Origin of the sequence: Microvirga sp. VF16, assembly GCF_016864375.1 — a bacterium.
In the GTDB taxonomy this organism is placed as follows: Bacteria; Pseudomonadota; Alphaproteobacteria; order Rhizobiales; family Beijerinckiaceae; genus Microvirga.
Map to the genome: position 1 here is coordinate 400,664 of NZ_CP069359.1, position 55,380 is coordinate 456,043.

Annotated in this window: 56 protein-coding genes, 1 tRNA gene and 6 pseudogenes; 27 read left to right on the forward strand and 36 right to left on the reverse strand. The window is 61.6% G+C overall.

Annotated features, from left to right (window positions below; translation table 11 throughout):
* The first annotated feature begins 413 nt into the window (after positions 1–413).
* Together JO965_RS47310 and JO965_RS47315 are read left to right on the forward strand one after the other, a co-directional pair.
* On the forward strand, positions 414–1,316 hold the full coding sequence (locus tag JO965_RS47310; protein WP_371827052.1) for an IS5 family transposase: 903 nt from the start codon (positions 414–416) through the stop codon (positions 1,314–1,316).
* 234 nt (positions 1,317–1,550) lie between these two features.
* Positions 1,551–1,835, forward strand: a complete 285-nt coding sequence (locus tag JO965_RS47315) for a hypothetical protein (protein WP_203448198.1) — start codon at positions 1,551–1,553, stop codon at positions 1,833–1,835.
* 650 nt (positions 1,836–2,485) lie between these two features.
* Here JO965_RS47315 and JO965_RS47320 read toward each other — a convergent pair.
* Positions 2,486–2,710 carry a hypothetical protein gene (locus JO965_RS47320; RefSeq protein WP_203448199.1) on the reverse strand — a complete coding sequence of 75 codons (225 nt, stop codon included), beginning with the start codon at positions 2,708–2,710 and terminating at the stop codon, positions 2,486–2,488.
* A 53-nt stretch (positions 2,711–2,763) separates the two neighbouring features.
* Here JO965_RS47320 and JO965_RS50010 point away from each other — a divergent pair.
* Together JO965_RS50010 and JO965_RS47330 are read left to right on the forward strand one after the other, a co-directional pair.
* Positions 2,764–2,835 (forward strand): annotated as a pseudogene (locus JO965_RS50010) (PTPA-CTERM sorting domain-containing protein); the annotation flags it as partial.
* A gap of 239 nt (positions 2,836–3,074) precedes the next feature.
* Positions 3,075–3,455, forward strand: a complete 381-nt coding sequence (locus JO965_RS47330; protein WP_203448480.1) for a rhodanese-like domain-containing protein — start codon at positions 3,075–3,077, stop codon at positions 3,453–3,455.
* A gap of 222 nt (positions 3,456–3,677) precedes the next feature.
* On the opposite strand, the gene JO965_RS47335 is transcribed toward JO965_RS47330, so the two are convergent.
* Together JO965_RS47335 and JO965_RS47340 are read right to left on the reverse strand one after the other, a co-directional pair.
* Positions 3,678–4,436 carry a hypothetical protein gene (locus JO965_RS47335; RefSeq protein ID WP_203448200.1) on the reverse strand — a complete coding sequence of 253 codons (759 nt, stop codon included), beginning with the start codon at positions 4,434–4,436 and terminating at the stop codon, positions 3,678–3,680.
* 316 nt (positions 4,437–4,752) lie between these two features.
* Entirely contained in the window at positions 4,753–4,890 is a 138-nt protein-coding gene (locus JO965_RS47340; RefSeq protein WP_203448201.1) for a hypothetical protein, read from the reverse strand.
* 144 nt (positions 4,891–5,034) lie between these two features.
* Here JO965_RS47340 and JO965_RS47345 point away from each other — a divergent pair, with 144 nt between their 5' ends.
* The 3 genes from JO965_RS47345 (at position 5,035) to JO965_RS47355 (ending at position 7,355) form a co-directional block, all read left to right on the forward strand.
* The gene (locus tag JO965_RS47345; RefSeq protein WP_203448207.1) at positions 5,035–5,463 is read left to right on the forward strand and encodes an SgcJ/EcaC family oxidoreductase; all 429 of its coding nucleotides are present in this window, start codon (positions 5,035–5,037) and stop codon (positions 5,461–5,463) included.
* 89 nt (positions 5,464–5,552) lie between these two features.
* Positions 5,553–6,530 carry an MBL fold metallo-hydrolase gene (locus JO965_RS47350; protein ID WP_203448208.1) on the forward strand — a complete coding sequence of 326 codons (978 nt, stop codon included), beginning with the start codon at positions 5,553–5,555 and terminating at the stop codon, positions 6,528–6,530.
* Positions 6,531–7,037: 507 nt separating this feature from the next.
* The gene (locus JO965_RS47355; RefSeq protein ID WP_203448209.1) at positions 7,038–7,355 is read left to right on the forward strand and encodes a hypothetical protein; all 318 of its coding nucleotides are present in this window, start codon (positions 7,038–7,040) and stop codon (positions 7,353–7,355) included.
* A gap of 67 nt (positions 7,356–7,422) precedes the next feature.
* On the opposite strand, the gene JO965_RS47360 is transcribed toward JO965_RS47355, so the two are convergent.
* On the reverse strand, positions 7,423–7,965 hold the full coding sequence (locus JO965_RS47360) for an arsenate reductase ArsC (protein WP_203448210.1): 543 nt from the start codon (positions 7,963–7,965) through the stop codon (positions 7,423–7,425).
* A 39-nt stretch (positions 7,966–8,004) separates the two neighbouring features.
* Positions 8,005–8,463, reverse strand: a complete 459-nt coding sequence (locus JO965_RS47365; protein ID WP_203448211.1) for a ketosteroid isomerase — start codon at positions 8,461–8,463, stop codon at positions 8,005–8,007.
* A 155-nt stretch (positions 8,464–8,618) separates the two neighbouring features.
* Here JO965_RS47365 and JO965_RS47370 point away from each other — a divergent pair, with 155 nt between their 5' ends.
* The 3 genes from JO965_RS47370 to JO965_RS47380 all read left to right on the forward strand — a co-directional run bounded on the left by JO965_RS47370 (position 8,619) and on the right by JO965_RS47380 (position 10,629).
* Positions 8,619–9,326, forward strand: coding sequence for a sigma-70 family RNA polymerase sigma factor (locus JO965_RS47370; RefSeq protein ID WP_203448215.1), 708 nt, complete (start codon positions 8,619–8,621; stop codon positions 9,324–9,326).
* A gap of 35 nt (positions 9,327–9,361) precedes the next feature.
* Positions 9,362–9,673 carry an SWIB/MDM2 domain-containing protein gene (locus JO965_RS47375; protein ID WP_203448217.1) on the forward strand — a complete coding sequence of 104 codons (312 nt, stop codon included), beginning with the start codon at positions 9,362–9,364 and terminating at the stop codon, positions 9,671–9,673.
* A gap of 818 nt (positions 9,674–10,491) precedes the next feature.
* Entirely contained in the window at positions 10,492–10,629 is a 138-nt protein-coding gene (locus JO965_RS47380) for a hypothetical protein (protein ID WP_203448218.1), read from the forward strand.
* A gap of 336 nt (positions 10,630–10,965) precedes the next feature.
* On the opposite strand, the pseudogene JO965_RS47385 reads toward JO965_RS47380, so the two are convergent.
* From JO965_RS47385 to JO965_RS47400, 4 genes and pseudogenes are all read right to left on the reverse strand, one after another.
* Positions 10,966–11,166, reverse strand: a pseudogene (locus JO965_RS47385) (MucR family transcriptional regulator); the annotation flags it as partial.
* 55 nt (positions 11,167–11,221) lie between these two features.
* Entirely contained in the window at positions 11,222–11,449 is a 228-nt protein-coding gene (locus JO965_RS47390) for a hypothetical protein (RefSeq protein WP_203448220.1), read from the reverse strand.
* Positions 11,450–11,583: 134 nt separating this feature from the next.
* The gene (gene hfq, locus JO965_RS47395) at positions 11,584–11,826 is read right to left on the reverse strand and encodes an RNA chaperone Hfq (RefSeq protein WP_203448221.1); all 243 of its coding nucleotides are present in this window, start codon (positions 11,824–11,826) and stop codon (positions 11,584–11,586) included.
* Positions 11,827–11,922: 96 nt separating this feature from the next.
* On the reverse strand, positions 11,923–12,180 hold the full coding sequence (locus JO965_RS47400; RefSeq protein ID WP_203448222.1) for a hypothetical protein: 258 nt from the start codon (positions 12,178–12,180) through the stop codon (positions 11,923–11,925).
* A gap of 114 nt (positions 12,181–12,294) precedes the next feature.
* On the opposite strand from JO965_RS47400, the gene JO965_RS47405 reads away from it, so the two are divergent.
* From JO965_RS47405 to JO965_RS47415, 3 genes and pseudogenes are all read left to right on the forward strand, one after another.
* Positions 12,295–12,576: a hypothetical protein gene (locus JO965_RS47405; protein ID WP_203448224.1), complete on the forward strand. Its 282-nt coding sequence runs from the start codon at positions 12,295–12,297 to the stop codon at positions 12,574–12,576.
* A gap of 253 nt (positions 12,577–12,829) precedes the next feature.
* Positions 12,830–13,012: pseudogene (locus JO965_RS50015) on the forward strand (hypothetical protein); the annotation flags it as partial.
* A 475-nt stretch (positions 13,013–13,487) separates the two neighbouring features.
* Positions 13,488–13,892 (forward strand): PRC-barrel domain-containing protein, encoded by a 405-nt coding sequence (locus JO965_RS47415; RefSeq protein WP_203448226.1) that lies wholly within the window; start codon positions 13,488–13,490, stop codon positions 13,890–13,892.
* Between the two features lie 407 nt (positions 13,893–14,299).
* Here the strand turns inward: JO965_RS47415 and JO965_RS48885 are convergent, their stop codons facing one another.
* The 3 genes from JO965_RS48885 to JO965_RS47430 all read right to left on the reverse strand — a co-directional run bounded on the left by JO965_RS48885 (position 14,300) and on the right by JO965_RS47430 (position 16,709).
* Complete coding sequence (locus JO965_RS48885) at positions 14,300–15,454, reverse strand: sensor histidine kinase (RefSeq protein WP_246777356.1); 1,155 nt, start codon at positions 15,452–15,454, stop codon at positions 14,300–14,302.
* An 84-nt stretch (positions 15,455–15,538) separates the two neighbouring features.
* Positions 15,539–15,916, reverse strand: a complete 378-nt coding sequence (locus JO965_RS47425) for a response regulator (protein ID WP_203448228.1) — start codon at positions 15,914–15,916, stop codon at positions 15,539–15,541.
* A gap of 376 nt (positions 15,917–16,292) precedes the next feature.
* Positions 16,293–16,709 (reverse strand): hypothetical protein, encoded by a 417-nt coding sequence (locus tag JO965_RS47430; RefSeq protein WP_203448230.1) that lies wholly within the window; start codon positions 16,707–16,709, stop codon positions 16,293–16,295.
* A 493-nt stretch (positions 16,710–17,202) separates the two neighbouring features.
* Between JO965_RS47430 and JO965_RS47435 the strand changes: the two genes are divergently transcribed.
* Positions 17,203–17,625, forward strand: a complete 423-nt coding sequence (locus JO965_RS47435) for a helix-turn-helix domain-containing protein (RefSeq protein WP_203447496.1) — start codon at positions 17,203–17,205, stop codon at positions 17,623–17,625.
* Positions 17,610–18,164, forward strand: a pseudogene (locus JO965_RS47440) (IS630 family transposase); the annotation flags it as partial. The gene JO965_RS47435 and the pseudogene JO965_RS47440, both read left to right, overlap by 16 nt.
* A gap of 35 nt (positions 18,165–18,199) precedes the next feature.
* Here JO965_RS47440 and JO965_RS47445 read toward each other — a convergent pair.
* From JO965_RS47445 to JO965_RS47485, 9 genes are all read right to left on the reverse strand, one after another.
* Positions 18,200–18,559, reverse strand: a complete 360-nt coding sequence (locus JO965_RS47445; protein ID WP_203447497.1) for a cupin domain-containing protein — start codon at positions 18,557–18,559, stop codon at positions 18,200–18,202.
* 190 nt (positions 18,560–18,749) lie between these two features.
* Positions 18,750–19,136 (reverse strand): hypothetical protein, encoded by a 387-nt coding sequence (locus JO965_RS47450; RefSeq protein ID WP_203447498.1) that lies wholly within the window; start codon positions 19,134–19,136, stop codon positions 18,750–18,752.
* A gap of 81 nt (positions 19,137–19,217) precedes the next feature.
* Complete coding sequence (locus JO965_RS47455) at positions 19,218–20,600, reverse strand: cytochrome P450 (RefSeq protein WP_203447499.1); 1,383 nt, start codon at positions 20,598–20,600, stop codon at positions 19,218–19,220.
* Positions 20,601–21,212: 612 nt separating this feature from the next.
* Complete coding sequence (locus tag JO965_RS47460) at positions 21,213–21,827, reverse strand: hypothetical protein (RefSeq protein ID WP_203448232.1); 615 nt, start codon at positions 21,825–21,827, stop codon at positions 21,213–21,215.
* Between the two features lie 623 nt (positions 21,828–22,450).
* Positions 22,451–23,458 (reverse strand): NAD(P)-dependent alcohol dehydrogenase, encoded by a 1,008-nt coding sequence (locus tag JO965_RS47465; protein ID WP_246777357.1) that lies wholly within the window; start codon positions 23,456–23,458, stop codon positions 22,451–22,453.
* A gap of 155 nt (positions 23,459–23,613) precedes the next feature.
* The gene (locus JO965_RS47470) at positions 23,614–24,774 is read right to left on the reverse strand and encodes an RHE_PE00001 family protein (protein ID WP_246777358.1); all 1,161 of its coding nucleotides are present in this window, start codon (positions 24,772–24,774) and stop codon (positions 23,614–23,616) included.
* 496 nt (positions 24,775–25,270) lie between these two features.
* Positions 25,271–26,419 (reverse strand): plasmid partitioning protein RepB, encoded by a 1,149-nt coding sequence (gene repB, locus JO965_RS47475; protein WP_203448234.1) that lies wholly within the window; start codon positions 26,417–26,419, stop codon positions 25,271–25,273.
* On the reverse strand, positions 26,419–27,627 hold the full coding sequence (gene repA, locus JO965_RS47480) for a plasmid partitioning protein RepA (protein WP_203448236.1): 1,209 nt from the start codon (positions 27,625–27,627) through the stop codon (positions 26,419–26,421). The genes repB and repA overlap by 1 nt, the downstream gene beginning before the upstream one ends.
* A gap of 467 nt (positions 27,628–28,094) precedes the next feature.
* On the reverse strand, positions 28,095–28,604 hold the full coding sequence (locus JO965_RS47485; protein ID WP_246777386.1) for a mismatch-specific DNA-glycosylase: 510 nt from the start codon (positions 28,602–28,604) through the stop codon (positions 28,095–28,097).
* 417 nt (positions 28,605–29,021) lie between these two features.
* Between JO965_RS47485 and JO965_RS47490 the strand changes: the two genes are divergently transcribed.
* Positions 29,022–29,834, forward strand: a complete 813-nt coding sequence (locus JO965_RS47490; RefSeq protein WP_203448240.1) for an aminoglycoside phosphotransferase family protein — start codon at positions 29,022–29,024, stop codon at positions 29,832–29,834.
* Between the two features lie 518 nt (positions 29,835–30,352).
* Here JO965_RS47490 and JO965_RS47495 read toward each other — a convergent pair.
* The 3 genes from JO965_RS47495 to JO965_RS47505 are packed head-to-tail and all read right to left on the reverse strand — an operon-like array spanning position 30,353 to position 31,949.
* Entirely contained in the window at positions 30,353–31,270 is a 918-nt protein-coding gene (locus tag JO965_RS47495; protein ID WP_203448242.1) for a recombinase family protein, read from the reverse strand.
* Between the two features lie 57 nt (positions 31,271–31,327).
* The gene (locus JO965_RS47500; protein WP_203448244.1) at positions 31,328–31,729 is read right to left on the reverse strand and encodes a PIN domain-containing protein; all 402 of its coding nucleotides are present in this window, start codon (positions 31,727–31,729) and stop codon (positions 31,328–31,330) included.
* Complete coding sequence (locus tag JO965_RS47505; protein ID WP_203448246.1) at positions 31,719–31,949, reverse strand: AbrB/MazE/SpoVT family DNA-binding domain-containing protein; 231 nt, start codon at positions 31,947–31,949, stop codon at positions 31,719–31,721. The genes JO965_RS47500 and JO965_RS47505 overlap by 11 nt, the downstream gene beginning before the upstream one ends.
* A 621-nt stretch (positions 31,950–32,570) precedes the next feature.
* On the opposite strand from JO965_RS47505, the gene JO965_RS47510 reads away from it, so the two are divergent.
* From JO965_RS47510 to JO965_RS47520, 3 genes are all read left to right on the forward strand, one after another.
* A complete protein-coding gene (locus tag JO965_RS47510) occupies positions 32,571–33,728 on the forward strand; it encodes an RHE_PE00001 family protein (RefSeq protein WP_246777359.1) in 1,158 nt (385 codons plus the stop codon).
* Between the two features lie 183 nt (positions 33,729–33,911).
* Positions 33,912–34,526: a hypothetical protein gene (locus JO965_RS47515; RefSeq protein ID WP_203448248.1), complete on the forward strand. Its 615-nt coding sequence runs from the start codon at positions 33,912–33,914 to the stop codon at positions 34,524–34,526.
* A 93-nt stretch (positions 34,527–34,619) separates the two neighbouring features.
* Positions 34,620–35,207 carry a hypothetical protein gene (locus JO965_RS47520; RefSeq protein ID WP_203448250.1) on the forward strand — a complete coding sequence of 196 codons (588 nt, stop codon included), beginning with the start codon at positions 34,620–34,622 and terminating at the stop codon, positions 35,205–35,207.
* A 175-nt stretch (positions 35,208–35,382) separates the two neighbouring features.
* Here the strand turns inward: JO965_RS47520 and JO965_RS47525 are convergent, their stop codons facing one another.
* From JO965_RS47525 to JO965_RS47535, 3 genes are all read right to left on the reverse strand, one after another.
* The gene (locus JO965_RS47525; protein ID WP_203448252.1) at positions 35,383–36,885 is read right to left on the reverse strand and encodes an amidase; all 1,503 of its coding nucleotides are present in this window, start codon (positions 36,883–36,885) and stop codon (positions 35,383–35,385) included.
* Positions 36,886–36,990: 105 nt separating this feature from the next.
* Positions 36,991–37,668, reverse strand: coding sequence for a protein-L-isoaspartate(D-aspartate) O-methyltransferase (locus tag JO965_RS47530; RefSeq protein WP_203448254.1), 678 nt, complete (start codon positions 37,666–37,668; stop codon positions 36,991–36,993).
* A 248-nt stretch (positions 37,669–37,916) separates the two neighbouring features.
* Positions 37,917–39,011 (reverse strand): IS1595 family transposase, encoded by a 1,095-nt coding sequence (locus tag JO965_RS47535; protein WP_203448256.1) that lies wholly within the window; start codon positions 39,009–39,011, stop codon positions 37,917–37,919.
* Between the two features lie 486 nt (positions 39,012–39,497).
* Here JO965_RS47535 and JO965_RS47540 point away from each other — a divergent pair, with 486 nt between their 5' ends.
* From JO965_RS47540 to egtD, 5 genes and pseudogenes are all read left to right on the forward strand, one after another.
* Positions 39,498–39,932: a hypothetical protein gene (locus JO965_RS47540; protein ID WP_203448258.1), complete on the forward strand. Its 435-nt coding sequence runs from the start codon at positions 39,498–39,500 to the stop codon at positions 39,930–39,932.
* Between the two features lie 116 nt (positions 39,933–40,048).
* Positions 40,049–41,577, forward strand: a pseudogene (gene istA, locus JO965_RS47545) (IS21 family transposase).
* Positions 41,574–42,358, forward strand: a pseudogene (istB, locus tag JO965_RS47550) (IS21-like element helper ATPase IstB). The pseudogenes istA and istB overlap by 4 nt, the downstream one beginning before the upstream one ends.
* A gap of 58 nt (positions 42,359–42,416) precedes the next feature.
* On the forward strand, positions 42,417–43,052 hold the full coding sequence (locus tag JO965_RS47555; RefSeq protein ID WP_203448260.1) for a plasmid pRiA4b ORF-3 family protein: 636 nt from the start codon (positions 42,417–42,419) through the stop codon (positions 43,050–43,052).
* Positions 43,053–43,249: 197 nt separating this feature from the next.
* Entirely contained in the window at positions 43,250–44,197 is a 948-nt protein-coding gene (egtD, locus tag JO965_RS47560) for an L-histidine N(alpha)-methyltransferase (RefSeq protein ID WP_371827067.1), read from the forward strand.
* Positions 44,198–44,365: 168 nt separating this feature from the next.
* Here the strand turns inward: egtD and JO965_RS47565 are convergent, their stop codons facing one another.
* The 3 genes from JO965_RS47565 to JO965_RS47575 form a co-directional block, all read right to left on the reverse strand.
* Entirely contained in the window at positions 44,366–45,643 is a 1,278-nt protein-coding gene (locus JO965_RS47565; protein ID WP_203448264.1) for an App1 family protein, read from the reverse strand.
* Between the two features lie 220 nt (positions 45,644–45,863).
* Positions 45,864–46,454: a transposase gene (locus JO965_RS47570; protein WP_246777290.1), complete on the reverse strand. Its 591-nt coding sequence runs from the start codon at positions 46,452–46,454 to the stop codon at positions 45,864–45,866.
* Positions 46,451–46,957: a helix-turn-helix domain-containing protein gene (locus tag JO965_RS47575; protein WP_246777289.1), complete on the reverse strand. Its 507-nt coding sequence runs from the start codon at positions 46,955–46,957 to the stop codon at positions 46,451–46,453. Before JO965_RS47575 ends, JO965_RS47570 begins: the two co-directional genes overlap by 4 nt.
* A gap of 444 nt (positions 46,958–47,401) precedes the next feature.
* Between JO965_RS47575 and JO965_RS47580 the strand changes: the two genes are divergently transcribed.
* Positions 47,402–47,956, forward strand: coding sequence for a hypothetical protein (locus JO965_RS47580; RefSeq protein ID WP_203448266.1), 555 nt, complete (start codon positions 47,402–47,404; stop codon positions 47,954–47,956).
* 504 nt (positions 47,957–48,460) lie between these two features.
* Entirely contained in the window at positions 48,461–49,408 is a 948-nt protein-coding gene (locus JO965_RS47585; RefSeq protein ID WP_203448268.1) for a phage exclusion protein Lit family protein, read from the forward strand.
* 79 nt (positions 49,409–49,487) lie between these two features.
* On the opposite strand, the gene JO965_RS47590 is transcribed toward JO965_RS47585, so the two are convergent.
* The 6 genes from JO965_RS47590 to JO965_RS47615 form a co-directional block, all read right to left on the reverse strand.
* Entirely contained in the window at positions 49,488–50,837 is a 1,350-nt protein-coding gene (locus JO965_RS47590; RefSeq protein ID WP_203448270.1) for a hypothetical protein, read from the reverse strand.
* The gene (locus tag JO965_RS47595) at positions 50,834–51,283 is read right to left on the reverse strand and encodes a hypothetical protein (protein ID WP_203448271.1); all 450 of its coding nucleotides are present in this window, start codon (positions 51,281–51,283) and stop codon (positions 50,834–50,836) included. The genes JO965_RS47590 and JO965_RS47595 overlap by 4 nt, the downstream gene beginning before the upstream one ends.
* 203 nt (positions 51,284–51,486) lie before the next feature.
* The gene (locus tag JO965_RS47600) at positions 51,487–51,732 is read right to left on the reverse strand and encodes a hypothetical protein (protein WP_203448272.1); all 246 of its coding nucleotides are present in this window, start codon (positions 51,730–51,732) and stop codon (positions 51,487–51,489) included.
* Entirely contained in the window at positions 51,725–52,303 is a 579-nt protein-coding gene (locus JO965_RS47605; RefSeq protein WP_246777387.1) for a hypothetical protein, read from the reverse strand. Before JO965_RS47605 ends, JO965_RS47600 begins: the two co-directional genes overlap by 8 nt.
* Positions 52,189–53,019, reverse strand: coding sequence for an ATP-binding protein (locus JO965_RS47610; protein ID WP_203448273.1), 831 nt, complete (start codon positions 53,017–53,019; stop codon positions 52,189–52,191). The genes JO965_RS47605 and JO965_RS47610 overlap by 115 nt, the downstream gene beginning before the upstream one ends.
* 1,062 nt (positions 53,020–54,081) lie before the next feature.
* Positions 54,082–54,747: a hypothetical protein gene (locus tag JO965_RS47615; RefSeq protein WP_203448274.1), complete on the reverse strand. Its 666-nt coding sequence runs from the start codon at positions 54,745–54,747 to the stop codon at positions 54,082–54,084.
* Positions 54,748–55,301: 554 nt separating this feature from the next.
* On the opposite strand from JO965_RS47615, the gene JO965_RS47620 reads away from it, so the two are divergent.
* Positions 55,302–55,378, forward strand: a tRNA-Arg gene (locus tag JO965_RS47620).
* The last annotated feature ends 2 nt before the right edge of the window (positions 55,379–55,380 follow it).

Here is a 55,380-nt window from a genome sequence, read left to right on the forward strand (position 1 = left end):
TGACCTGAGGCCCATTCGGGTCAGCCTCGCCCATCCGCGCTGCGGCGCATCGAGCCATCTGGGGAGCATGCAAGGTCTGTTCAATAAACCTCGGCGGCATTATAAACCAAAGACAGCTTTTCCTTGGGAACTATGGCTTTGTGCGAGGCTCTGACCTCGTGGTCGGCGGTGGCGAGCATCACTACCATGTCGGACATGGCTAGGGCGTTCCAAGATAAGGACCTCCAAGATAAGGACCATTGATGGCATCTGCTTGCGGCGATGGTCTGGCATAAGGCGGATTTGCCTCACCTTCGGCTATTGCCGCTCCATCACACCGCCGGTGCTTCGGTTCAGGCGGTTGGGCACGAAATGCGTCAAACCAAGATCCGAGAAAGCGATCCCATCTCCAGAATTGCTGTGTTTGGTTTATAATGCCGGAGTACGATGCGGCACTGCGTCGGCGCGGTGACTTGACCGTGTGGGTGACACCCGGGGCGATGGCCGCATGGACACCGCCCCGCAGCGGCCGTCGGGGCCGACCGCAGCAATACTCCGCGATTGCGATCGAGACGGGCTTGATGCTGCGGCTGGCGTTTGGCCGGCCGTGGCGCCAGACCGAAGGCATGCTGGCCTCGATCCTGCGTCTGCTCGGCTTGGATCTGCCGGTGCCGGATCACACCACCTTCTCGCGCCGCAGCGTCGACCTGAGTGTCGCCAAGGCGTTGAGCACAGCACGCGGGCCGGTGAACGTGGTGATCGACTCCACTGGTCTGAAGGTATTTGGGGCCGGCGAATGGCAGCGCGAGAAGCATGGCGGCAAAGGGCACCGGACCTGGCGCAAGCTCCACCTCGCCGTTGATCCCGATACCGGTGAGATCCTCGCTTCAGAGCTGACCACCACGGAAGATGGGGACGCCTCGCTGGTCGGTCCCTTGCTGGATCAGATCTCAAGCCCAATCGCTTCAGTCACGGCTGATGGCGCATATGATGGCGAGCCCGTCTACCGTACCATCGCCGAGCGGGATCCTGCTGCGGCTGTGATTATCCCACCGCGGTCAACGGCAGTGCCGAGCAACACGGCCGAGACGGCGCCCACCCAGCGAGACCGGCACCTCCAGATGATCCAGGCGCGCGGGCGTCTCGGCTGGCAGAAGGCGGTCAACTACGGTTGTCGGTCATTGGGCGAGGTGGCGATGATGCGCTACAAAACCCTGATTGGTCGCCGTCTCCACGCTCGGGCTCTGCCTATGCAAAAGGCCGAAGCCGCGGCCGGCTGCAAGGTCATCAACGTCATGACCCGCCTTGGCATGCCGGTATCCCAGCGCATCACCTGAGCCCGATGTCGGGGGCAGCGCGGCCCACATCTGAATTCTGCACCAAAGTCCCAGAGCCTCATCGGCATGGGCGGCCTCCAGGACCCGGTAGCCCTCCTCCTGGAGCAGATCGACCATGAACATTCGCACCAGCGGCTCATCCTCCACCAAGAGGATCGTCTTGCTATCGAGGGGAGAAGATGACATCACGCGCCCTCCAACCGATCTTGGCCTCCGTCGTGCCCGAAGCTCGGCTTGACGCTGTACCCAGGCGCGGCGTCTTGCGTCGGCCTCGGTAACAGCCTGTTGTATCCAAGCCGCTGCCGCCGCGAGGCTGCCGAACACGCCATGTCCACGCCCTCGCCCCAGACATGGCCCGAAGCCCGCCTCCAGAAACCACTGATTGCGAAGCTCAGGGTCGCCGATCTCATTGGAGACTTGGACCAGGACCGCGACGAGCTTGTTGTCGCGCAGCACGAGCAGGCCCTCCTCATCGGCACTGCCGGTGTCAACGCGAACACGTTGGGAACACGTTGGTAGGTCATGCCCATGAGCGGCAAGCCTACCCACGGCGGCTCAAAAGCTCATTCACCTACGTTAGAACAAGCGGACCTGAAACGCGCGGGAGACGTGAGCGGTGTACAGGAGACCGCCTGATCCGATGCCGATAAGCCTTGCCCCTCGTGTTTGCGACATGTGATTTCCGGTGAGCAAGTGAACTCGTCGCTCAAACGCTGTTCTTAGTGATCCGGGACCGTCTTACCGGCTGATGGTTGGAGCCGCTCGATTGACACCCATCCAACGCATGTCCGGAGAATGGGAGCCAAGTAAGCGCGATCCCCCTGGATTTCCACGATGCGGCAGGGATACGCCCGTTGGTCTCCTGGAGGACGATAGATGAGGGTCGCACCGGGCCGAACATCACTGATCGAACCGGGTTGGGTGCTTTCCGGTGATCCGTCCATCCGAGGGCCGGGAGACTGCCAGGGGTCACCACTGGTCCTGAGATGATCCAAGGCTGCAATGACCGCACGCGCTTGTTCACGATATTGGTCCGTCACAAGCCGCATGATGGGTCCTGCACGCATCCTGGATACCAGGACGCGTCACCGCTCTTGGCAAGCTCCTCGGCAACGACTTCGATTTCTTTTTCGGTCATGGGCTTTGCTTGCTCGGACAGAGTGAGCCCATCAGCACATGCGCCGGATGCGCTCTTGTAGGATGGCGAGTTGTTGAAGGTAAGGTTCGCGCCGCTGGCGATGGTGCTGCTTGAGCTTCTCCAGCAAGCGTATCTTGAGGTTCATATCTCTCGTGCTGGTGCTGAGCTTGTCGCGCTCGCGCTCATAGGCGAAGTTGATGTCAGCCAAGGTCGCCAGCAACGATTGCAGCAAAGGCGGCAGATCGGGAGCATACATACGGGGGGTGACGCGTCGCTCGGAAGCGGCTGTGAGAGTCTGCTGTCGATCATGCGCTTCTCCCTGGAATTATTGGTTTATTCTTGGCCGCCACGATACGCAGAGTGGCCAAGCTCGTCTGTTGAGAATCCGACACAACAGAAATGTTTTGCATGAAGCCAATATCTACAGGCTTATTCTGGACTTCCTGCTGACTTGCAGGCTTCCTTCCTGTCAAGGTTGGTTGGGAGAGCGCGCCCCGCCACCTTCCTTGCGACTGTCTGTGCCATTCCGAGCATGATCCCGCTGCATACCTTGACAGGAATTCCTTCGGAGCGGAACCTTTGCTCACGGCTTCCTGGCAGCACACAAGTCGGAGGAAATGATGGTCAAGAATGTCAAGGACCTGCTGGCGGACGCGAACTCTACTGTCCCCAAGCTGTCTCCCGCCGAAGCGGCGGAGAAGATGCGGTCTGGGGATGTGCTGATTGTGGATGTGCGTGATCCTACGGAAGTTCAGCAGACGGGCCGGATCAAAGGTGCGGTGAACGTCTCGCGCGGGATGCTGGAGTTTCGAGCCGACCCGGAAAGCCAATACCACAACACAGCGTTCCAGAAGGACAAGACTATCCTCCTGCACTGTGCCTCCGGTGGCCGTTCTGCCCTGGCAGGCAAGACCCTTCAGGAAATGGGCTACACAGCCGTGTTCAACATCGGCGGGTTCAAGGACTTGGCAGAAGCGGGCATCGACACGGAGCCCGCGTGAAGTTGGGGATCAAGTATGTAGTTCCAAATCAAGGCTACTGATCGGCTTACTTGACGATGTAAGTCGATCCTGGATTTGCTTGATCATCCCGGCATACATGTCACCGACGCCGTGACAAAGGAAACCCGGTGCGAGGCGGCACCCGGTTCGCAGGAACTGATTCAAACGGCTATGGCCGATCCGGATAAGTCCGAGATGTGCTAGCCTGACAATCGCGGATTGTCAGTGGTGGTGCTCCTCAGACGGTTGATCAACGAGCCGCTTGATCTCGAACACCACTGCCGTGACAAAGGCCGAGAGCAGAAGAAAGCCCAGAACGGTCGTAAAGGTCCCCTCCTGGATTCCGGGGTTCGTCCCGATCAGCGGGATCAACAGCACAGCCGGGATGCCAAGGGTGGTGGCGGCAAGGATGTAGATGGGATTTGCTCGCCCATTCGTCTGCTGGCCCATCTGAGTCCTGTGTGCTGCTCTCCCTTGCATTGAGCTTTTACCATCCTCACGGCTGTCCGACTTGAGGTCACGGACCACGGGGTGATGCTGAGTTGGCTCTTGCCTCTGATTAGCTCGTATCGCCACCGCTTCGCTGGGCTGGGGCTGACCACTTGCAACGTCCTGATTGGGCTCTGCTAAAGCGAGACCATCCGCCAATGGGATCGTCTGCACCGGTTGCTCGACCTCGCCTCCAATCCTGCTGTGTGGGCTTTGCTGATCCGGCCCGTTCTGATTGCCTTCAGCGACCAGACTGCCGTCTCTGGCAAGCGCGTCGCCCTGTTCGAGCGGAAGGCTGGAGACGGTGTTCCCTTCCGGTCCTTCTCGGACCTCGTTGGGTATCTCAGCGCTCAGGGAGTCCAGAACCGTGTTCGCCTTCTTCGACGCGGCGCGCGACTTGCGGGTGGTGGAATTTGGCCGTTGCGCGCCAGCCCCGCCATCCTGCTGTCTGAGGTCGTTACGTTGGCTCGGGCGTCTCGGGGCTTTGCTCATGACAAGATCAAGAGCAGATACCCTGGCTTTTTGATGACACTGATGCTGTAGCTTCACGCCGAAAGAGCGTCTGGCGTGACGCTCGGTGCTCGACCTCAAAGTTCCGCCGATAATGCGTTCGCTAATGGTGACCCTTGCTAGAGAACAGTGCAGTGCCATATGGGAACCCCGACCCTGCACCCTTGTTGGCCTGACACGCCCATCAGCAAGAGGTCGATGGGCCTCGCCGCTGCACTGTGGAGATGCAGCGGCGGGCCAGGGATCACATCGAGCGGCGCGATAAAGCTCTGAAGAACCTGAAAGGGTTTGTGCTCGGCTAACCGTGCCGGTTAGCGTAGCGCCGCTTTTTGGCAAGGTTCTTCTGTCCTTCGAGCGTCTTGGCTGGGGCAATCACCTCCCTGTAGCGGCGGGTGTGCTTCTTGAATGACGGTCGCATACGCGCTTTCCCGGCCATCGGATTCCTCCTGTTTCAGCAACTGAAGCATGAAGCTATATCAAGCCGATGGGAAACACCTCATCCCAAGTGGGTACATCAGGCTTCGGTGGCGGCGCTTGCCAGCAGTGGTATGATGCCCCTGACTGCACCGGGAGACAGATCATGCGCGTGTACGCCCTCCTTGCTGCTGCCTGTCTGTGCCTGCCGGTTTCCGCCAAGGCGCAGGATAAGGCAACGATTCAAAACCTGAACGATCAGTTCACCAGCGCCTTCAACACTGGGGATATTGCGGCAGTCGCTGCCCACTACACGGACGATGCCGCCGTTTTGCCGCCTGGAGCCGAGATGGTGATGGGCAGGAACGCGATCCTGACATTCTGGAAATCCGCCGCCGAGCAGATTGGCGACATCAAGCTGACAGCAGTGGACGTGAAGCCGCTCGGAAGCAACGCAGCCCGCGAGATCGGGACCTTCTCTCTTCGGACAAAAGGGTCGCAATCACAGGAAATCACCGGCAAGTATGTGGTGGTCTGGGAGAAGGTCGGCGCTGACTGGAAGCTTGCGACCGACATCTGGAACACCAACAAGTAGCTTTAGGCCAACCACGCGTCATCGCTCTCTTCGTTTCGGATGGCGCAGGTCTGGGCGCAATGGCGTCCCCAAAAGGGCGGGAGAGCGTCATGGAGAATGCCAATCCAGTTGATCGGGTTGAGGTTCACGTCCTCGTAGATAATGTGACCGACAGCCTGTCCACCGTTCCAGGCTATGTCGAGAATGAATGGAGCTATCTGTGGCGGAAGGGGATGAAACGGCTGTCTGGTCGGTGCATTTGCTGTGCCGCCCATGGTCTGTCATGCCTGATCACCGCCTATCGTGGCGAGACAACGCACACCATCCTCTTCGACACGGGGCCAGAGGAGGATGTCTTCGCGCGCAACGTCTCTCGGCTTGGGGTCGATCTCGGCACTGTCGAGGGAATTGTTCTCTCCCACGGCCACTGGGATCATGCGGGCGGGATGCTGCGGGCGCTCGACCTCATCCGGGAGCGCAATGGTGGGCAGCCGGTCCCGTTCTATGCTCATCCCGGCATGTACGCGACCCGTGCCATGAAGCAGCCGGATGGCAGTATGCGGCTGATGGAGGATATCCCCAGCGTTGAGGCCCTGACGAGCCATGGAGCGAAGGTAATCAACGCAACGGAGCCGCAAAGCCTCGCAGAGGAAATGTTCTATGTGAGCGGCGAAATTCCCCGCGTGACGGCCTTCGAGCATGGCTTTCCGGGACAGCATCGGCAAACGGAAGATGGCGGCTGGGAGCCTGATCCCTTGCTCATGGACGAGCGCTGGGTCGCCGCCAACGTGAAGGACAAGGGCCTTGTCGTGTTCACAGCCTGCTCGCATGCGGGAGTGGTCAATGTTCTCAAGCATGCCAAAGACTGCTTTCCCGGTGTGCCGCTCCATGCCGTCGTGGGCGGCTTCCACCTCTCGGGTGGGAACGAGAAGATCATCCCTGAGACAGTCGAGGGCATGAGGGAGTTTGGCCTGACGACAATTGCCGCCGCCCATTGCACTGGGTGGCGGGCGATCATGGCTCTGACACAAGCGTTCGGCGAGCCGGTGGTCGCTCCCTCGGCTGTCGGAAAGAGATACACTTTCTGATCCAGCATGCAGCTTCCCGGCACACTCGGATGGTGGTGCGACAGTGTTTGGGACCTCCGACGCGGCCTACCGGCTGGCCATGACGGTAGGTGCTGCCTGATCTGCAAGAGCAACCCAAGCTTTACCGTTTTCAAGCTGACAACGGACATATCCTTGCCGCTGGGGACGGCGTATACTTCCGTGAGATGAGGAGGGCCTGATGTTCAGAAGACTCAAGTCTTACGTTTCTTTTGAGAACGAAGCGCTCGTTGTTGCTGGTCTCGCGTTCTTGTTTTGTGGGGCGGTGATCCTGGGCTTCATGTAAGGCTCTCCTAAACCTTGATCGCGCTGATCCTGATGACTGCTGTTGTTGTGATTGACGTGCTTGCGATCAGGTCTGGGTAGAAGCCCCTACCGTGCAACCGGAAATTCCAGATGCGATGATGTCGCTGATCTGGTAGAGCGCGTCCGAACAATGAACAATCAGTCGCCCGCGCTGTCGTAGTGCAAGCTCCCCGGAGGTGGCCCATGGCTTATGTCATGCTCCAGTATGACCGCCCGTCCGACACACAGAACTGGAACAACTACAACCGGCATGTCTGGGACTGGATTGGTCAGCTTCTGAAAATGCCGGGAGCGGTATCCTTCGTCGCGTACCGCACCGCCAATCAGGAAAGCCCCGACACCTTCACCATGCTGGAGTTCCACACCTTGGAGGAAGCTCGGCAAGCAGCAGCTTCGGAACCGCTGAAGCGCATTCTCGATGAGTTGCGGTCGGTTGGAGCGGTAGCCAGGGTGTTGCTGGTGGAGCGCTCGCCATTCACGCCCGAGCCTATCCTGGCTTGAAACCAGAAAGCTCACCCAGCCACTCCAACTTTGCTCGTTAGACCAGAGCCCCTACCTCAGCCCTTGCTTACGTGTGATGCGGGGCCGCCCCACTCGCCGGGACAATGCTTGCTCCCTGCACGTGGCCAATGGCCTGAAGCCGGGTCCCAATCGTGAACCGATCAAGGGTCGCCAGTGGTAATTGGACAAATGTGCCGATCCGGTCCTTCAGGAACTGGAAGGCGCGAACAAAGGCTTGCTCCTTATCAGCATCAGAGCCTTCGACAGCGGCTGGATCGTCGATACCCCAGTGGGCGATTGAGGGATGTCCTGGCCACACTGGACATGCCTCACCAGCCGCGCTGTCGCAGACGGTGAGCACAAAATCCATGACAGGGGCTCCCGGAGCCGCGAACTCGTCCCAGCTTTTCGAGCGATACCCGTCTGTGGGATAGCCGTGGTCGCCCAGCACCTTCAGGGCCAGCGGATTGACTGTACTCTTGGGCTGACTGCCTGCCGAATACGCCCGGAAGCGCCCCTTACCGTCCTTGCGCAGGATGCCTTCCGCCAGGATCGACTGGGCTGAGTTGCCGGTGCAGAGGAACGGCACGTTGTAAGTTCGGCCAATCATAGCAACACCCTTGCAGCAAGCTTCAGAGCCGAGTGGTGCTCAAAACGCAGGCGGTTTATCGTTCTTGGTGCCGAAGGAGCGAGCGGGGGTGCCCGGAAACAGCGACACGTGCGTGTGCTGGGCCACCCACTCCTCGCCCACAGCCTGCCGCCCAAGCACCACGGTCGCTCGTCCGGGTCGATCAAACGCCTTGCCTGCCTCAGTGTAGCCGGTGGACTCGAACACCGCCATGCCGACTGCCGTGAGGCGGTCGGCTGACACGAGGGTGCGTAGGTCATCAAGACGCCACCGGAACTGGTCGATATGGCTCCAGACGTGACGCCACTGCTCGTGCTCGGTTGCCTCCCGCCCAACAGTGAAGGCAGCGAAGGTGCCAAAGGTGATGATGTCGTCGGCGACGAGCGGGCGGGAGCCCACGAAATCAACCGTCTGAACGCAGACTTGGAGCTTCTGAAACCAGCGGCGGATCAGGGCAACATCGTCATCTTGTTCAGCCATGACAGCCTCCATGGGTCGAGGCTTGTATGATCAATGGTGCGCTTGCCCCGGTAACGGGTCAAGCCGCCAGCAGACTCCAGGGTCGCGACCGAATGGGCTGGCTGATGGGCAACCGTAGGTGTATGGTAAAGCTGTAGCCAAGGTGGAGCACGGCCATGACCCAAGCCGCTCGCCAGGACAGCCATTCCGCTCCCAAAGAGACAGATCACTGTCGGTCTGCACGGCGCAAGCTGGCGCGGCTCCGTCGCATCCATCCGCTCCCGCACGCGCAGTACCTAGCGCTTGTTGAGGAGGTTCGCGCGGGCCGTCGCTCGAAGTATGTGCGCGATCAACTTCCCGCCTGTTTGCCCCACCTGCGGGCGTTCGCGCTGCATCTGACCCACGATCCGATCCGGAGTGATGATCTTGTGCAGAGTACGGTCCTACGGGCTTGGGCGAACCTGGATCATTTCCAACACGGCACCAACCTGGAGGCATGGCTGTTCACGATCCTGCGCAACAGCTTCTACTCAGAGCATCGTAAGCACAGACGGGAGATTGAAGACCCGGACGGCGGCTATGCCAGACGCCTGATGGTTTATCCTGAGCAGGAGCATCACTTGATGCTGCAAGACCTTCAACAGGCGCTGGCGCAGCTATCGCCAGAACAGCATCAAGCCCTTCTCCTGGTGGCTGAGCAAGGCAAGACCTACGAAGATGCAGCGGCTCTCTGCGGTGTCGCGGTCGGCACGCTCAAAAGCCGGGTCAACCGAGCCCGTACCCAGTTGGCAGCGCTGTTGCAGATGGAGAACCGGCACGATCTTGGCCCGGATCGTCTGATGCAGGCCGCACTCCAACACTCCCAGGCCGCAGTTTCCATGTGAAATCGTCCCTGGTGCTGTTCAAGGTGGAGGATCACATGCCGAATTCAAAACCTGAGAAACCGGACGAACGGGTGAAAGCAAGCAAGAGTGCGGCTAAGGAGACAGCCTCTGCTTTCCTGACGCCGTTAGAGCCATCGCAGGAACTCGCTGCCATTGTCGGCGCGGCTCCCTTGCCGCGCCCGGAGGTGGTGAGCAAGGTCTGGGACTACATCAAGAAACACAAGCTTCAGAACCCGCAGAACAAGCGTGAGATCATGGCGGACGAGAAGCTTCAGGCGGTGTTCGGAGGTAAGAACAAAGCCAGCATGTTCGAGATGAACAAGCACCTCGCCCAGCACCTCAAGTGAAATGCGGTAAAGGGCAAGCTATGCAAGCTTCTGGGGATAGCGATCTGAGTGGTGGGTTATCGCTGAGCCACTCGCCTCAGTTCAGCGGCGTGAACTCGCTCGCGGAGCGCAGCGTTGCGCAGGTAACGGGCCGCAGACCGCAGGCGGGTGGCCTCATCCGTTTGATGCTGATCTTCCAGTAGCTTGACCTTAAGTTCAAGCCTCGCAACAGCCCGCTCGCGACATTCGGCCCAATGCTCAAGCGCCTGCGCTTGCTGAAGAGGTTTTGGCGGATGGCAGAGTTCGATCATCTGCACACCACACATCGTGCCTTTCGAAGAGACCCAATCTCGCAGCATATTACGTCTGAACAGAGGCCGCTGAGACTGTTGTCTCGTGAACGGGAGTGTAGCAGGAGGCGCGAACTTTAGCGAAGCTGTTTACATGGGGTAAGAAAAGTGAGAACGTGCCGCCACATGGATGGTGGCCGGAAGGATGAGCACCTTACGCTCTGAGCCCGTCATCGACGGCTCCAACAATCATCAGCGGCCATTACAGGTTGAGTCCGAGCGCGAGTACCAGTGAGGTTTTCGAGGCAAGGTGTCCCATGGCGCACAAGTTCCAGGTTGGTCAGACGGTTCTCCCGGCCCATCCCAGGCGAGCCAATCCCGATACATACGTGATTGTTCAGGCGCTGCCTGAAACATCGCACGGGTCTCAATACCGGATCAGGGCGCTATCGAGCGCAGCCGAGTGCATCGTTCACGAAATGCAAATCAAGAAGGTGCAAGCAGAGCCAGATCACCCTCTGAAGGTCTCACGTCACTAGGGGGTATGCCATGCCCGTAGACCTGCCTCCGAAGCTGGATGGTATCGGGATCGCTCCTGCAAGCAGCGTCATCGACCGCATCCTGAATTGGACAGCCGTCATGGTCTGTATCGGCTTGGGTTGGTGGGCTGCCATTCTCCTGCGCTAGGAGTGAGACTGATCGCCGAAGCGACTTTGTGGCGAAACTACAAGATTGTCTGTTCGCTGTGGCAAGAGGCCGAGACAGCCGTCTCAAAGGCAACTTTGGTCCACCACAAGAACCCGCTCGGGCAGAGTAATTTGTTAGCTCTCCACCAACTCACTCGGAGCATGTTCAAATCTGGCCTCATGCCTCTCGGGCATGCAAAGCGGGATATGCCGAGCGCTCGATGATCGCAGCGCAAGCATCGGACAAGCGCCGAAAGAAAGCCCGATGCGGGCCAGCACCGGGTTTATCGGAATCCATCTGAGCGGCGACGGCCAACCCACCTATTGGCCGAATGGATTAGGCAGCTTTCTTCGTGCGGCGACCCTTGGTGGAAGCGGTGGCTTCAGGTGCTTCGACCGGAGCCGCACCCTTCTTGCGCTGCTGACCCAACCCCATGGTCTTAGCAAGCTCGGAACGCGCCTTGGCGTAGTTCGGCGCAACCATCGGGTAATCCGCTGGTAGGTTCCAGTTGGCGCGGTACTGCTCGGAGGTCAAATCGGCCTCGCCCAGAGATTCTCACGATCACCAACTCAATCCCGCTCTCACAGAAGGGTCACGCGTGGGCAGAGTTCTCCTCGACAAGAGTTCCGATCAACCGGAGCAGTTCCTGCTGTTCCAGACCTGCGCCGCGTCCCAGGAAAGCCGCGATCTCCTCATGTTCCACTTGCCCTCCCGACGCCACATTGGCTTCATGACGGATAAACACAGCGCCTGAAGGGTCTGCAATCAAGTACCAGCGGTCGCCGCTTGAGCTTTCGTAGAGCTTACGCACCTTTTTCATGCGAGTTCCTGTCAGATGGATATATCGCGTTTATTGTACCTATTGGACAGCAGGCAGAAAGTGTCCTCTGTGTGGTCGGAAGTTTCCTTGTGGGACTTGAGTCGCGTCTCCAAGAGGGTCTGAGGAGGGCTGGCCTACCCGGATGACGTTGGGTCCGTTAGTTCGACGGACTCCACCGGATGGATGGACGAGATGGCATGTTTGTAAACGATCTGCGTACCATGGTCTCTTACAAGCTGGACCGTGAAGTTGTCGAACGCTCTGATCTGGCCTTGTAGCCTGATCCCATTCACGAGAAACATCGTCACCTCAAGCTTGGTGTCGCGCAGATGCTTCAGGAAGGTGTCCTGGAGGGATGAGGTGCTAGGTGCGGCCATTGCCTGTTCCTGTTGGAAGATCACTGCACCAGAGCGGACCCTCGCTGTCAAAGGCATCGGGACCGACCGGCCCATAATGGCCCCTCTTGCGGAGGATTAAGGCATCTGCTGGATAACATTCTGTCCATCAAAATATGCCTGAATAATCCCACTATCCTCCTCACGTGAATAGACATCCGGTGAGCTTGATGCGCCACGGGCAACGATCTTCCCATCCTCCAGGTACACGCGACCCGCACTCACTACTGTGGCTGGTACAGATTGCGCCATGTGCGAGTGCTGCATGAATTCGGGGAAGAGCAGCGGGAGCAACTCGCCGCCATCGAGTTTGAGCATGACATACTTCATGGCCATGAAGTTCTCCCCTTCTAGGCGCGGCAACAGCCTGTGTAGTAAGATAGGAGGCCATCTGCAAATAACTGAGGCCAGTACCCAAATGGCCCGGTTTTTCACCGAAAGGATATTCCTTTGTTCGAGAAGAAGCAGAGCTACACCCCCACAGAAGCCCAGCGCGCCTATGAGCAATTGGATCAGCTTGTCGCTAAGAAGAGTATCAATCCCCGGCAGGCCAGCGCGTACCGACGACACATCGCCAGTCGCATTCAAGTCACGCTGAAGCCGTCCTACACCACACAGACGGCACGGCGGGCCAAAGCCGAGATCGTGAAGCTGACCGACGCTGGCACGATCACCCTGAAATCAGCAGCGGCGTATCGGGCGCATATCACCAAGCGCACTCAGGGAGCCTGAACTCTGCGATCTGGAAGCCTGAGAGTGCGATGCTCCTGGAGAGCCTTATCAACGCGGATGTCTCATATCGGTAGCCACCCCAATCATCCGGCTCCTCCACTCGTACCAACTTATTATCGCCCAAAGCCGTAACTGATCCCTGCCCTTTAGCCAAGCTCTTCACATAAGACATCCCGGAACGGCACTCGCCGCCTTGGCGTTACCATCGGTACAGGTTGCCGCAAACCTGCTTTGAGTGTCCTGGAGGGCTCGTATGGTGAACACATCCGGTATCAGCGGCCAACCCATTTCTGACAGGGCGGAGCCTCAGTCTGCGGGGTGTCCTCCTGATAACAAGCTGCCCGAGAACTCGCAGGAGAACCTCGATGCGAGGCTCGACCATGCCATTGAGGAGACCTTCCCGACGAGCGATCCGGTCTCCGTGACCATCACCAAGGGCGCAGGACCTCATGGTCAAGCGGCTTCTCCCGCATCAGGCTTGGACCAGAAAATCAGTCCAGGGCAAGATGCCACCGAGCACGTTCTTGATCAGGTCCGGGAGGCGCTCAACGATGTCGCCGGGACTGCATCCGAGGTTGCCGGGACTGTCTACAGCCGGGGCGAGCGCTACGTGCGGCAGGTAGGCGAGCAGCATCCCGAGGCTCAGCATTATGCTCGCGAGGCTCAAAGGCTCGTCACCCGTCACACGACCGGGAACCCACTGCTCTCGCTCCTTGTCGCTGGAGCCATCGGCTATGCCCTGGCCTGGGTGATCCATGGCGAGAAGCGGAACCGGGACAGGCGCGTGCCGGATTATGCCCGAACCAGACGCGACTATGCTTCGCAGGGTGACACCCACCATCGGTGGTGATGTGCGCACCAGCGCACAGGAAGCAGCAAGGTCACTCGAACACTTTTCAAAGGAGGATGTGATGGCCCAGACTGATACGACAACTCGCACCGATGCATCGGGAGAGATGACTGGCAAGCCCTTGGTCGAGAGTGATCGGGTTGAGGGAACTGCCGTGTATGATCCGCAAGGCAACCACCTCGGCTCGATCAAGCGCCTGATGATCGAAAAGGTGAGCGGCAAGGTCGCCTACGCGGTGATGTCGTTCGGCGGCTTCCTCGGCATGGGCGAGGACGAGCACACCATCCCGTGGGGCAAGCTGACCTACGACACTGGCCTGGGCGGCTACCGCACGGACATCACCGAAGAGCAGCTACGCGGCGCTCCGACCTTCTACCGGGATCGCGATGATTACGACTGGTCCGACCGGGAGCGCGAACGGGAACTGCACGACTACTGGCGAGCCCCGTACTACTGGCCGATCTGAGCGTTAGATGAGGTCAACTCGCACGGTGCAGCGGTAACCCAGAGGAGCGCGAATGCTCCTCTGGCCCATGTGAATGAGAGAAGTGAGGAATGCCGGATGGTTCCGAAGCCTCACCCAGGTTCAGCAATTCTCAGAGATGACACCCACAACGTTGTTGGAGGCCGAGTTCAACATGGCAAAGAACCCGTGGCTCAGTCTCTGGTTGAGTGCAGCAAATACCTGGGCTGGGGCGGCTCGTGGCTTCTGGACAGCCGAGATGCACCGTCAGCAGAAGGCGATGTTGAATGAGATGACGCGACCGAAGTCTCGGTCCTCGACCAAGACTCGCTCATCCAAGAAAGCGGCATCGGGTGTGCGGAGGAAAGCCAAAGGCTGATCATGGCCACACGCTCTCATCCGACATAGCCTCAATAATCCGGCACCAGCCGTCGCTCGACCAGCGGCGCATCCATCCGGAACCGCAATCCCGCGCTGTCGTAGTGAACCTCCACCTCGGCATTGCACTGCATCGGCAGAACCCGCTCCAGGAGCATCGAGCCAAAGCCCTGGTGCTGCGGCTTGCTCACCGGAGGACCGCCGAACTCCCGCCAGTCGAGATGAAGCCTCCTCGCACCCTCGGCCTCACTCATGCGCCACCGGACCTGGACATATCCAGTCGGAACCGACAGAGCCCCGTACCGGACGGCGTTTGTGGTCAGTTCATGGAGTGCCATGCCGACTGGGACCGCCAGATCAGCCGATAATTCAACGCGTGGGCCAATCAGCATGAAGCGCGGCACTCGGCTTTCCGCAAAGGGTTTGAGTTCGTTGAGGGCGATTTCCCGCAGCGGTGCCGTCTGCCAATAGTCCTCGGTCAGCAGGTTGTGGGTCTTCGCCAAAGACATGATGCGGTTGGAAAACGAGCGGTAGAACTCGTCAAAGCTGCCGGTGGACCGACCCGTGGCTCCGACGAGGCCCTGGACGGTTGCCAGCGTGTTCTTCACGCGGTGGTGAAGCTCGCGCACGAGCAGAGCCTGCCGCTGCTCGATCCTGCGACTGACCTCCAGGGCCTCACCCTGTTCCAGAATGACCCGTCGTCGCTCCAGTTGCGACATGACCTGCCGCGTCAAGGCTTTGAGGGCAAAAGCCTGATCGTCGGTCAGATCGCGCGCCACATAGTCGAGCACGCACAGGGTGCCCAAGGGTACACCGTATGGGGTTTCCAGCACGGCCCCGGCATAGAAGCGCAGGTGCGGCCTGCCCGCCACCAGCGGATCGGCGGCAAACCGCGCGTCTTGGGTCAGGTCGGGGATCACGGTCAGGCCCGCGCCACGAATGGTGCTCACGCAGATCGAGCGGTCCAGCGGCGTTTCGCGAAGACCGAAGCCTACCTCGGCCTTGAACCACTGTCGATCATTCTCAATAAGGCTGATGAGGGCGACCGGGGCCTGACAGACGCGTGTGGCAAGCTGTGCCAGATCGTCGAATTCAGGCTCGGGCGGCGTGTCGAGCACCCGGTAGCTGCGCAGGGCAGCCAGCCGCTCACTCTCGTTCCACGGGCGAGACGTTTGTTCGTTCGTCACGACGGCTACTCACGCCACCACGGTGATGAGAACGGGCGACATGAGCGCGAGTTCGGGCCAATCCGACCCCTTCCCCAGAAGAGTTTAGGGACGCCCGACTGCAAGCTGCTGACAGGCTTCGACCAGCACGGCAGGCGGAGCGGGCTTCTCAATCCAGGGCACATGATGAAAGTCCGCCAGAAGCTGGCAGTTTTCGCTGAGGCCCGAGTAGATTAGGAATGGCACCTCGCGCCGCGCGAGTTCAAGAGCGATCTCGCGGCAGGGACCATCCTTCAGAGCCGCATCCAGAATCGCGGTGTCGGGCGTCTGGGTCCGGAGCCATTCCAGGGCAGCAGCACAGGTGGTGAAGGGGCCAGCCACCTCGTAGCCTGCATCCTGCAACTCGTCCTGGAGATCGAGCGCGATCAGGGCCTCGTCCTCCAAGATGAGGGCAAGTGGCTTGCCATGAGCCTGCTGGGTCATCCGACGAGCCTTCACCCATCTGGCTTGAATCTAGCCTGAACAGGCAAGCTTGACGATCACCTGTGTTAACCGGCCAATCTACCGCACTGCCAACGCCGCCTTGGTCATATCGTCAGGTCTGAGTTCACCTTCACTGGTCGGTCCTCCAGGAGCACAGCCAGCATTCATCGAGCACGATCCAGACGGCTATTGGTAGTCCCGCGCCATATTGTGTGGGGTCGAAAGGTGGTGCTCCCGCTCTCGAACCGCCCGCTGCGCCCGATCATGAGCATAGCCATAACGCTCTTGCAGGCACGCGATGAGCGTTTCGCGATGACCTTTGATGCGGGCGGTGTCCTCATCCGTCAGCCGTGTCGCAGTGCCGTCATCCGATCACTCATGCGGTCAGCAGGTCGATGATTCTCATGATCGCGACCGCATTGCTCTTGTTCTGGGTGCCTTCTGTGGAGATACCCTTGGCGCAGGTCCACACGTCGCCCTTCTTGACCGTGAACTGCTTGTCGTTCTGTATCACCGCGAGTTCCCCCTCGGTCATGTGACAGAGCATGTCGTTCATCATCATGTTGTTGTTCGTCTTGGCACCGGGTTGCAGAACGATGTCACGCAGACGGACCGTCTTGTAAGCAGGAATCGACGACTCCCGCTCGCCGAGATCAATCTGCCTGACGCCCTCTGTTAGCTCCTTGCCCTCGGTGGGGCCATAGGTTTGGGCGGCGGCGTGATCCGGCAGAATGAGCCCGGATGCTCCGAGCAACCCGATGGCAAGGGCGGACCTGCGGTCGAAGTCTGACATGGCGTCCTCCTGAAGTTGAGGTCGCCTGCTCCGGGCCGAGGTCAATGTTCCTGCCGACCCGAGCAGGAGCGGCGTGGCCACTTAAGGTGGGCCGGGGCGCTGCCCTCTACACTCAATGACAGGGGCAACAACTCAGGGCAGCGGAAACACTCGTTCTTGTGCGCAAATTATACGCCTCAGATGCCGTGCCCGCAAAGGCTGGGGAAGGTTCTTTGGTGTTTCATCGGGAGCACCGGATGAAACATATATGGCTTACAGAGCATTCAGAGTAAGTCTCCCCTTCTTTCACTCCTATCGCTGTGGTCTGGTCTCACAAACCTTCTGGGACTCTCTTGCGACCGTTCCCACCCACCTGATGCTACCAGCAAAGCTTGGCATTCAGGCGCTCACCCTCCTATGGAGCGAGGCTAGGCACCTAAAGCGCTTTTGATCTGGGCTTGAATCCATTTGGGTGATCTGTGCGTTGATTGGGATATGGCCCGGGAGGCGAGCCATGTCCCAGCCCTATTCCGCTGATTTGCGTGAGCGCGTTCTGGTCGCCTGCGAACGCGGCGACCTTCATCAGGTCGAGATCGCCCGCCGCTTCCAGGTTTGCCCGGCCACCGTGTCGAACTGGCGCCGCCAGGAGCGCGAGGAAGGCCGGCGTGCTGCGAAGCCGCACAGCGGCGGTGTGCCCTCGCGCCTGGATGCGGCGGCTCTGGCGGTGCTGCGTCAGCTCGTGATCGAGGACAATGACGCGCTGCTGCGCGAGTATCGCGAGCGCCTGGCTGAGCGCACCGGCGTGACGGTGTGTCTGGCGGTGATCTGCGAGGCGCTCAAGCGGCTTAAGCTGCGTCCGAAAAAAAGACCCTTCGGGCGGCCGAGCAGGATCGGCCCGAGGTTGCCGCCGAGCGCGAGGCGTATCGCCAGCAGATGAGCGCGCTTCCTGTGGAACGCTTGGTGTTCCTGGATGAAAGCGGCGTGACGACCAAGATGGCCCGCACCCATGCGCGAGCGCCGCGTGGTCAGCGCGCCTATGGGGCCATTCCCCTTGGCTCCTGGCAGCGGCTGACGGTGTTAGGAGCCCTCGCGTGTGAGGGCCTGATCGCGACGATGAGCATCGAGGCGTCGACCTCGACCTGCGTGCTGCTGGCTTATCTCGAGCAGGTGCTGGTGCCCAAACTCCGGCAGGTGAAGCCGGATGCGATCCTGGTGATGGACAACCTGCGCCCGCACCATGCCACCGAAGTCACAGAGCTTCTCGCCCGAGCCGGGATCGGGCTGTTGTACCTGCCCCGCTATTCGCCCGAGTTCAACCCGATCGAGCACGCCTGGGCCAAGATGAAAGAGCGGCTCAAGGCGAAAGCCGCACGCACTCTCGAAGCCCTGGAGGCGGAACTCAAACCAGCCCTCGACACCATCACCGCAAAAGATGCCAAAGGCTGGATCAGGCACGCCGGCTATGCCCTACACTGATCTCAAAAGCGCTTTAATGAGTGTGTCGAGCTGCTTTAGGTCTTGGGCGACTCACTGCGGGGCAACAAGCCATAGTGAACAGCAAGCCAGATCGTCGGCTCCGTCGCGTCTGTCCATTCCACCCGATGGCGTCTCCTCGCCGGGATGAGCAGGTAATCCCCTCGTTTCAGCTCTCTGGGAGTGGGTTCGCCCTCAAACAGAAGGCCAGCGGATCCAGAGAGCAACAGCACCCACTCGGACGCCTCCTGGTCGTACCAGAACCCGGGTGGGCTTGCCTGCCCTGTGGAGACAATGCGCTCGATCCTGACACCGTCCGCGGCAACAAGCTCCGTGAATTCCTCGTCCACCGTATCGCGGCGGACGTGTTCAAGAATATTTCCGGCCGCAGTCATCATCGCCGCTAAGTCCCTCCTTGCACTGGCGGCGCTATACTCACTTGTCTCATTGGCGCGGTGGAACGCGTGCCGCTCACCGTCCCATCAAATCCGACGGGGAGAGCCAAGGGGCATGGTCGGAGTGCCACGTCATCTGCCGGGTGGAGAAACGAGTTACCGTCCACGCACACCTTGATCTGACAACATTGGCCTATCGATCGGTTTCAAACTCCTCTCCACCTTCTTCACTGCTCTCGAGAGGCTCACTCGTTTCCATGATGAAATTGTAATTGGCAGCGGAGACGTAGAGCACGTCGTTCCCGAACAGCGAGAACGTCACCGTTCCACTATTGTCGATGCTCACGGCATCCGCCTCGAGCTGGAGTGACTCCCCGGAGACAAAGTTGATGGTCCAGCCTTTAACTTCGACTGCGCCCCGAGATCCCCGCTTAGTCGCGCCTTTCTTGGCGGCTCCTCGTTTCAAAGCACCTCTTTCCGCGCTCGTTCCTCGAGTGGCAGCTCGTTTGCCGGTGCCTTTCTTGGAAGCTCCCCGCTCCGTCGTGCGGGCTCGGCTAACCGACTTGGTGGCTCTTGCCATGACTTCCTCCTCTCAGCTGGTATCTACTCTTCGACGTAGAGGGTTATCCGACGCCGGAAAGCTCATCATCCCGGCCGATGCCTATCGGGGTCGCAGGCGGAACAGCGGCGCGTGATCGGGTTGGGTGGTCACCACCGCGACGGGCAAGACCGGTCGACTTGTCACCAGTTCGAGCCGGAACGAGCGCATGAGTTCGACCAGCACCAGGGTGGCCTCCGTGAGAGCGAAGTGAGCGCCAATACACACACGTGGCCCAACGCCAAAGGGCAGGTAGGCGAAGCGGTCTATTGCCGATGCACCGGACAGAAAGCGTTCCGGGACGAACGCGTCCGGATCATGCCAGCGCTTCCGGTGCCGATGCAGCACCCAAGGTGAGACGACGGCGAGGTCGCCCGGCTTCATCGCAATCCCAGCGACCTCGTCTGGCTGGCGGGCTGCCCGGACGATCACGTAGGCTGGCGGGTAGAGACGCATAACTTCGTCCAGCACCGCCCGCGCGTAGGTCAGCTTGTTAAGCTGTGGCTCCGCCCCGCCGTCCGGCAGCACTGCCGCGGCCTCCTGGGCGATCTGCTCCTGCACCTCCGGCAGGTGGGCCAGCAGATACACCGACCAGCACAGTGCCACGGCGGTCGTCTCGTGCCCGGCCAGGATCATCGTGGCGATCTGATCCCGCAGCTGGCTGGGCGAGAACCCCTCCCCGCTCTCCGGATCGCGAGCCGCCATAAGCAGGTCGAGTAGATCGCGCGGACCACTCGCATGGGTTTTGGCCGTCAGCCGCTCGGCCATGATCTGGTCGATCAGCCGGATCCAGCCACGCCGGAACCAAGCCCGCGCCAGATCGTGGGGTGTGGGAAGGCCGATCGGAACCACAAAGTCCAACAGATGTGGTCGTCCAAGCCGCTGGCCATAGCGCATGATCTGGTCCCGCAGTGCGGGGCCACGCCGTCCCATCTCGAGGGAGAACATGGTGCGGCCGGCGATCTCCAGCGCCAGGCGCTGGATCATGGAAAAGAGATCCACCCGCTCCTTCTCAGTGGCGGCGAGGCTACCGAGCATCTCAGTCGTGGCTGACCGGATATGAGGAATGAGAAGCTCCACCGACCGTGGCGTGAAGGCTGGCGCCAGGGTGCGCCGCTGATGCCGCCAGGCAGGTCCTTCGCTGGTGAACAGCCCCTCCCCGAGCAGCGGCTTGAGGATCCGGAGGGTGGCGCGGGTTCGGCCATAGGTCTCCGGGTGATCGACCAGAACATGCCGGATCGCCTCGGGGGCATTGAATAAAACCGAGGAGCGGCCGAAGAAGCGGCGGACGACAACCTCCTCCTCATAGGCCCGCTGCGACCAGACCCGCAGGTTGTTGGTGCGCATCAGCGAGGCGAGCTGACGCGGCGAGAGGTTCTCCGGGGCGGGATCCGGATGCGGCGGGACGAAGGTCCGAATGCCCTCAGGCGCGACAGAGGTCTCCATTGGCTATGTTTAGCACGTTCAGTCCCCAAGGCAGAGATGCAGCGCGAGCACCAAGGATAGACGGCTCAATCCACTCGGCCACACGGGCTCAAACCTTTCGCCTCGTAGGATTGGAAGGTAGTGCAGATTAGACGAAGCATCATCCGGAAGGACTGGGCGCCGCGAAACGACGTTAGGAACAGGGAATAGATGCAGCAGCTTGGATGAGGGCTGATCGGGAGTTTCGAGACTGATCCTTTGCGACCAGCCACGCTCGCTGAGAGAATTGGGAATCACCCGAACAGGAATTGAGTGCTCAATCCTTCGGGGCGGTGTTCAGAAAGGGGGATTTTCCGCCTTTTGGCGCGAGCCAGTTGGTACCAGCTTGGTTCCGACTCAGATCGGCAACTCGCGAGAATGCCAGAAATGGCCTTGGGCCTATGGTAGCGGAGGAGGGATTTGAACCCCCGACACCCCGACACAAGGATTATGATTCCTCTGCTCTGACGTTTTTGGGCCGCTTCACTGGTGCGCACGTGGTGCGCACGGGAAGGAACAGTTCAAAGGGCTGATGCCGGTAACCCTTTGATGCTGTTGGTGAGCGCGCTGGGACTCGAACCCAGGACCCTCTGATTAAAAGTCAGCGGCTCCTTCTACTGATGAATTCCTGACCAACGCTTGCGACGCCAAGGCATCGGCGTTCTCCAGCACTGCTTTCTCAATCCAACAAGAGTTAGGCAGTCGGAAGAAGCCCCGAATGGAGCCTGCCGTCGGCCCATCCGTTCCGTTGGTTGTGATTTGCCTGTCAGAACCTCTGGAGCTGAGATTGAGGCGAACGGTGATGTCGTCCCGGCCCGGGAAGTTGCTGTCGTAGATATAGAGTGTCAACTGGTCTCCGTCGCAGTCATAGCCCCAGACCAGCACGACATGGTTCTTGAACACGTCCCAGGGAATCCACCGGCGCGCGGTAACAAGGCCAATTGGGCATAGTCGGCCAGCATCGATCTCCTGCATGATGGCGGAAGACTCGGTGATCGTCACCTGGGCCAGGCTCCTGCCCCACAACCCCGTCGCGTCGTTTGGCTGCCAGATAGACGTGATCCAGCGTGTAATCATTGAAGCTCCCTTAACACTCTCGATCTGGCGTCGGAGCAGATGCTGGGCCAAGGCAAGCGGGATCTGAGTTGGATCCTGGGCGCACAGCTGCGGCTGACCGGCTTCGACGATGTCACGGGTCAGGAACGTCAAGCCGCCACACAAGCCCCACCGGGTTGCGTCAAGACTAAGCGCTGGCAGGGCAGCTACGCGGATCGCCAGCTTCAACCCCGCTGGCCACGGGCCATTGCGAAAGAGCGGAGCGTGCGTGGACGGCAGAAATCCAGGAACAGACGGCATGCTTCTGCCTTTGGAACGGTTCGCTACGGGATCGAAGTTTAGCGCAGGATCAACCGAACAGGAGATTCCGATGGAATCGTTCGGACCAACAAGCATCACGGCGTTTTGGATCAGGCTGGCTCCCCTACCCCGTTGGCATCCCACATTGGAAGGCAGCGTAGGCTTTGGAGGGCCTTGCTCCGCCCCCTCCTAATCGAGCCACGGCTGCAGGAGCGGCTTAGCGAGAGCGAGCTGCCGCATGATGCCCTGGTGCGGGACACCGCGCTGTTGCAGGAATTCCTGAATCTGCTGCTTGGCATCATCCCAGGACAGTCCGTGCCGATAGCATCATTCGAGGTACTTGAGCGTGCGTTCGCGATTCAATTCAGGGACAGCGAGCGGGGCTTGCTCGTCCATGAAACACCGGGCAACGAGATTTTCGCACGCCATGATCGGAGCCTTCTCAGCCGATCGAACAAGGTACAAGCCAGGACGACTCAGAATTCGAGGCAGATCTTGCCGAAGTGGGCTCCCGACTCCTCGTACCGGAAGGCATCGGCAATCTCGACCAGCCCAAAGCTGCGGTCGATCACCGGCCGCAGACCTGTGGCCTCAAGGGCGTACACGAAGACCATCTGCTGGCTTCGGCTGCCGACAATCAGCCCCTGAAGCCGGGCCTGCTTCGCCATCAGGGCACCGGTTGGCACCTCGCCGGCCCGGCCGGTTAGCACGCCAATCAGCGCGATGTGCCCGCCAACCCGCACTGCTGCGATCGACTGTGCCAGCGTACCCGGCCCACCAACCTCGATCACATGGTCGATACCGCGTCCGCCGGTCCAGTCGCGTGCACGGATGCCCCAATCCTCGTGTTGGCGATAGTTGATCGTGTGATCGGCGCCCAGAGCCCGAACCCGCTCCAGCTTCTGGTCGGAGGACGAGGTGGCGATGACGGTCGCTCCCATCGCCTTCGCGATCTGAAGGGCGAAGATCGAGACACCGCCCGTGCCGAGCACCAGCACGACATCGCCTGCCTTGAGCCCGCCGTTGACCACCAGGGCACGCCAAGCGGTCAGCCCGGCGGTTGTGAGAGTGGCCGCCTCGGCGTGGCTGAAGCCTTTGGGTGCCTGGGTGAACCAGGTCGCCGGTCGCACCACCACCTGTCGTGCATAGCCGTCGACCCCGTCACCCGGCGTGGTCGAGAAATCGGAAACGGTTGGCGGACCCTCGTGCCAGCCCGGGAAGAAGCAGGAGACGACATGATCGCCAACGCTGTAGTCGGTCACGCCCTCCCCCACCGCCTCGACCACGCCCGCTCCATCCGACATCGGGATCCGGCCGTCCGCGGTTGGCATTCGTCCGCTCACGACGCCGTAGTCATGGTAGTTGAGCGAGCTCGCGTGAACCCTGACCCGGATCTCGCCAGGGCCGGGGGTGCCAGGATCGGGCATCTCGGTCAACTTGAGCCGCTCGAGTCCGCCGGGTGAGCGCAGTGTGATCCCTTTCACCGTTCCCCTCCGACCTTCCTGATGGGTTTCGGGGCATTGTGACCAACGCGTCAGAGCATGTCTGCTTGCAGGCCTCAGCACGATATCGGCATAACTGTCCGAATGCCGGTTCGATCCATTGGGCAGGCACGCAAGATCGCCTGCCGTGGTGGGCTCTACACGATGCCCCAGGCGCGGTAGCGGGTGCGGCCGGTGAGTTCGCGTGGCAAGGCGCCGCCGAGCTGGGCCAGCATCAGGTCAACGGCCTTGGGCGTGACCTTCAGCAGTTTGGCCGCGAGCGGCACCGTCACCAGCGGGCGGGAGAGAAACAGCTCGACCAATCCCGGGAGCTTCGAGTTGCTGCGGCACTCCTTGGTCACCCGGCTCATCAGCTCGCGGGCGAGGATGAGCCGGTCGAGATCCTTGTGGGCGAGGCTCAGCGCCTCCTCGAGCACCTGGCAGAAGCCCTCCAGCTTCTCTTTGGCCCCTTCCCGCCCCTGCGGCCGGAACTTGGACTGCTTGAACCCGGCCGCGAGCGGCAGCAGATGGTGCGTCAGCCCGCGGGCGCGCAGGATGGATGCGGCCATGATCAGGCCGAGCCAGGGCAGGCGGGTGTAGAGGTTGAGATCCAACCAAGCCTGCCACGCCACTGCGGCTGCGGCGATGGCTGGCCAGGAGCTGGTGCGCTTGACCACATCAAGCCACAGGTCCTCGGCCTCCGCCTCATCCTGGTCCGGATCGTAGACCAGGTGCGAGCGGCTCTTGCGCAGCGGGGTCTCGCCGGCGAGCACCTGGTTGGTGCGATCGAGCAAAGCATCGATCTCGGCAAAGTGCGCCTTCCACGGATCGGCATCGTTGGCAAAGAGCGGATACGCCTCCTCATCGTCCGGGTTCGGCTTCTTGCCCTTCGAGCGGACGCTGGTGTCCTCGGCCACACCGCCGATCCCTCTCAAGGCGGCGAGGCCGTCAATGGAGACCGGCCACGGCGCCTTCCTGGCCGTGGCGGTGCGCCGGGCGCGCAGGGCGGCAGCGGCTCGAGTGAGTTCGTGGGTGGGGTGGCGCACGTCCATGCCGGCATCGTGCAGGACGAGGTCCCCGACATCGACGAGATGGCCATCGAGCAGCAGAGCCCGCACCGCCTCGGTCATGTCGCAGCGGGACTGCCAGCCAGAGGCCAGACCGGAGGCCTCCAGGCGAGCGTCAAACCTGAGGATGCTGATCGTGATCGGCTCCAGCCACCCAGCGATGATCTCCCACGGCAGCTCCGGCAAATCGTAAGTGCGGGGCGCCAGGAACGGCTCGTCGTAAAAGTCCCCTCCCCTGCTCTCGAAAGCCACGCTTGCATCCTCAAGCTAAGTGATTGATCACAGAAGCTATAGCTGAGCAGGAAGAAGCGAAGCAAGGCATTGCTACGACGAAGGGTGAGACATTCCAGCACTCTGCAAAGCGCCATCTGCAGAGGTTGAGATTGGTGCCGCTGGGGAGCCGGTCTGGAACTGCCTTAACGAGCACCGAAGGCGCTGAATGGCTGCAGAAGCCTTTATTTTAAGCCATTTTGACACGCTTGTGAGAAGTCCTTCCTTCCCCGATGGGTTAACAAAATGACTCGAGAAACGTTTTCAAACGATCCTTTTCACCCGTCTTCTGACTTTGTACAAAAGCCCGTTTTTCGATAGCAGGCCCTCCAAGTTCGGTACCCTCCCCTGCTGCCGTCTTGGTCGGTATCCCACGAGCCCACTTTCTGATTGCTCCAATCTGTCTAGGAGTGTGGTCGATAATTGCTTGTTCACGAGTGAGAGCAGTCGAACGCAACTGCCCGCCGGCGCGCATTGATCAAGCTTGCTTGGCGCCTTGGAACTCGCTGTAGAGATCTTCTAGGCGCGATTTGAGAAAGTCCCCAAATTCTGGTGATACCTTCCGATCAATCACCAGAGAGAACCTATCTTCCGTAACTGAAATCTTCGCGATACGTGCGCCGTCGGGAGCAGTCCATGTTTCAGGCTTTGAGCCAGATTCCTTTGTAATTAGTGCTCTATACGCAGCTTCGAAAATGGCATCGCTGTCTCTGCCCGCCTTCTCGGCACGCTCAATTGCACTGCGAACCTTGTCAATGGTGCGTGGCTTGATCAATCCGGAAAGGTCTTCCCATTTCCTTCTGCCGATCTTCGGTGCAGGGCCGATTGCATCGATGATGTGACTGGGAACTGCGTTTGCGACTGAGAGCATCTTTGAAAGCATGGATTTGTCGACGCAAAGTGCTTGCATTATTACTTCCCGCCGGAAGCCGCGCTCCTCCAGGCGTGATGCAAAACGAGCCTTTTCAATGAAGCTCAGGTTTGTGCGGGCATTGTTCTCTTGGCCTTGAGCGACGACGAGTTGCTCATCAGTGAGTTCGCGAACGACGGCCCTGATCTTTATACCGAGTTCCTTGATCGCTCGAAGTCGGCGGTGGCCGTAGGCTACCTGGTACCGTCCAGAGTGCGCAGGGTGTGGCCGCACCAAGATCGGAACTTGCTGCCCTTCAGACTTGATGGCTGCAACCAGCTCTTTGTGAGCGTCGTCTGAGTAGGCCATTCGATCAGGAACAAACGACGCATCAATCTCGGAAGGATCGAGATCGACAATCGTCTGACCAGCTCGAAGCTGTTCCTCAAGTTCCTCAACGCGACCAACAGAGTCGACAGCTTCTTTCATTGCTCGAAGAGGCGAGGTGTTGAGAGATGGAAGCTTGGTTGGGAGCACGGCGATCTGCTCGCTAGTAACTTTGCTTGCAAGTGGACGGTCTGCGACAGGACGAGAGGCTAGTGGCCGATCAGCAAGTGGCCGGTCGGCGAGAGGACGATCACCGGTAATTGCAGCAGCGGCCTCGGCCTGAAGTTCCCCTACTGGGTTGGGAGCGGGTGCTCCGGCAGTCCCAAGGTTCGCGCTGGGCGAGCCATCAGCTTCATCGTTCCCAAAGGAAATAAGATTCTTGCGCGCCATTACTGCCTCCCCCACGCTTTACGGATTTGATCTTCGATTTCGCCGTTAACGAGGTCCAAGGCCTCCAAAGCTCTGTCATAAGTACCCTTGTTGAATTTGGTCCGATCTACTTCGTACAAGGTTTGCTTGGTGATCCCAGAATCCGCAACCGCAGTGCTCTTCAGCATGCTGTTCTGCAGCACGCGATGTCCGAACAGAGACCGCATGAACCCAACCATCTGGTTCTGAGGACCATCGCTCGGCTCGTATCGAGTAACAAGGTAGCGTAGCCAGTCATAGTCGTTGCGGTGCCTTCCAAGAGTGGTCGTGACTTCGCCAACCATCCTAAGGAATTGAGCCATGGACAGCACATCAAGCATTTGCGGATGAACTGTCACAAGAAGCGATGTTGCAGCGCATAGAGCCGCCATGGTCAGGTAACCGAGATTCGGTGGGCAATCCATGACGACAACGTCGTAGTGCTGGTCCACCGACTCCAGGGCTTCCAGAATCTGCATGAAGAAGATCTTGGAGTTTCTTCCGGCAGGTGCGGTTGTCTCAAATTCCATGAGTTCGAGATTGCCGGGGATGAAATGGAGGCCCGGGAGGTAGGTCGACCGAATGATGTTCTCAATCCGGGTGCGATGCTCGTCGAACCGGATTGCCCCATACAGCGTTTCGTTGTCCCGCACGTCGAGTTCCGGCTGGTTCCCGAAGAGTGTCGAAAGGCTGGCTTGCGGGTCTAGGTCGATAGCGAGCACGCGATAACCGCGAAGAGCAAGATACTGAGCTAAGTGGGCCGTCGTTGTCGTCTTCGCACTTCCGCCCTTGAAATTGATGACCGAAATGACTTGGAGCTTCTCGCCCTCAACTCGATGAGGGATGTAACGGCGGTTTGACTTTGCCCCTTCGAGGAACTCTCGGACTGCGTTCACTTCCTCAATCGAGAAAGTCCGCCGGCCATTTGGCTGCATCTCTGGGAGGGGAGCTTTGCCCTCAGCCGCAAGCTGCCGGAGATAGCCCTCATGAATGCCTAAGAATTTCGAGGCTTCGCTTGAGCTAAAGCGGCGGATGGCCTTCTTCGCAACCGGAGGAAAGATCCTCTGGGTGTGTTCCTGTAGCTTTTTCGCGAGGATGTCGGCGTCAAGGACGATCTGCTGCTTATTGGAAGCGGTGTCGAGAGCCAGTGGGATTACAGGAATGGATGAAGGCTGCTGAACTGCTGTCATGTACGGTTCCTTGCGTTTCCGCGCGGAATTGGCCCTAGATCGGTAAATCTGCGCTGACTTCAGTACGCCCTTGGGAGGTTAAGAACCGGTTAATAGCACCCTCGAATTTTGCTCAAGTGAGCTGAATGGGTCGAAATATCCTCGACGGAAGCGAAGAATTGGAGGCAGCGGTGACCGCCCCCCTCCCCTCTTTGACGGACACTGCCCCTCTCAGAAAGGCGCCGGCCAGGCTGCGGGAGGCATTCTCATCGACTGCGCCGGTTGAACATCAGCTGCCGGTTGCCCGCGGACAACCCATTCTGGGCCATCAAGTGCAGCTCTACTCTCGGTGCGAGCAACTGTGTGGTTGCGCCATAGCGGCGTCGCTAAGTGAGAGTGAAGATATATGGTTAATGAGCTGTTTCCTTCAGGTGGCATAGTATGGAGGCTGCCCGCGCTAGCTCACGCCACGGTGGTGCAATCTGCCATTAATGGAATGCCATCCCTGACGCTGATGGAACGACATAGATCGGCGGTTTCCCAACCCGTTCGAGCTGAAATCCAGAAGGTTTCTTCCCCGTTCGGCACTGGAGGAACCTGGCCGCGGCCTCCTTCCCGTTAAAGGCAATGATCTTGGATCCGCACTGGGCCATCCGTCTTGCGAAGGACCCAATGTGGTAGTCGCTATCCGCGAGGCCGGTGGCGGTTTCGGATGCTTTGTTTGCGAGATCGGTTAAGCCAATGCCGAACTTGGGCAATTCCAAAAGATCGTGGGGCTGGAGGTGCCTAGTTGTCAGCCCTACCTGAGAAAGGGCCGACCAAAAGCGATTTCCGGGTTGCGCGTAGTAGGCACCGGACGCGAGAGAGCGATTACCGGCAGCCAGTCCACAGAACACGACTTTGAGTGTCTGAAGGAGAACGTCTGGGAGCCTTTTCGGTCGTAGGTACGATCGGAAGTGAGATCGGCGGGACAGTGTAGTTGTCCGCGGACAACTCATCAATCAAGGCGCCGGCGGATACCCCCTACCCTATTCCACCGCCGTCCCTAAACGAGAGTTAAGCGAACGGAATGGTCTTGTCCTGTGTAGGATCCATCGTGCTGTAGCTTCGACCGGGAGATTGGTTGTCCGCGGACAACCGACCGAAAGGAGCCGTGTGGAAACCGCCATTTCTTAAAGGGCGGACCCAGTGTGGAATGGGTCGGAGCCATGGAGTGTCCGCGGACACCCCATGAAATAAAAATCTCGGGCGCGCTTGTTGCAGCGGGACGAACCTGATGTACGGTGCCTAGTTGTCCGCGGACAACCGACAAGTCCTCACCTGCTCTATTCGTGGATAGAATCTGGCGCTTCGCACCCACCATCCGAAGCGGCCGACGTCTGCTAAGCGGCCATACGCTGTGATATGTCTGACCGATGTTTGAGCCCTACCTGACTCTTTGGAACCTGGTTCCCGATGGCGATCCTATCGCCACCCCAGCCGCTCGGTTGTTGCCGGTAACACAGGTAGGCGAGCCCGCCATGCTCAAGATATCCCATGAGGAAGACGAGCGCTTCGGCGGCGTGCTGATGGAATGGTGGGACGGAGAAGGCGCAGCGCGGGTTCTGGCTCGGGATAATGAAGCCCTATTGTTGGAGCGTGCTACCGGCTCGGACTCTCTCGCTGAAATGGCCCGGTCTGGCCGCGATGACGAAGCCTGCCGCATTCTGTGTGCTACTGCTGCCCGCCTCCACGCCCCCAGGCCGAAGCCGCATCCTGACCTGATCCCACTGATGGTTTGGTTTCGCGACCTAGAGCCGGCAGCCGCCACGCATGGGGGCATTCTGGTACGCTGCGCTGAAGCGGCTAGTGCGCTGCTGGCTGAGCCCCGCGAAGTCAGAGTCCTGCACGGTGACTTGCACCACGACAACGTGCTCGACTTCGGAGCACGCGGCTGGCTCGCCATTGACCCGAAGCGCTTGGTCGGGGAGCGCGGTTTCGACTTCGCCAATATCTTTACGAACCCCGATCTGACGGATCCTACACACCCGGTCGCAACTATGCCCGGCCGCTTCGCGCGTCGTCTGGAGCTCGTCACCTCTGCCGCAGGGCTGGAGCGGCGACGGCTACTACGCTGGATCCTAGCTTGGACTGGGCTATCGGCTGAGTGGTTCTTGAGCGACGGTAGTCCTTTGGCAGCTATTGATCTAGAGGTCGCGTCGATGGCCGCTGCGGAGCTGGATCGATGACCTGCCCACGCGGTTATAGTAAAGACCATGAGGGCGGGATGGATCGTGGATCCAGGAGCGGGTTGACCGCCTTACCTTCCTGCAGGGCAGGGGAGGCCAACCTTTGGGACGGGGCCCGACGCGGCAGCGACAATCCTGGGACGGGAGGCAGGGGGATCTATTCGGAGCCTCACCACCCAAGCCTGCCGCCGCCAAGCGTCTAACCCCTCCTATCCCGAGAAGCACTCCCGAGGAGAAGCCTGTAAAGGCCCTGTCGCTTACGTCTTTGGCAAAGCGGGCAAGCCGCCACGAGATCGAAGATATGGTTAACGAGCTAGGCGACGATGAGCTTGCGCACCTGATCGTGAGAGGGGTTAGGACCGTCAAGCGACGATTGGCACGGATAGGGCAGGGGGCTGGTCGCTCCAGTCAAAGTGGCAGGCAGCGGAGCGCATTGGATCGGGCGCTAGACGAACTCGCCGCCGAACTTTCAGGTTTCGACGAGTCAGATGCAGATTGGTGAGGGGTTGAATATAAGCCTAGCCAGAGACCTCGCCATTGGCAGTTAATCCGAGCTTGTTGGCCCGGTCGAGAAGCGATTTTACAGACGAAGCGGACCATCTGCTGCCTCCACGAGGAGCCCGCTCTCGCATCCTTTCCAACTGGGCTGCGATGTCACGTAGGGTTAGCTCAGGCGCGGCTATGGCAATGCCAGCGACGAGTGTCAGAAGGCGTTCGCTCGGCAACCGGGGAGGGGACTTCGTCAAGAGCGCCTTTTCGGCCAGGCCCTCCTTCACTAGACGTTTGGTGGTTCGACGTAATCGCTCTGCTGTCCATGATTGGCCTGAAGCGTTGAGGATACGTGCTACATCATCCCAGGTGTGTTCAGGGCGCAGACGACGGACAGCAGGGAGCCAAGTGTCGAGAGTTTCCAGAACCTCTTCGAGATGAGCGTGAGACCAGCCCGCCGCTGCCTTGCGAATTGCAATCGGATCGCGGGCTCTTAAGCCGGGGTTGCCTGGCAGCTTTCCACGCCGGGCCGCGGCTTTGATACCTGCCTTGGTCCGCTCGGCAATAAGAGACCGCTCTAATTGGGCAACAGCTCCCAGAACCTGAAGAGAGAACATGCCCTGTGGTGTAGTGGTGTCGATCGGATCGCGCAGGGATCTGAAATACGCGCTGCGGGCTTCCAGCTGCTCGATGACCTCTAGGAGGTGCTTCACCGATCGCGCCAGTCGATCGAGACGGACCACGACGAGTGTCTCTCCCGGCTGGATGCTGCGCAAAAGGCTTGCCAGAACGGGGCGGCTGCGCGAAGCGCCGGAGGCGAACTCCTGATGGATTACAAGACAGCCGGCGGCCCGGAGTTCGTCCGTCTGAGGATCCGTGGCTTGGTCCTCCGTTGAGACGCGGGCGTATCCGACCAGATTGGCTTTGAGAGGGGAGGGGGCCTTCATCGTCGGAGAAACCTTGGAACTCGCTTCAGGCTCAACTAAACGGACCGAGCTGATCCCTTACTTGAACGGATTTACGATGGTTAGACTGTCCTGAATTCGCTGACCGTCTTGCAGGTCCTCCGAAAAGAGGGTCTCGCAGCCGGCACTTACGGCTGCGGCGACAATTAGGCTGTCATAGATCGAGAAGCCGTAGCGCTTCATGACGTTGAGCGCCACATCATGGGTATCGGTGGTTATCGGCTCGACCGCACAGAAATGCCGTACTCCAGCCAAGACCTCCCGGACCTCGTCGAGATCCATCTTGAGCTTTCGGGTCATGACGCTCACAGCCTCATTCAAGACCTGCACACTCACCGTGCCTCCCGAAGCCAGGAGAGCCTCGGCGCGATCAGCTTTGGCGGCATCCTCAGACAGCAGATACAAGACGACATTGGTGTCGAGAAAGGCTTTACCGCTCATTGGCCTCAAGCCGATCGAACTTGAACCCAGCGGGGAGGCGGCCACGGAAGCGCCGCAGGCGCGCGAGGGTCTCGGCCGCATCAGGGGCTTTTGAGACCTCGAAGGAGCGCGATCCAGCAACGACGATTTCGATGTCGTCGCCTTCCTTCAGCTTCAACGCGTCGACGACGGCTGAGGGGAGGCGGACAGCAAGGGAGTTCCCCCATTTAGCTACCTGCATTATCTGCTCCATGATATACGAAACGCTCGGCGTATATCTAGTGCTCTAGGTGCGTCGAAGCAAGACCAGTGCAGCCTGTCAACGCACCAGTAGAGACCGCTGTTGTACAATGTCTGCGGATAGCCCCATCTGGCCATTTGCGGCCGTGGCTACAGTCTCTCAGAGCTATAACATTGCGGATACGGCACTACGGTTCGGGCGGCAGATAGTTGCTGGGAAACAGCGGCGCTAAAATACTCGAGAGCGTCTCCTCACAGGTGGTTGAAGGCTCGTGCTCAACAGTCTGAAAACGGCTCAAATGTGCCATTTCTGAAGCTATGAGCAACCGATCGTTTGAAGACGTCTTTGAAGCCAGTTTGTTAACTGGTCGGCGAGCAAAGGGCTATCCCGCCGTCCGGAAAAATGGCTTAAGAAACAATAGCTTCTGCCTTCATTGCGTGTCTGTATCAGCCGCTATGGGGCTCCAAAAAGAACTCGCCGGCGGTGGAATTCGCCCTCATTGTAGACGTTGCTTAGCGGAATGTCGGGTTTCCTCATACCATGACGTAGCGAGGCCTTGCTTCGCTTCTTCCTGTCAAGCTATACCATCCGAGATCAACAACTTAGCTTAAGGGTGAAAGCGTGGCTTTCGAGAGCAGGGGAGGGGACTACGACGAGGAGCGGTTGGTCCCGCGCACCTACGCTCTGCCGGAGCTGCCATGGGAGACCGTCGCCGGGCGCTTAGAGACCATCACGATCAGCGTGCTGCGCTTCGATGCCCGGCTCGAGGCTTCGGGCCTGGCCGCCGGCTGGCAATCGCGCTGCGACATGACCGAAGCGGTGCGCGCCCTGATCCTCGACGGCCACCTCGTCGATGTCGGCGACTTGGTGTTGCACGACGCCAGCATGGACGTGCGCCATCCCACCCACGAGCTCACCCGCGCGGCGGCGGCCCTTCGGGCCCGTCGGACAGCGATGGCCAGAAAGGCCCCGTGGCCAATCTCGATTGATGGACTGGCCGCCCTGCGCGGCATCGGTCCCGTCACAGCAAACCCTGAAAGCTCTCGGAGGAAGGCAAAGCCGGATCCGGATGACGAGGAGGCCTACCCACCCTTTGCCAACGATGCCGATCCCTGGGCCGCGCACTTGGCCGAGATCGATGCCCTGCTCGACCGCACCAACCAGATGCTGGCAGGTGAAACCCCGCTGCCGAAGAGCCGCTCGCACCTGGTCTACGATCCGGATCAGGACGAAGCCGAAAACGAAGATCTGTGGCTCGACCTCATCAAACGGACATCCCATTGGCCGGCGGTCGCGGCCGCGGCGGTCGCCTGGCAGGCCTGGCTCGATCTCAACCTCTACACCCGCCTGCCGTGGCTCGGCCTGACCATGGCGGCCGCCATCCTGCGGGCGCGAGGGCTGACCCATCACCTGCTGCCCTTGGCGGCCGGCTTCAAGCAGTCGAAGTTCCGGCCGCAGGGGCGGGAAGGGGCCGAAGAGAAGCTCGAGGGCTTCTGCCGGGTGCTCGAGGAGGCGCTGGCGATCGCCCACAAGGATCTCGACCGGCTGATCCTGGCGCGCGAGCTGATGAGCCGGGTCACGGCCAAGACCCGCAGCAACTCCAAGCTGCCGGAACTGGTCGAGCTCTTTCTGTCGCGTCCGTTGGTGACGGGGCCGCTCGGAGCCAAGCTCCTGAAGGTCACGCCCAAGGCTATCGACCTGATGCTGGCGCAGCTCGGTGGGGCGCTGCCGCGCGAGCTCACCGGCCGCACCCGCTACCGCGCCTGGGGCATCGTGTAACACCTATAGAACGGAAAGGGCAGTCCGGACCCTCAGGGCCATGTCCGCTTCACAATCTATGCCGGCTGAGCACCCCCACAATCTGCGATTTAGCCTTGAGGGCGTCCTTCCGGCGGTCGCAAACCAATCGGAACCATCCGTCTTGAGAGCTCATTGCCCTGTACAGGTGGATGGAGGTTTCCAATGCCTGACGAGAAGATCGATCAGAAGCGTCCGGTCGATGCGGACAACGAGCCAAAGTCGATCCAACAGCGGCACGTGGACGATGCTGTTGATGACAGTTTCCCTGCCAGCGATCCGCCTGCTTGGACCACATCAGCATCAAAAAGTGTCGCGGCCGAATGTGAGCCCGAGGCGTTGAACGAGGTACCCACGCCACCCGGTCAGGGCCCAGAGGGCCGAACCGGAAACAACAGCGTTCAATCGGCAGTCAATCAAGCCTCTGGTCTTGCCCGCGATCTCTACCGGCGCAGTCAGACCTACATGGAACAGGGCAGGCGGTATCTGCCGGAGGCCGAGCGCTACTACCAGCAGGGCACCGAAGCCATGAGCCGGCCTGTGCAGGAGCACCCGCTCATGACCGTGCTTGCCATTGGCGCGTTGGGCTGTGCCATCGGCTGGCTGCTTGGCCGCCGAGCAGCCAGCTCTGGCACGGGACTTCAGTGGCATTCCGGCTCCAACCAGCGCCCGAGAGGGACGGAAATCTGGCAGCCGGCTCCGCGAGCAGTTCGTCGAACCCGACACTTTTCCGCTCGTGATGGGGTCGAGGCGGCAAGCCATACGAACAACAGCTTCTGACCCGGTCGGCAACCCTTTGTCGCGAACCAAGCCACGGGCTCAGGAATGTGAGGCTTCGGATGGTTCGCTCATCAATGCGAAGGAGACAGATCGATGACATCCAGCCCGGGTTCAAGTTCTGCATCGTCCCAGAAGTTGGTGACAGCCTTCTTCGACAGCCGGAGCGATGCCGAGACTGCAATTGAACGCCTGATCGATGCCGGCATGTCCCGCGACAGCATTCGCTTCATGCCTGGCGACGAGCGCGACCCACCGGACGATCCCGGCGCGGCCCAGCGCACGGAGCCGCGCGGGTTCTGGGGCGCTCTGGGTGGTTGGTTTCTGCCTGACGAGGATCGGCACACCTATGCCGAGGGTCTGCGCCGCGGGGGCTATCTGATCTCGGTCAACGCCAGTGATGAGCAGTATGAGCGTGTGCTCGGTATCCTCGACGACGAGGGTACCATCGACCTGGATGAACGCGCCGATGCTTGGCGGGCGGAGGGCTGGTCTGGCGTGTCGACGGATGACGCCCTTTCCGGATCGACCGCGAACGTGACCACCGAGGATCGACTGGTCCCCAGCGGCGAAGAGATGCCCGTTGGCAGTTCAGAGCCATCCGCTGTCGGTCGACGCGATCACAGCCACGGGCGGACGCGAATCCGCTCCTACGTAGTGGAGGAACAATCCACAAAAAGGTGAGGCCGCTCCGGCAGCGCAGGCTGGATGTGAACCGATTCTATCACGGATGCGGCAGATAGATCGATGAATGGACGCTTGGATTAGCGATGCAGGCGGTATCTTACCACCGCCCCGACCATCCATTTAACTCGACGGTGTCGCGTTAACTCAGTCACGGCCTGATCAGACGCTGAGATCAGCCGATGTCGGCAATTGCTGTCGGCAGACGATGGCTCCAGGGGCAAGCCTGCTCGATTTGCGTCGCGAACGAGAAGAAGGACTCCTCCTGTCCGAAGTGCGCGACAACCTGCACGCCGACAGGCAATCCGTCAGCCGTCCAATGCAACGGCAGGCTGGCCGCTGGTTGCCCAGTGATGTTCCAGATCGGTGAGAACGGCATGAACCGGAACGCGCGATCCGCTGCCTGCTGCAGGAGAGAGCCATAACGCAGATACCGGCCAACACCCAGGCGGGCGGCCAAGACCTGCAGGGCTGCCTCAAGGCCTCTCGGGTGGAGTTCCCCATGCCTAACCGGAGGGCGGGCAAGCGTCGGTGTCAACAGCAGGTCATAAGTCTCGAAGAACCTGGCAATCTGACGCGTGGCCCGATGCAGCCGCTCCAGCGTGACCGAGAGCTCCGCGGCCGAGAAGCCCCGTCCCAACTCGCGGCATAGCCACGTGCTCTCCTCGACATCGCTGCGCCGCGGTCTGGTGCCGGTCATCTCCTCCGCAAAGGCAAACTCCTGCGAAACAGCTGCCAGAAAGGCGATCAGAAACCAGCTGAAGTAATCCTCCGGCACACCAGGCACGGCCTCCTCCACATGGTGGCCTAACTCGCCACAGAGCTTCGCCGCATTCTCCACCGCCGTCCGGCACTCCGGGTCCACTGGGGCTCCGTTGGGAGCAAGGGAGCTGAAGGCGATCCGTAGCCGTCCCGGCGGTCCTGCCGCGGCTTCGGCAAAGGACCGTGCAGGCGGAGCAAGGCCATAGGGGGCGCCGAGATCAGGGCCCGTAATTGCGTCCAGCAGGCGGGCAGAATCGCGGACGCTGCGGGTCACTGCATGGCCGATGGCGGCGCCATGCCAGCCCTCGCCGACATAGGGACCATTCGGAGTTCGTCCACGGGTGGGCTTGAGCCCGAAGAGACCACAGCAGGACGCCGGGATCCGGATCGATCCGCCTCCGTCGGTGGCATGGGCCATCGGCACCGAGCGGGCTGCAACGTGAGCCGACGATCCTCCCGATGAGCCGCCCGTGGTGCGGTCCAGCGCCCAAGGGTTGTTGGCGCGGCCGAAGTGCCTGGGCTCGGTCACTGGCGTCAGGGAGAGCTCGGGCACCTTGGTGCTGCCGAGGATGATCAGACCGGCGGCCTTGAATCGGCGGACCATCTCGCTGTCCCGCGGCGGCACCCAGCCGCGCCAGATACGGCTGCCGTTGTGATACGGGATGCCGGCGGCAACGTGCATGTTGTCCTTGAGCAGAAACGGCACACCGGCAAATGGCCCGTCCGCCAGGGGCTCACGGGCAGCCCGAAAGGCTTGCTCCAGTGTCCGTTCCGCCATTCCGGCCAGCTTCGGCTCTACCTGCTCCAACCGCGCGATCGCGGCTTCCACGAGTTCGGCGGGACTGACCTGCCGGTGCCGCACGAGATCGGCCAGTGCTGTGGCATCACGGGTGATATAGTCCTCGGCCAATCCCATTGATGCTCACCTGTTCTGCAGCAATCTCCTGCGACACCCGCATCCTGGGATCGGCTCGGCCGTCCGCCCACGGATCAGAGGCCCTGGCCTGCTCACGATGCTTCCTCAGATCACAGTTTCCAGGATGCCGAACCGCACCGGGATTACGGTTCGCGTCCTAATCGGCCCGTCGTCGGCCTTGTCGATGACGGTGAGTTGTTGGATGTCCTCAGGGCCGAGGGGCAGGACCATACGCCCTCCTGGGGCGAGTTGATCCAGCAAGGCCGTCGGAGGCACTTCGGCTGCGGCTGTGACCAGGATCTTGTCAAAGGGCGCATGCTCGACCCAACCGCGGGTGCCGTCACCCACCCGAACGGCAACGTTCCCATAACCAAGTTGTGACAGACGGGCCTCTGCATGGCTGGCGAACTCCTCGACCATCTCGACGGTCCAGACCTGGCGGGCGAGTTCGGCAAGAACGGCAGCCTGGTAGCCCAGGCCAGTGCCAACCTCGAGCACGGCCTCATAAGGCTGTGGATCGAGCAGGTCTGTCATGAGAGCGCAGATGAACGGTTGGGACACCGTCTTGTCGAAGCCGATCGGCAGAGGGGTGTCGTGATAGGCAATGGCCGCAAGCTCCGGCGGCACGAAGAGGTGGCGCCGCACCTGCCGCATGGCGTCGAGAACTCGCTCCCCTAGGGTGGCCTTGCCGATCTCCTCGCTCATGAGATCAGCCTGAAGCGCGATCACGTCCACCATGTGCCGGCGCAGGATGGCGAGGTGCACTTCCGTCATCGGCTTCATGTCGGCAGATCCTCGATTGAGCTGGCCCGAATGAGGCATGCCATCTTACGCTGATTGGGGACAGGAGCTAATCCCGTTCCGCAGCCTGGGACCGGCGTGTGATTCAGACGAACGGGCCAGTCAGTGGGTTCTTGTGGGACCGCTGTTCCGATGAGGGTGGTATCGATCCTGAGGCCGAAGAGAGCGTCTGACTCACAATCTGTATTGGGACCAGCGCAAGATCTGTTCCTGATTGAGCGCCGGCATTATCAACCAAAGACAGCTACTTTCGAGAGAAGGTCGATGCCACCGGCTTTCGTCCGGCGCATCTCGCGTCCAATGGCGAAGCGAAACACCGCCGGGAGCTGCAAGGCAGGCGGTATCCGTGCCCATAAGGTCTTGGTGATCTGACGCCCTTTGCGGGTGCGGCGGGGTGCCTGGCCTGTGACGACCCGTTGCGACCAGCGAAAGCCGATCTCGTTGAAGTAAAGATCCGCCAGATGCGGACTGATGTGATGGAACACGCCTGAGACGGTGCGGCGGACCCGATCATTAAAGCCTTCCGCCGAGTTGATGTGAACCGGACCACGGGCATACTCACGCGCTTTATGGTGGACGGTATCGTGGGCTGCAAACGCGCTGCCCAGAGACACAAATGCTTTCCATTCATCGCTCATCAGATGTGCGCTGGGCTCGACGGCTTCCGTGAGAACCCGGTCAGCCTCGGACTCGGATAGATCCTCAATCACTGCGGCTCGGGTTTCACCAGCGGGTGCGCCGGGGCTCAAATCGGGCGGCCGCTGCACGGCCACAAGCGCCGGCGTTTTCAAGGTCTTAGGCTGGCCTTTGCGTCCACGACCTGGTGGAGAATAGTTCGGATCCCGCCGCGGTTTGCCGCCGAGATAGAGCCCATCGATCTCGACCACCCCACCGAGGGCGTGCTCGCGTCCGACCATCAGGCGCAGAGCATGGCCCATGCGCCAAGCTGTCGGCTGACTGACGCCGAGCGCCTCTGCCAGGCGGATGGAGGAGACGCCTTTGTCGGATTGCAGCAGTAGCCACAGGCCAGAGAGCCAAGTCCGCAAAGGCAGTTTCGTCGCGTGCAGCGGTGTGCGAGTTGTGACGGTAAACTGAAACCGGCAGGTACCGCTCGAACATTGGTAGAGCCCGGGTCGTGCTCGCTTCCCGTTCTCCCGGCTCATTAGGGCAATGGAGCGGCGATAGCCGCAGGCGGGGCAAACCCGTCCCGTGGGCCAGACCATGGCCTCAATCAGACGCCGACAATGATCCTCGTTCTGGAAGGCTGTGACCATGTCTCGCATCGTGGTGATGTCCAACAGCGCCTCGCACACAGACACTTCCATCGCGACCTCCCGCTCCCACTGCTGATGTCGCAATCAGAGTCTCACGCAAAGCTTGTGCCTCCAAGGGAAAGCTGCGTTTGGTTGATAATGCCGGCGCTCAATCAGGAGCAAATCTTGCGCTGATCCCTGATAGGACAATGCCCATCAGCACGATTGCCGGCACTCGCATCAAATGCCTCCGCTCAGTCAGTGTTCGCCTCCGCCAAGGATAACTGAGCGGATCCCGATCTGAAGGAGAAAATGATCTGCTATCGGTGACGGTGATGACTGCCGCTTGCCCATATGCGTTGCTATCACCCTGATCATTCAGCTTCGAATTCAGACCCTGTGTCTTGCTCGGATCAAACCTCTGAGTGGCTGGGGGTCTTTGGCTCGCTCAAAGTTCCCGCGGGCATCTCCCTCTAGGAGCAAGAATCCCGCTAAGAGCCGCAATATGACGGGTCACGGAGTATTGGGGAAGCACCGCCTGATGCCTATATAAACTGTATGCCGCACAAGGGTTCTTCACCGCGCACGCTCGACCTGTTCGAGTACACTCTGACCATCCCGACCCCCGCGTCCGAACCGGCTCCTGTTTCGGCCAAGCCACCGGCGCTTGCCAGCCTGTCCGACGCTCAGCTGGCCCAGCAGCTTGCCCAACTCGTCGAGGAAGTGCAGCGCCGGCTGGAGAAGGGCAGAGGCCGACGGCCGGAGTTGGAGACGGCGGCGACACAGGCCAGAGCGTCCTTGGATCGGCTGGCTCCAAGACGCACCAGCCAAGCCCGACCCCTGCGATCTGCCAAGGGCTCTTCCCCGCTGCAGGAGGGACAGCGCAAGGCGGTGCGGGCCACTCTTGTGGCAGGTGTCGCCCCCACTCAGGTGGCCAAGCACTTTGGCCTGTCGCTGGCCACCGGCCGCAAGGTGCTCGATGAGGCGGGGTAGAGGTGTTGAGGAAACGGGGTGAACGACGACAATTATGATGGCCGCCTGATGACGACAGAGATGGCCGGTTTGATGTGAGATGCATCAATCTTTCCCGCGATTGCGGGAGAAGGCTGATGCCGGGCATTCACGTCACCGACCGCCAGGTCAGGCGCTACATGAGTTCACGCAAGGACGGATATTCTCAGGCCGCCGCGTCAGCGCGGCCGGGTTCAGTGAACGCACCGGCCGGCGCATCGAAGCCGACCCGGTTCTTCCCAGCCAGCGCGAGGGGCGTCGCTACCGGACGCGTCCGGATCCCTTCGCCGAGGTCTGGCTCGACGAACTCGTGCCGATGCTCGAGGCCGCGCCCCAGATCCGGGCCACTACTTTGCTCGAAGAGTTGCAGCGGTTGCATCCGGGGCACTATGGCGACGGCCATCTGCGGTCGCTGCAGCGGCGGGTGGCCCATTGGCGGGCGACCGAGGGACCGGAGCGCGAGCTGATCTTCCGACAGGAGCATCCGCCCGGCCGGCAGGCTCTCTCGGACTTCACCAATGGCGCCAAGCTCGACGTGACCATCGCCGGCCAGCCCTTCCCGCATCTGCTCTACCATTTCTGGCTCGCTTATTCCGGCTGGCGCTTCATCAAAGCGATCTGCGGCGGTGAGAGCTTCACGGCTCTCACCGAAGGGCTGCACGAGGCGCTCTGGCAGCTCGGCGGCGTCCCGCACGAGCATCGCACCGACCGGCTCTCGGCCGCCTATCGCAACCTCGCCGAGCGCGAGGACGAGGCCAAGGCCTATGCTGCCTTCTGCAACCATTACGGTCTGCAGCCGACCCGCAACAATGCCGGCATCGCCCACGAGAACGGATCGGTCGAAGCCGCCCATGGCCATCTCAAGCTCGGATTACGCGAAGCTCTCGAATTGCGCGGCTCGAAAGACTTCCCCGACCTGGAGGCTTATCAGGCCTTTCTGCAGGACTACGCCATGCGCAAGAACGCAGCCGTGCAGGCGGCGCTTGCCATCGAGCGCAAGGCGCTGGCTCCTCTGCCGCGCTTTCGCACCAGCGATTACTCGGTGGCAACGGTCACCGTCACACGCTCCGGCACGATCTCGGTGCGCAATGTCCTCTACACCGTGCCCTCGCGCCTCGTCGGCTGTCGGCTCAAGGTGCATATCTACGATGATCGTCTCGTCTGCCATCTCGGCCTCACCCCGGTGCTGACCGTCCCACGCCGCTACTTCAAACGCGGTGGTCCCGGTGTCCGCGTCGTCGACTACCGCCATCTGGTCCATGCTCTCGTGAAGAAGCCGCAGGCCTTTCGGCACTCAGTCTTCCGGGAGGATCTGTTCCCGCAGACCGCCTTCCGACGGGCCTGGGAGGTTCTTGATGCCAGGCTCGATCCAAGACAGGCGTGCCGGGTCTATGTCGGCCTGCTGCATCTGGCTGCTACGCACGCCTGCGAGGCCCAACTGGCCGATCATCTCGCGAGCGTTCTCGCCGGCGGTGGGCTCCCGGATCTCGACCAGGCCCGGGCCGTCGTGGCCGGACCGTTGAATGTCCAGGCGCCGGTGGTTCATGTGAGGGCGCCGGATCCGAGCGTCTACGACAGCCTGATCCCTGTCGATCCCATCGCCGCTTCAGAAGGGACCGCACCATGACCCGATCCTCATCCGCTGCGCCGCCGGTCGACACGGCGAAGTTGCCGGTCCTGCTCACCACCTTGCGTCTGCCGACCATCTCGCGGCTCTGGCAGGAGATCGGCGCCCGGGCCGATGCGGAGGGCTGGGGATCGGCTCGCTTCCTGGCTGTCCTGTGCGAGCACGAGATCCATGAGCGGCACAGTCGACGGATTGCCCGCCATCTCGCCGAGGCCGACCTGCCCCTGGCAAAACGTTTGCGACCTTCGACTTCTCCGCAGTGCCGAGTTTACGCAAGGCGCAGGTCCTTGCTCTGGCGGACGGGGATGCCTGGCTCGACCAGGGCGCCAACATTCTGCTGTTCGGCCCGTCTGGGACCGGCAAGACGCACCTCGCCGCGGCGATCGGCACGGCCCTGATTGAGGCCGGCCAGCGGGTGTTGTTCACGCGCACCACCGACCTGGTCCAGAAGCTGCAAGCCGCCCGGCGCGATCTGAGCCTGCCGGCGACCCTGGCCAAACTCGACCGCTTCGATTGCCTGATCCTCGATGATCTCGGCTACGTGCGCAAGGATCAGGCGGAAACCAGCGTCTTATTTGAACTCATCGCCGAGCGCTATGAACGGCGTTCCTTGATCACAACCTGCAATCAGCCCTTCAGCACCTGGAACCAGATCTTCCCGGATCCCGCCATGACGGTCGCGGCGATCGACCGTTTGGTTCACCACGCCACCATTCTGGAACTCAACACCGAGAGCTACCGGCGCCGGACCGCGGCGGAGGCCAAGAGCGCCGCTGTCTAATTGTCGTTGGACGCGGTCAGCTAGTTGACGCCGCCGCCGGTGATGGGTCCACTGGGGCATGTCCTGGAAAGATCCCAACGCCCTCCAGATCAAGATCACGCTGGCCGAGATCGACCCGCCCGTGTGGCGACGGCTGGTGGTGCCGTGGACGTGGCACCTGGGGCAGTTGCACCTTGCGATACAGGCGGCGTTCAACTGGTGGGATTACCACCTGCACGAGTTCCACATTGGTGGCCTGCGCTATGGCGATCCGGAACTGCTCGAGGACGGGGCTTTCGAGGATGACCCGCGCGTGTTCGACGAGCGTGAGGTGCGGTTGCGCGACTTCGACCGGGAGCCGGGCACATGCTTTACCTATCTCTATGACTTCGGAGACAGTTGGCTGCACACCGTGGAGATCGAGAAGCTGCTGGCCCTCGATACGCCCCCTCGCTTTGGGACCTGCATCGCAGGAGCCCGTGCCAGGCCGCCAGAAGACGTGGGCGGCGTCAGTGGCTATGAGCGCTTTCTCGCCATCATGGCCGATCCGGATGATCGCGAGCACACCGAGACCCGGGTCTGGTGCGGCGGCCACTTTGATCCGGAATGGTTCGACCTGACGCTCACGGACAAGGACGTCAGGAACGCACTCAAGCCTAACGTGCGGCGCCGCCTTCATCAGCCCAAGCCCGCGCGAAAAAGCCGGACATCGTAGTCGGCGCTAGCCGGACACAAAAATTGTCGTTGCACAAACGGGTTTACCACGGGCTACACCTCAGACGCTGTTGTGCACCAAAGGCGTCTGGACCTTGGCATGCACGTGATCGAGAAGCCCTTCATCTATGCTGAGCTGGCCACAAAGGTGAGGCGCACGCTCGACAGAGACTAAAGGCGGAAACCCCATCAATGACCATACTCACGCAGGAGGCCGGATTGATCGAGCGTAGTGAGGTGCTGCGTGATGTGCTTGGCGGTCTGTCTCGTGCCCAGAAGACGCTTCCCGGCAAGTACCTGTGGGATGAGACGGGTTCGTCCCTGTTCGACCGCATCTGCCACACGCAGGATTACTACCTCACCCGCTGCGAGGGTGCTCTCCTGCGCTCGAGGGTTGAGGAGATTGGCAGCCTGGTTGGGTCTGGAGCCACGATCGTCGAGTTTGGCAGCGGAGCAAGCCACAAGGTTCGCATACTGCTCGATGCCTTCACTGCGCCGACGCGGTACGTCGCGCTCGACATCTCACGTGAGTATCTCGAAGCTGCCACACTGCGAATTGCAGCGGACTATCCGGGGATCGAGGTTTCTCCGGTTTGCGCGGATTACACGAAGCAGATCACCCTTCCGATCCAGCGTGGGGCAAGTCCGATCCTTGGGTTCTTCCCAGGCTCTACAATCGGCAACTTCGATCCTGCAGGCGCCGTCGCCTTTCTGACGCGAGCCCGCGAGACCATTGGGCCGAGTTGGTTTCTGGTTGGAGCCGATCCCAATCGTGATGAACAAAGCCTGTTGCGCGCCTACGGCCAGGCTGATGGCCTTATGGCGGAGTTGCATAAGAATCTGTTGGTCCACCTCAATCGCCTTCTCGGCACTGCGTTCAATCCCGGTGATTTCCGCCACGAGGCCCGCGTGCAGCATAACCCGTTTCGCGTTGAGGCTCATCTGGTTGCTACCAAAGCATTGATGTATCAGGTTGGGGAGGTCCCAATCGCGTTTGAGGTCGGGGAGAGCATCCACACGGACACCTCGTATAAGTATGATCCTGCTACATTCCAGAACTTAGCAAGCCAAGCCGGTTGGCAACCTATCAGGTTCTGGTGCGATGAGCAGAATCGCTTCTGTCTTTACTTGCTGCAATCGAGCTAAGACAGTGGTGCCTGGCAGAGCCACGACTGCCAGCGTCGGTTGACCCCGCAGAGAAGCGTACCATCGTGGCGCGAGGCCGTAACGCGCTGTACAAGGGACGGTTGGGAACGGCTCAGGTTCCAACAGCCTGGAGGTTGACCTCTTGAGCCCGCAGACACTCACATCCGATCAGGGTTGCTTGGGCTGCTCCCGCGCCTCCGGCTCGACGATCACATTGGGTGGCATCGGCTCGGATCCGGTCTCAATCAGATCCTGCAAGTCACCCTGCGCTACGGCCTCAGCCGTTCCCATCGGAGTAGACCGCTGAACGCCGTAGGTCGGCAGCTCCTGCTCGATCTGACCAGTAGCCGTTCGCTCGTCTCGGACTTCGGAAACCGTCTCTGAGGGAACGAGGCCAAGGCTCGCGGCATGCTCCGCGATCGCCACACTGTCGGCCGCCAGCACCAGGCTGCTGCCCGCGCCCGCCACGGCCTTGGCGAGGTCCTCAATCTCTCTGATCCTCCCAGGATCCCGGGAGACGTTGCGAATGTAGACTGCCAGCACCCGGCCAGGATGCTCCGCGACGGTCTGACGGTAGATCTCAGGATCGTGCTGCCCGCTGTCGCCGATGAGAACAAAGGGCAGCTCACTGTAGAGTGCCAGCATGTTGTGGATCAGCTCGCGCTTGTGGTCCTCGGCCTTGCGCGGCAGCGGACGTGTCCAGGAGACACCCCATTCGCGCAGGAACAGGATTGGGCCGATCGGGATGCCGTTCAGATCGAAGAACTCTTCCAGCACCTCGTAGATGCCCCAGGGAGCGCGTGAGACATAGAGCATGGGGTTCTGCTGATCGCCGGAGGCGCCGGCGTGCAAGGCCCGGTACAAGGCCCCGACCCCGGGAAAAGCCACCCGGCTCTGCGCGTCCTCGACGAACAGGCGCCAGAGCATCCTGAGCTTGTTGGCCACGCCCGTTTCCATGACCGTGTCGTCGATGTCGCTGATGACTACATACCGGCAGCTGGCCGGTGGGATGAAGATCTGAGCTTGCGCCTGAACCGCATGGGGCTGCGGCAGGGCCAGGTCCATGGTGTGCCACGAACGGTCGCGCGGTGGCGGCAGGGCAGGGGAGAGATGGACCCGAAAATAGCCGTCCTTGTCGGTGGTGACGGTTTCCTCCGCTCCATAGAACCGGGCTGTTACGATGGCGCCGGAGATCGCGCGACGGGCAAGGCGCCGACCGATATCGCGCAGGTTCGTCAGGAGGTCTCCTCGGCCGGTCTCCGAGTGCGGGCTCGATTGCCGGAATACCCGACCGATCAGGAAGACTTCGGAGCGAGATCCGTATCCGCGGTAGGGCTGGATGACCACGCCTCTTTCGCCCTGCGCCTCCTGCACGGGCCGGGCAGCGATGCCCAGCATCCGGATGAGTGCGCCCAGCCATTTCCTCACTGCGCCGGTGAGGCTCATCGCGTTCGCCCCGTATCCTTGTCTGGTCTTCCAATGAGGTGGGGCGTGCAAAAGATCCTTGGAGGACTGTTCTGTTAAACCATGGTGCTCTTGCACCAGCTGCGGTAGGCCAGACTTGGCCTGCTACGGCAGCCGGAGAACTTCTGACTTTTAATCAGAGGGTCCTGGGTTCGAGTCCCAGCGCGCTCACCACACCTAGAATGCTTATGAGATAAGCATTCTAAGTAGGTCGCCAAAAGTTCTGCAACAGCTTTCTGAGCCAGAAGTGTTTGGATGCCATGCCGGCCTTGCGGCGCGCCTGCTGCGGCGTCAGCGTCAGCACCCAATCAGCGGCCTCGGCGGCCAGAGCATCGATGGACGCCGCCTGCCGGTTGGCCGCTACCAGGCGCTTGAGTTCGCGCCAGAGTTGATCCATCGGGCTCAGTTCGGGCGCCTGCCGGGGCAGCCACACGAACCGGATGCGCAGCCGGGCGGCCAGGGCTTGGGTCTGCGGCGCGGTGTGGGCGCTCGCCCGGTCGGTCAGCAGCCAGAGCCAGCCGGCGCCCCGGTAGTGGCGCCGCAACACGCGCAGGAACGCCTGGGCATCGGCCTGACCGGCGCGATGGCGGACCAGCACCAGCCGGCGCGCGCTGTGCAGGTCAATCGCCCCAAACAGCACCCGCTTGGCATTGCGGCCGGTGATCGGCACGATCGCCTGGGTACCCTTGAGCGCCCACATCGCCCGCAGGGGCGGAAACAGTCGCAGCAGGGTCCAGTCGAGGCACAGCAGCCGATCGCCTCTGTGCCAGCCCGCCTTCAGGCGCCGGATCAAGCCCCTTTTTTCTGCGCCAGATGAGCCGCGCGCGCGACATAGACATAGCGCGGCCGCTTCCAGCGATAGCCGGCCTCGTGCAGCCGGCGCCGCAGGGTGCGGGGGCTGACGGCGAGGCCCTTGGCGGCCAGATCGTGCGCCAGCAGCGGCACCGTCCAGCTCGTCGCCTGGTAGCCGCAGCGGCGCGGGTCACGTGCCAGGGCCGCCGCCAGCCGCTGCGGCGTGAGCCTCGGGTGACGACGGGGACGTCCGCTGCGCGGCCGGTCGATCAGTGCCGCGGCCTCATGCTCGGCCCGGTACTGCACCAGCCAGCGATGCACACTGGAGCGGTTGACCCGGCAGCGGCGGGCCGCCTCGGCCATAGAATGGCCCTCGGCCACCAATAGCAGCGCCTCGAGGCGGCGATACACACGGGCCTCACGGGCGCCGGCAAGCGCTGCGGCAAGCCGCTTGCGATCCGCCTCGTCGAGCCACGTCCCGGGAGAGTGATCATGGTGTTGCATGCTCCCCAGGAAACACCCGCAGCTCCCGCGTCGCAAGTCTTATGGCGACCTACTTAGGAGGTATTTCCCGGGGGTTCTGCTCAGCTTTTATGTTGCTGCAATTTCCTTCCGTGCGCACCACGTGCGCACCAATGAGGCGGTCGATGGGACAGAGCAGAGGAGTGATGACCCTTGTGTTTGGAGTAAATCTATCCACTACGATCGTTCATCTAGGAAGGCCGACACCGTCCAGAAGATAAATGAAACCCTGAAAAGCTCGCGGCTTGGGCTCCGGCGATGCCCGATATCCTCCGTTTGCGTCCAGAAGGTTCGTTGGTACTTTCCTTGGACCTGACCTATGCCACCGAATCAGCAATACCAACATGGCGCTGTCTGAAACGACCTGCCGATCGGACCGGACCTGCAGCCTAATCTGGTATCTCAGCCCGAACGGAGCCTTGCACCTTGCCTGCCTATTCAGGGAAAGCACAACCTTATCTTGACGCAATTGCTGCCAGTGTTTTCGCGTCACAAGCTGTCAGAGATTGGCTGATCCGTGGCACGCTTGCTGAAGCGGACTTCACAGAGTCCAGCGTTCTCATTGATGAGCAACGAGCGGTGCGGTGGAGTACAAAGGAGACAAAGCAGCCATTCTGGGCAAATTACTGGTGCGGGCGGGACAGTCGCTGCACTTGCCGAATTGAAGGCAGCAAAGGACTTGAATCTGACGCCATTTTCTTTTTCCGAAACAGCTTGGATCGAATCCTTGCTGTACACGTCGAATTCAAGCATCCGAATGAAGCCTTCAGCTTTGGCCAGCCGGAGGCTTACCCGTTACGTGCAGCGTGTTTTGCAACGACGTACAATACGCGGCCGACGCTGAACCCGCATCATGAATGGACGACCGTCATCCTCTGCGGCACAGAAGCGCTTTCAGATCCCAGGCTTGCTAACTTTCAACGTGTCATTACACACAGAGAAGCTGATAGGGTTATCGACGGATACCCACGTAAGACATGAGTTCCAACCGTGAGGCACAGGCACGCAAGAGAGCAGTTGCACCGAGCAGCTTCTAATCTCGTGTTCAACGTTGGGGTGCATGTTGGGGTAAATCAACAAAGCAGGCTAATGTAGGCTTTTATGTCAGTGTTTTCGCTACAGGGGTGGCGGAGAGGGGGAGACACCGCAAAATCTTCGCGAACCCATGGAGTATCAATGACTTAGCGACGCCTGCAGGCACCCTGTGTAGCACTCTCGTGGAGCACACGGCAACCACGATCAGGTATCGGATCATTGGCGCAATGGCGGTAGTTCTGAAGAAAGGCGCTTTGCTGCTCCCAAGGCTTCAAGAGCACTTGCCGCCCCAAAGCTTCAGGTCGATGAAGCCTTCAAAATAAACGCGATGCGTGTGCCAAATTCATGAGACAGATTTCTTGATGACATAATATCTATAGAGGCGCTGGAACCCCCAAGCTGCAAAGCTATTCCGAACACCAGATTGGCCTTTAAGAGCTCGCCCACTCCATGGATTACGTTGAAGTTCTCTTCTCGCAGTTTCGTCCTCAGATCGACGCCTTGTATAAAGAAATTTGCCAGGAGGCGCAGGTCGAAGAGAGTACGACCCCCTTGGCTATCATGGCACGATCCTTCAACCTCAAGAGGCACGAGGCTGAGTTCGCTGCAGTCATAGATCCATCGCGAGTCTGGGTGACTTGGAACGGTTTAGCTAGTCTTTGGGCATTCTCCCATGCGGTCATACGCATCGGGCGGGAAATGTTCGAGGCTCAGCGGGCTGCAGATGCAAGCGCTCCGCCCCCGACGCTCCCAATTGCCGGCGAGGTGGAGGTTGGGCTTCATCTGTTCACACTTTCGCTAAGGCTTGCGAAGAATAAGTTTGATCAGTGGGTTGATTGGGCTCCGCTGCCTGATACCTCAGCTACATCTGAATCAGAGCGTGCAGGTAATGAACTGTTCTTGCGTGCCCTCGGCTGGATATTGCGCCATGAACTCGGGCATCATGTACTGAACCACCACGAGAGCAGACGCGGTATCCCCGAGCATAACAAGCAACAGGAATTCGAGGCGGATGAATTCGCCAACAACCTGATCAAGGCTGATTATTCTGCAGAGGCTGGACGTCTGCTTGGGACCAAGCCTAAACCACCTGAGATTGAACTGGAAAGGCGTGCCTTGGCAACTTTTGTTGGCTTGACTTGGGTTGCGCAGTTTGAGCTCTCTCCCCATGGTGAAAGCTCGACGCACCCCGACACGGCCTCTAGGATTGCACGGACGTTTGAGCTTCTTGCTCTGGCCGATGATAGCTTCTCCGCAGAAATGCTGTCCTATGTAGTTAAGGTCCTGATCGACCCTGAGGGCGAGTGGCCGCCAAGAGAGGACTCCCCCACGGCGGCAGATGGGGCCATCGAAGCCATGATCCGTTTGACCCGCCACATCAGTGAGATGCGAGGGTAGCCCTTAACATTGATGCAAATGAGAATGCCGCCCGATGCGTTGAGTATGAAGAGCAAGCTAGTGAGGCGGCATTCGTTTTCTATTGCTTGATCAAGTTCCTCTGATCCTGGACGAACAGGATCGGCGAGGAAACGAGGCTTCCCGGATCGTTGGGAACGAGCCGGAGCACCTCGGATCCCGATGCTTGGATGACGTCACCCAGCGTCGGCTCGAAAATGTCGTCCAGGCGACAGCAGAGGGGCTTGGCGGAGATTTGGCGGAAAGTCCCCCGAACACCCCCAATTTCGACCGTTTTCCCCGCTTTCAGCCCGTCGAAATCCGGCTCCTCCAGAGGGGAACCGTCAACGGAGGCTCCGAATGGTAGTCGCCGCTCCTGCGTAAGCCGCTGCCACACAAGCGGATTTTCGCGGGCCTTGGCGGCGGCTTGGCGGAGGAGCCAGTTGTCCTCGCCCTCCGCGGGGCCGTGCGGGAGCAGCGCCCCGCCCGACAGGGCGTCGAGGTGGCGCAGCCGCGCCTCCATGGCGATGGCCGCGTGGAGCACGAAGTCGGGCGCCAGCCGGCCGTAGCGGCTGTCGGTGTCGGCCGGGGCGTGCCCCTGCCAGATGAGCCGCTGCTCGCGCGGCACCGGTGCGACGCCGTAGTCCAGGTGGGCCTCGCGCAGCGTGGTCTTGACGAAGTCGCGGAACGAGCCCGGCACCAGCTTCGGCAGCCCGAGTTTATCCCGCACCCGGGTCAGCTGGTCCGCGATCCAGGTCGACCCGATGCCGACCCACTCCTCCTCGGGCCAGGACCGCATCTCCTTCAGCGCCGAGGGCGGCACCGGCAGCACCGGGTAGCGCTTGCTGTCCGACTCCGGCCGGTCCGGCGGCTGGGTGTCGAACTCGCGCCCGTGCAGCTGGCTGCGCCGGGCGCTGCGGACCGCGACGGACCGGCCGCCGAAGGTCAGCGCGATCAGGCACCACCTCAGCATCGGCTCGTTGCCGCAGAACGCCGCCACCACCCGGGCCATGTCCTCGACCTCGGGATGCCAGTTGCGCGGCTTCGGCCGGGGCGCGCTCAGCACCTTGCAGATCTGCTTGACGCTGCTGATCACCTTCGGCCGGTAGCGCGACTGGACCCGGTTGTCGTCGTCGGGGTCCGCGGCCCAGTTCACGGCCGCCGAGACCAGGGCCATGGGCAGGTGGATCGAGGACGGCGTGTAGCGCTGCGCCAGGTGCCGGATCATCCGCTTCTGCATTCCCGGCGACAGGCCGGACAGCGTCACGTCCGGGCACACCGCCTCCAGGGTCGGCAGCAGCATCTGGAGCTTCGGCGTCCAGTACTTCCGCTTCTCCTCCAGCGCCACGAATCGCCCGACGATGGCCGCGAGCAGCGGGTCGAGCGCGAGCGCCGCCGGATCGCCGCCCTCCGCCTGCACCAGGGCGATCACCTTGTCCTGGGCGGCTTTGAGATCAGTTGTTTCAAGGCTTCTACGGCACACCTGCCCGCGTCGGTTCTTGCCCCGGGGCGTGGGGTCGTACCACCAGCGGGACCACTTGCTGGATCCGGGGGCCTTCTTGACCCCGTAGCGGCCGTGCCACCAGACGCAGCCCTTGATGGGGGGCTGGGCGGCGGGGTCAGGGGCGGCAGTCTTGGCTCTGGGCATGCAATGTACTCCTCCGACAGCACCGCCCGGACGTAGGCCTCGACCTCGTCGGCGCGGTAGAAGATTTGCCGCTTGCGCCGCAGGTAGCCGATCCGGCCCCGCTGCCGCGCGATTCGCAGCTCCTTGTCCTCCAGCACGTGGCCGAAGCGGGCGTAGGCCTCGGCCTCGGTGATCACGTCGCCGGGACCGAGGGACCGGCGGGCCGGCGGGTCGTCATCCCCGTCAGCCATCGGCGCCTCCGAGCAAGACCCGTCTCCGGCCTTTTGGCAAGGGGCCGGCGCACCGAAAAATACCTTCCCTGCAATGGGTTAGAACAGAAGATCCTTCCTGCGGGTCGCCTAAGGAAAGGCGCTCCAATCCTTCCGACGCCGGTTCGGCTCCTGCGGCCCGGGCCAGCGCCGCCGAGGGAGGCACGGGCCCCGGCGTGGGGGCATCAACGCCCATCCGGATCCTTCCGCCGGCACCGGCGTCGCTGGACCCGCGGGCGGTCGGGGCGCGACGCCGCAGGCCCCAGCCCGCGGGCATGAGGGCCGGCCTCATGGCTCCCTCCCGCCGCCGCCCCGATTCGCGCGGGCGCGGGCCAGCGGGAAGCGGACCACCACCCCCGCGTCTGCCGGGCGCCGAGGGCCTCGCGGACAGCGGCGAGGCGCGCCGCGACCTCCAGGATCCTTTTATCCATGGCGGCCTCCCCCGGTCCGCACCCGCCCGGCCTTGCGCGCCCGGGTGTAGGCGGCGAACAGCCGGCGGAAGTCCGCGCCGGACAGGTGCTTCTCGGCCACGAGGACGTCAGCGGCGGCCTCGATCAGGGGGCGGTGCTGGCGCACCAGCGCCCGGGCCCGGCCATAGAGCCTGGCGAGCTGGGCCTCGACGGTGCGGCGCAGCTCCGGATCAACGGCCAAGAGCGCGTGGGCCTGCTCAGGGGAGGCGCGGTACGCGAGCGTCTCGCCGAGCCCCAGCGACGCGCGGGCGCTGGCAAGCAGCGCCGTGGCGATGGCCAGGTCCGATCTTGAGCTCCCGCCGGCGCCGCTTGTCGCCGAGCCAAGGATTTCCTCTTCCGCGGCGCGTCCGGCCAGGGCCACAAGCACGAGCCGCTCGACGTCAGCGCGGGAAAGGATGGGATCCTGTGGCGCCTGGGTCAGCGTATGGGCCCCGCCCTCGCGGTCGAGGATTGTGATGCCATGCACGGTGCCGGCGCCGACCCGCTCCGAAATGCAGGCATGCGCCGACTCATGGATGGCGACACGCCGCAGCGCCTCGGGGAACGCGTGTCCGCCGGCCGGATCTCGGCCGTCACATCCTCCGGCAGCATCGCCCGCCCGGCGCGCCGGGCCCGGCTGCGGGCACGCTTGACCCACAGCGCCACGTCGGCCCCGGTGGCGCCGGCCGCGAGCTGCGCCAACGGGGCGAGGTCGCTGTCAGCCAGGTCGCCCGCCAGATGCAGGCGCATGATCCCGGCCAGGCTCGCAAGATCGGGCTTCTCGATCCTAATGATGCGGTTCAGGCGCCCGGGCCGGACGAGCGCGGGGTCGATCCTTTCCGCAAAATTGGTTGCGCCGATGATGATCAGCCCCGCGGTTAAATTGGACGATTCATCGGTGTCCAAGAGGATCTGGGAGGACAGGGCATTCCAAAAGTCCCTGTTGCGGTCACCGACCGTGCGCCTGTCCGGCAGGGCGTCCAACTCGTCGATGAACAGGATAGAATTCCCGTGAGCGGCGGCGCGGCCCACCACGTTGCGCCATTCCTTGATGACGCTGTCCAGGAACCCGGCGCTGTCCGAGAACCATGAGCCGATGGAGGTGGCCACGAAGCCCAAACCGGCTTCCTTGGCCAAACTGCGCGCCAGGGTGGTCTTGCCGCAGCCGGGCTCGCTCGCCCACACACAACGCCTGTCCAGCGCCTGGAACGGCAGCGCGCCCGCCCGCCAGGCCGCGAGATCGCGCAACAGGTTCTGGCACCAGTCCATCGCCGCCCCCGTAGCCGTGCAGGTCGGCGAGACGGGGCGCGTCGGCCAGGGCCGGGTCGGCGCCGGAACAGGCCCCGGCGGCGGCCTGGAGCCGGGTGACGCACGACTGCGGCGACGTGCCGGTCCGCACCGCCGCGCAGATTAGGTCGTGATCGAGCAGACTGAGGCCCGCCGGCATCCGCCGCGGCGCGGCGCCAGTCGCGCGCCGGATCACACGCCGCAGCACCGCGCGGTCCGGCGGCTTGATGGTCACCCGCAGGTCGGCGGCGGCGACCAGCGCCGGCGGGAGCTTGTCGGGCGCATGGGAGATGCCCAGCACCCGGCCGCCGCGGGCCAGCACGGCCGCCACCTCGTCGTTGCCGACGTTGGGCTTCGCGCGCGGGTCGGCGGGCACGGAACGCGTCTTGACGAGGTCCCACTCCCCGAGGGCGGACAGGGCGAGGCGCAACGGCTCAACCCAGGAGGCGTCGGGCCCCTGGACCACCACCGCCAGCGGGGACGCCCCGGCGATTCGCCGCCGGAGCGCCGGCGTCAGGGCCGCGTCGACGGCATACCGGGCCAGGGTCCGGGTGGCCGGCAGCAGGCCAGTGGCGGGTGGCCGCTCCGGCGCAGTCGGCTCGGGCAGCTCCGCCGCCAAGTCATCGAAATCGAAAAGAGGATCGCGTTCTGTGTCGTCCATGAAAACCTCGTGGTGGCGAGGCGCCCAGGCGTGCGTCAGCGCGCGCCGGACGGACCTCGCCGGTGTTGCCGGGAAGGGACCGGCACCCCACGGGACGCCGGAATGGTCTGGATCAGGGATCGGTCCACGCTCGCGCGGGGCGGCCGTCCGGTCTCTCGGGGCGCGGCCAAGGCCGGCGCGAATGAGATGTTGCTTAGGGCCCTCTGCAGGGCCGTGCCGCCGACAGGGCGGAAAGGGCGTCCGGGCAACCAGGACGGGTCGGGGAGGCGCTCATGGCCCCGTTGGGCCCGCAGCCGTGCTGCGGGTGGGTCGACCGCAGTCCGGTTAGATCATCCGGCGGCGGTGCTTATCAGTGAACAAATAGAGAACACAGTGGGAGCCCGTCAATTACCTCCGTTGGGGGCCCCCGGTCGGGCAGAAGCCACGTCTCGGGACTGTGGCGGAAGACGGCGCCGCCGGATCGGGGTGTCAGGCCCTAGTGGTCCGGCCGCGAGGTCCGCCTCGACGAGGTCGCGGCAGACCAGGGCCAGGATGCTGGACACAGGGTCGCCCGCACGCACAACCTGGGCGACTTCGGCCAACGGCAGGGGGCTCCTTTGCCGGAGCAGGGCAAGCACCGCGACTTGGTCCGCGGCCGCGACCGACGCATGCCGGCAGCCCCAAACGCTTCTCGCATTCATGACCAGCGGCGAACCATGGATCGGAGTCGGCTCGCGGCACTCGTAGGCGATACCCTGGCTGGCGAGCGCCTGCGCGACGGCCTCGAACCGGGTGCGGGCGGCCTTGGCCCGCGACGGCCGGTAGACGTCGACGATGATCTCCTGGCCGTCAGTCTGGAGACGGAAGTCCGGCACGTGCTGGACCGGCAGGCCATCGAGGCTGATGGTCAGCGAATCCGCCGGGGCGATGGCCCGCACCGCCGGGTCCAGCGACGCCACGATCAGGGCATCGAGAACATGGCGGTCGCGGGCCGGGATGGCGGTTGTGGTCTTGGCGCCCTCGAACCGGCGGACGGGCGGAGCGGGACTACGGGGTGGTGATGAACTCATGGGACGCATACCTCGCACGAATCCCCATGTGCCCGGCCGCCGCGCAGGCGGCCAGGGTGGACGGGGTGGCCGCCGGCCGACGGGCCGGGACCTTGGGTTCCGGATGCTGCCGCATCCGAGAACAAATAGGGAACATAAGCTTGGCCGCGTCAACGACTCGAAAGAGGTAGGACAAGCGTCTTATCCACTGGCAGCTTTGAGCAAGGGGGCTGCGATACCCTTACCGAGCTTCTCCCGAGCATCTTTGTTCCGCTAGGTAACCTGGAAGCTTCAACTTGGAACTTCTTATAGGGAAAATGGAAATCCGCTCTGAATGGTCGATGGTGACCTTCAATCGCCCGGCGCTTTGTACCACGGGTAAGTGATGCAATCCCTTCGATTAGCTTCTATAGGCGGCGGGACGTGCCCGAAGCGTTTGGAGCAACGCCCTTGGCTTCGACGGAGCTGCACATTGGCTGTTAGGTCTGCCGCAGAGTAGTCCTGGGTGCAGTTCCAATTATTGGCTGTAAGAGCTATTCCATTCTCGCGAATAATAAGCTAGGTGCTCTGGCTAGGCGCCCGTAGCTCAGCTGGATAGAGCACCAGACTACGAATCTGGGGGTCAGAGGTTCGAATCCTTTCGGGCGCGCCATT

Excerpts from the sequence above, each read along its gene's own strand:
- JO965_RS47310 (WP_371827052.1), top strand. The coding sequence starts at position 414 with ATGCCGGAGTACGATGCGGCACTGCGTCGGCGCGGTGACTTGACCGTG.
- JO965_RS47320 (WP_203448199.1), bottom strand. The coding sequence starts at position 2,710 with ATGTATGCTCCCGATCTGCCGCCTTTGCTGCAATCGTTGCTGGCGACC.
- JO965_RS47330 (WP_203448480.1), top strand. The coding sequence starts at position 3,075 with ATGGTCAAGAATGTCAAGGACCTGCTGGCGGACGCGAACTCTACTGTC.
- JO965_RS47335 (WP_203448200.1), bottom strand. The coding sequence starts at position 4,436 with ATGAGCAAAGCCCCGAGACGCCCGAGCCAACGTAACGACCTCAGACAG.
- JO965_RS47340 (WP_203448201.1), bottom strand. The coding sequence starts at position 4,890 with ATGGCCGGGAAAGCGCGTATGCGACCGTCATTCAAGAAGCACACCCGC.
- JO965_RS47345 (WP_203448207.1), top strand. The coding sequence starts at position 5,035 with ATGCGCGTGTACGCCCTCCTTGCTGCTGCCTGTCTGTGCCTGCCGGTT.
- JO965_RS47350 (WP_203448208.1), top strand. The coding sequence starts at position 5,553 with ATGGAGAATGCCAATCCAGTTGATCGGGTTGAGGTTCACGTCCTCGTA.
- JO965_RS47355 (WP_203448209.1), top strand. The coding sequence starts at position 7,038 with ATGGCTTATGTCATGCTCCAGTATGACCGCCCGTCCGACACACAGAAC.
- JO965_RS47360 (WP_203448210.1), bottom strand. The coding sequence starts at position 7,965 with ATGATTGGCCGAACTTACAACGTGCCGTTCCTCTGCACCGGCAACTCA.
- JO965_RS47365 (WP_203448211.1), bottom strand. The coding sequence starts at position 8,463 with ATGGCTGAACAAGATGACGATGTTGCCCTGATCCGCCGCTGGTTTCAG.
- JO965_RS47370 (WP_203448215.1), top strand. The coding sequence starts at position 8,619 with ATGACCCAAGCCGCTCGCCAGGACAGCCATTCCGCTCCCAAAGAGACA.
- JO965_RS47375 (WP_203448217.1), top strand. The coding sequence starts at position 9,362 with ATGCCGAATTCAAAACCTGAGAAACCGGACGAACGGGTGAAAGCAAGC.
- JO965_RS47380 (WP_203448218.1), top strand. The coding sequence starts at position 10,492 with ATGCCCGTAGACCTGCCTCCGAAGCTGGATGGTATCGGGATCGCTCCT.
- JO965_RS47390 (WP_203448220.1), bottom strand. The coding sequence starts at position 11,449 with ATGAAAAAGGTGCGTAAGCTCTACGAAAGCTCAAGCGGCGACCGCTGG.
- hfq (WP_203448221.1), bottom strand. The coding sequence starts at position 11,826 with ATGGCCGCACCTAGCACCTCATCCCTCCAGGACACCTTCCTGAAGCAT.
- JO965_RS47400 (WP_203448222.1), bottom strand. The coding sequence starts at position 12,180 with ATGGCCATGAAGTATGTCATGCTCAAACTCGATGGCGGCGAGTTGCTC.
- JO965_RS47415 (WP_203448226.1), top strand. The coding sequence starts at position 13,488 with ATGGCCCAGACTGATACGACAACTCGCACCGATGCATCGGGAGAGATG.
- JO965_RS47425 (WP_203448228.1), bottom strand. The coding sequence starts at position 15,916 with ATGACCCAGCAGGCTCATGGCAAGCCACTTGCCCTCATCTTGGAGGAC.
- JO965_RS47430 (WP_203448230.1), bottom strand. The coding sequence starts at position 16,709 with ATGTCAGACTTCGACCGCAGGTCCGCCCTTGCCATCGGGTTGCTCGGA.
- JO965_RS47435 (WP_203447496.1), top strand. The coding sequence starts at position 17,203 with ATGTCCCAGCCCTATTCCGCTGATTTGCGTGAGCGCGTTCTGGTCGCC.
- JO965_RS47445 (WP_203447497.1), bottom strand. The coding sequence starts at position 18,559 with ATGATGACTGCGGCCGGAAATATTCTTGAACACGTCCGCCGCGATACG.
- JO965_RS47450 (WP_203447498.1), bottom strand. The coding sequence starts at position 19,136 with ATGGCAAGAGCCACCAAGTCGGTTAGCCGAGCCCGCACGACGGAGCGG.
- JO965_RS47455 (WP_203447499.1), bottom strand. The coding sequence starts at position 20,600 with ATGGAGACCTCTGTCGCGCCTGAGGGCATTCGGACCTTCGTCCCGCCG.
- repB (WP_203448234.1), bottom strand. The coding sequence starts at position 26,419 with ATGGCGCGCAAGAATCTTATTTCCTTTGGGAACGATGAAGCTGATGGC.
- repA (WP_203448236.1), bottom strand. The coding sequence starts at position 27,627 with ATGACAGCAGTTCAGCAGCCTTCATCCATTCCTGTAATCCCACTGGCT.
- JO965_RS47485 (WP_246777386.1), bottom strand. The coding sequence starts at position 28,604 with ATGAGTTGTCCGCGGACAACTACACTGTCCCGCCGATCTCACTTCCGA.
- JO965_RS47490 (WP_203448240.1), top strand. The coding sequence starts at position 29,022 with ATGTTTGAGCCCTACCTGACTCTTTGGAACCTGGTTCCCGATGGCGAT.
- JO965_RS47495 (WP_203448242.1), bottom strand. The coding sequence starts at position 31,270 with ATGAAGGCCCCCTCCCCTCTCAAAGCCAATCTGGTCGGATACGCCCGC.
- JO965_RS47500 (WP_203448244.1), bottom strand. The coding sequence starts at position 31,729 with ATGAGCGGTAAAGCCTTTCTCGACACCAATGTCGTCTTGTATCTGCTG.
- JO965_RS47505 (WP_203448246.1), bottom strand. The coding sequence starts at position 31,949 with ATGCAGGTAGCTAAATGGGGGAACTCCCTTGCTGTCCGCCTCCCCTCA.
- JO965_RS47515 (WP_203448248.1), top strand. The coding sequence starts at position 33,912 with ATGCCTGACGAGAAGATCGATCAGAAGCGTCCGGTCGATGCGGACAAC.
- JO965_RS47520 (WP_203448250.1), top strand. The coding sequence starts at position 34,620 with ATGACATCCAGCCCGGGTTCAAGTTCTGCATCGTCCCAGAAGTTGGTG.
- JO965_RS47525 (WP_203448252.1), bottom strand. The coding sequence starts at position 36,885 with ATGGGATTGGCCGAGGACTATATCACCCGTGATGCCACAGCACTGGCC.
- JO965_RS47530 (WP_203448254.1), bottom strand. The coding sequence starts at position 37,668 with ATGAAGCCGATGACGGAAGTGCACCTCGCCATCCTGCGCCGGCACATG.
- JO965_RS47535 (WP_203448256.1), bottom strand. The coding sequence starts at position 39,011 with ATGGAAGTGTCTGTGTGCGAGGCGCTGTTGGACATCACCACGATGCGA.
- JO965_RS47540 (WP_203448258.1), top strand. The coding sequence starts at position 39,498 with ATGCCGCACAAGGGTTCTTCACCGCGCACGCTCGACCTGTTCGAGTAC.
- JO965_RS47555 (WP_203448260.1), top strand. The coding sequence starts at position 42,417 with ATGTCCTGGAAAGATCCCAACGCCCTCCAGATCAAGATCACGCTGGCC.
- JO965_RS47565 (WP_203448264.1), bottom strand. The coding sequence starts at position 45,643 with ATGAGCCTCACCGGCGCAGTGAGGAAATGGCTGGGCGCACTCATCCGG.
- JO965_RS47575 (WP_246777289.1), bottom strand. The coding sequence starts at position 46,957 with ATGCAACACCATGATCACTCTCCCGGGACGTGGCTCGACGAGGCGGAT.
- JO965_RS47585 (WP_203448268.1), top strand. The coding sequence starts at position 48,461 with ATGGATTACGTTGAAGTTCTCTTCTCGCAGTTTCGTCCTCAGATCGAC.
- JO965_RS47595 (WP_203448271.1), bottom strand. The coding sequence starts at position 51,283 with ATGGCTGACGGGGATGACGACCCGCCGGCCCGCCGGTCCCTCGGTCCC.
- JO965_RS47600 (WP_203448272.1), bottom strand. The coding sequence starts at position 51,732 with ATGGATAAAAGGATCCTGGAGGTCGCGGCGCGCCTCGCCGCTGTCCGC.
- JO965_RS47610 (WP_203448273.1), bottom strand. The coding sequence starts at position 53,019 with ATGGACTGGTGCCAGAACCTGTTGCGCGATCTCGCGGCCTGGCGGGCG.
- JO965_RS47615 (WP_203448274.1), bottom strand. The coding sequence starts at position 54,747 with ATGAGTTCATCACCACCCCGTAGTCCCGCTCCGCCCGTCCGCCGGTTC.